Raw genomic sequence first — 49,601 nt, 5'->3', positions numbered from 1 at the left:
GCGGGACCGGCGGGACCGGCGGGACCGGCGGGACCGGCGGGACCGGCGGGACCGGCGGGACCGGCGGGACCGGCGGGACCGGCGGGACCGGCGGGACCGGCGGGCGGAACGGCAGCCATGCCCCGAGGGTAATTAGTCCCGCCTATTGCAGAAAGTCGGACTCATGGCGAGGAGTCGGAAATCGGAGCCTTGCGGGCCGCCGGGTCGCCTGACACACCAGGCCCACCCAAGGGCCGGCCACCCCTACCGCCCCACCCCCACCAGCACCTCCGTCTCCGCCTCCCGCGCCGCCAGTTCCCGCAACGGCCCCTCCACGGCCGCCAGCTCGGCGTACGTCCCGCGCTGCACCACCCGTCCCGCGTCCAGCACGACCACCTCGTCGACGGCTTCCAGACCGGCCAGCCGATGGGTGATCAGCAGGGTCGTACGGCCCTCGGTCGCGGCCAGCAGATCCGCGGTGAGCGCGTCGGCCGTGGGCAGGTCGAGATGCTCGGCGGGCTCGTCCAGGATCAGCACGGGGAAGTCGGCGAGCAGCGCGCGGGCCAGCGCGAGCCGCTGCCGCTGGCCGCCCGACAGCCGGGCCCCGTGCTCGCCGACCATCGTCTCCAGCCCGTCGGGCAGGCCCTTTGCCCACTCCAGCAGCCGGGCGCGGGCGAGCGCGTCACACAGTTCGGCGTCGGTCGCGTCACGCTTGGCCAGCAGCAGGTTCTCCCGCACGGAACTGTCGAAGAGGTGCGCGTCCTGGGCGCACAGCCCGACCAGCCGCCGTACGTCGTCCCCGTCGAGGGCGTACGCGTCCACCCCGGCCAGCGTGTACGCGCCGGACCCGGCGTCCAGGAACCGCAGCAGCACCTGGGCCAGCGTGGTCTTGCCCGCCCCGGACACGCCCACGACGGCGATCCGGCACCCCTCGCCGAGAGTGAGGTCGACCCCGGCGAGCGCGTCCCGGTCCTGACCGGCGTACCGGGCGGTGAGCCCCTTGAGGACGACCGGGAACGGTGACGCGGGCGCCTGCCGGGGCCGCTCCGGCTCCCGTACCGGCTCCGGCGCGTCCAGCACCTCGTACACCCGCTCGGCGCTCTTGTGCACCCGCTGGCGGAACCGCACCGCGACCGGCATGCCGAGCACGGCCTCGAAGGCGGCCAGCGGGGTGAGGACGACGACCGCCAGGAGCAGCCCGTCCAGCCGTCCGGCGGCGACCGCCTGGACACCGACCAGTGCGGCGGCGGTCACCGTGAGGCCGGTGATCAGCGCGGTCAGCCCGTCGCCGAGCGCGGTGGCGGTGGCGGCGCGCGAGGTGATCCGGGTGAGCACCGAGTCGGCCTCGCGGGTCGTGGCGAGCCGGGCGGGCAGGGCGCCCGCGACGGTGAGTTCGGCGGTGCCGGTGAGCAGGTCGGTGACGCGCGTGGCCAGTTCGCCCCGGGCGGGGGCGAGCCGGCGTTCCGCGCGCCGGGACACCGCCCCGGTGATCAGCGGCACCCCGGCGCCGGCCAGCAGCAGCCCCACCGCGAGCACCGCGCCCGCCTCGGGCAGCAGCCAGGCCGTGAAGCCGACGGACGCGGCGGAGACCGCCACGGCGGCACCGGCGGGCAGCAGCCAGCGCAGCCAGTAGTCCTGGAGCGCGTCGACGTCGGAGACCAGCCGCGACAGCAGATCGCCCCGGCGGGTCCGGCGCAGCCCGGCGGGCGCCAGCCGCTCCAGCCGCCGGTACACGGCCACGCGGGTGTCCGCGAGCATCCGCAGCACCGCTTCGTGCGACACCAGCCGCTCGGCGTACCGGAACACGGCCCGGCCGATGCCGAAGGTACGGGTCGCCGTGACGGCCACCATCAGATACAGCACCGGCGGCTGCTGCGAGGCCCGCGAGATCAGCCAGCCGGAGGTCGCCATCAGCCCCACGGCACTGCCAAGGGCCAGGCTCCCGAGCAGCAGGGCGAGCAGGAGCCGCCCCCGCCGGGCACCCGACATGGCCAGCACCCGCGCGAGCACATGCGCCGGGGCCTTCTCGGGACCGTCGGCGGATGCCGTGGCGTCGCCGGGTTCGGTCACCGCCTTCTCGGCGCCCGGAACTCCGTCGAACGGCCATGCCTCGGTGACCGGAGTCTCCTCGACCGGGTGCCGTTCGGCAGTCGGCGCGGCGATCTCCGCCACCGGCTCCGGTGCCGCCGTCTCCGCCAGCCGCACCACCCGGTCGGCCACCGCCAACAGCGCGGGCCGGTGCACCACCAGCAGCACGGTCCGCCCGGCCGCCAGCCGCCGTACCGCGTGCACGACCTGCGCCTCGGTCTCGCCGTCCAGCGCGGCCGTCGGCTCGTCCAGCAGCAGTACGGGCCGGTCGGCGAGGAACGCGCGAGCCAGCGCGAGCCGCTGCCGCTGCCCCGCCGACAGCCCGGCCCCGTCCTCGCCGAGCACGGTGTCGGCGCCCTGCGGCAGCGCGTCGACGAACTCCAGCGCGCCCGCGTCCGCGAGCGCCTGCCGTACGGCGGTGTCGTCCGCGTCGGGGCGGGCCAGCCGGACGTTCTCCGCGATGCTCGCGGCGTACAGATGCGGGCGCTGGGGCACCCAGGCGATCCGGGACCGCCACCGCGCCAGGTCGATGTCGGCGAGGTCGGTGTCCCCGACCCGCACCCGCCCCTCGACCGGCCGGACGAAGCCCAGCAGCACATTCAGCAAGGTGGACTTGCCGACGCCGCTGGGCCCGACCAACGCGACCGTCTCACCGGGCGCCACCGTGAAGGAAGCACCGGAGACCGCGTCGGCGGACCGCCCGGGGTAGCGGACGGTGACATCCTCGAAGGACAGCGCGTCTGCCGGGGAGGCACCGGTGTCCAGGGGGAGGGCATCGGCCTCCACCCGGGAGGTACCCCCGTTCTCCGGCGCCGCCGTCTCCAGCACCGCGAAGATCTCCTCGGCCGCCGCCAGCCCCTCGGCCGCCGCGTGGTACTGCGCGCCGATCTGCCGCAGCGGCAGATACGCCTCCGGCGCCAGGATCAGTATCACCAGACCGACGTACAGGTCCGATTCGCCGTGCACGAGCTGCATGCCGATGGTGACGGCGACCAGGGCGACCGAGATCGTGGCGAGCAGTTCCAGGGCGAACGAGGAGATGAAGGCGATCCGCAGCGTCCGCATGGTCGCCTGGCGGTACTCGCCGGTGATGCGCTTGATCGACTCGGCCTGTGCCTTGGCCCGTCCGAAGACCTTCAGCGTGGGCAGCCCCGCCACCACATCCAGGAAATGCCCCGACAGCCGGGACAGCAGTTCCCATTGACGGTCCATCCGGGACTGGGTCGCCCAGCCGATGAGCACCATGAAGACCGGGATGAGGGGCAGCGTGGCCACGATGATCGCGGCGGACACCCAGTCCTCGGTGACGATCCGCGCCAGCACCGCCACCGGAACCACCACCGCGAGCCCCAATTGCGGCAGATAGCGCGAGAAGTAGTCGTCCAGCGCATCGATACCACGGGTGGCGAGCGCGACCAGCGAGCCGGTCCGCCGGCCGCTGAGCCAGCCGGGGCCGAGCGCGGCGGCCCGCTCCAGCAGTCTGCCGCGCAGCTCCGATTTCACGGCCGCGGCGGCGCGGTTCGCGGCGAGTTCGGTGAGCCAGGAAACCAGTGCCCGGCCCAGCGCGACGGCCACCAGCAGCAACAGGGGGGTACGCAGTGCGGCGACCGGCATTCCGCCCTGGAAGGCCCCGACCACCACTTCGGCGATCAGCATGGCCTGGGCGATCACCAGACCGGCCCCGAGGACACCGAGGCCGACGATCGCCACGAGGAAGAGCCGGGTGGCGCGGGCGTAACGCAGAAGACGCGGATCGATTGGTTTCACGTGAAACAGGCCCTTCGGGGTCCGATCGGTCTAATCGGCCTGATCGCTCTGATCGGTCTAATCGGCTTGATCGGTCTGATCGCCGATCGGTTCCGGTCGGTCCGATCGGTTCCAGGGGGATGTTTCACGTGAAACACCCCCCTGTGCCGGACTCAGTGCGCGGGGTCGGCGATGTGCTGCGTGCCGATCCGCTTGCGGAACACCCAGTAGGTCCACGACTGATAGAGCAGCACGATCGGTGTGGCGATCGCCGCGCACCAGGTCATGATCTTCAGGGTGTACGGGCTCGACGAGGCGTTGGTGACCGTGAGGCTCCAGTCCGCGTTGAGCGAGGAGGGCATGACGTCCGGGAAGAGCGAGAGGAACAGCATCGCCACGGCGGCGATGATCGTCACCCCGGACAGGGCGAACGACCATCCCTCACGCCCCGCCTGATTGGCCCCCAGCGCCGCGACCAGGGCCACGACCGCCACGATCATGGCGACCAGGCTCTCGCCGTTGCCGTCGCGGACCTGCGTCCACAGCAGGAAGCCCAGCGCCGCCACGGCGGTGAGCAGACCGACCCGAAGGGCCAGCTTGCGCGCCCGCTCCCGGATGTCCCCGACCGTCTTGAGCGCCGTGAACACCGCGCCGTGGAAGGTGAACAGGGTCAGCGTCACCACGCCGCCCAGCAGGGCGTACGGATTCAGCAGATCCCAGAAGTTGCCGACGTACTCGAAATTCTGGTCGATCTTCACGCCGCGCACGATGTTGCCGAAGGCCACACCCCACAGGAACGCCGGGATGAGCGAGCACCAGAAGATCGCGCTCTCCCAGTTGCGCTGCCACTTCTCCTCGGGTCGCTTGGCCCGGTACTCGAAGGCCACGCCCCGGACGATCAGACAGACCAGGATGATCAGCAGGGGCAGATAGAAGCCCGAGAACAGCGTGGCGTACCACTCGGGGAAGGCGGCGAAGGTCGCGCCGCCCGCGCTGAGCAGCCACACCTCGTTGCCGTCCCAGACGGGACCGATCGTATTGATCAGCACCCGCTTCTCGGGCCGGTTGCGGGCCAGCAGCTTGGTGAGCACCCCGACCCCGAAATCGAAGCCCTCCAGGAAGAAGTAGCCGATCCACAGGACGGCGATCAGGACGAACCAGACGTCGTGCAGTTCCATGACTGTGCAGCTCCCTCGGCCTAGTACGAGAAGGCCATCGGCTTGTCGGCGTCACGGGAGTCGCCGCCGATCTTCGTGGGCGGGTTCAGGTCGGCCTCGGTCAGTTCGGGTGGCCCGGCCTTGACGTACTTGACGAGCAGCTTGACCTCGATCACGGCGAGGATCGCGTACAGCGAGGTGAAGACGATCATCGAGGTGAGGACCTCGCCCTGGGACACCCCGGGGGAGACCGCGTCGCGGGTCTGGAACAGTCCGTAGACGACCCAGGGCTGGCGGCCCATCTCGGTGAAGATCCAGCCCCAGGAGTTGGCGATCAGCGGGAAGGCCAGGGTCCAGACGGCCAGTCGCCAGTACCACTTGCTGAGGCGGGCGCCGAGCGGCTTGTGGAACAGCACCAGATGCGGCACCTCGTCCTCACCCGTCCGGTGCACCCGCGGCAGCAGGAACTTCCTGCGGGTCAGCCACAGTCCGAGCAGACCGATGGCCAGCGAGGTCATCCCGAAGCCGATCATCCAGCGGAAGCCCCAGTAGGCGACCGGGATGTTGGGCCGGTAGTCCCCGGGCCCGTACTTCTCCTGCTCGGCCTTGTTGACATCGTTGATGCCGGGGACGAACGAGCTGAAGTCGTTGTGGGCCAGGAAGGACAGCAGTCCCGGAATCTCCAGGGCGACCGTGTTGTGGCCCTTTTCGACATCGCCGTAGGCGAAGACCGAGAAGGGCGCCGGCGCCTCGCCGTCCCACAGGGCCTCGGCCGAGGCCATCTTCATCGGCTGCTGCTCGTACATGATCTTGCCGAGCGTGTCACCGCTGATCGCGGTGAGCAGTCCGCCGATCGCGACGGTGACCAGGCCGAGCCGCAGCGAGGTCCGCATCTCGCGGATGTGCCGCTTGCGCAGCAGATGGAAGGCGGCGATACCGACCATGAAGGCGCCACCGGTGAGGAAGGCCGCCGACAGGGTGTGGAACGCCTGGGCCAGCGCGGTGTTCTGCGTCAGCACCAGCCAGAAGTCGGTCAGCTCGGCCCGGCCCCGCTCTCCGTTGATCTTGTAGCCGACCGGGTGCTGCATCCATGAGTTGGCCGCGAGGATGAAGAACGCGGACAGGATCGTGCCGATCGACACCATCCAGATGCAGGCCAGATGGATCCGCTTGGGCAGCTTGTCCCAGCCGAAGATCCACAGGCCGATGAAGGTCGACTCGAAGAAGAAGGCGATCAATGCCTCGAAGGCCAGTGGCGCCCCGAAGATGTCACCGACGAAACGGGAGTAGTCGGACCAGTTCATTCCGAACTGGAACTCCTGCACGATGCCGGTGACCACGCCCATCGCGATGTTGATCAGGAAGAGCTTGCCCCAGAACTTGGTGGCCCTGAGGTACTTCTCCTTCCCTGTGCGTACCCAGGCGGTCTGGAGCATGGCCGTGAGGGCTGACAGCGAGATCGTCAGCGGGACGAACAGGAAGTGGTAGACGGTGGTGATGCCGAACTGCCAACGCGCCAGGGTCTCTGGCGCCAAAGCCATTTCCACGTCGTCGGTCTCCTTACATCGCCGTGGACACAGTGGCAGTTTGCCCCTTACGTCACACCCAACCTGGGAGCAACCGGGACACGCTTGTGAACGCGTTCACATTCACAAGCCATTATGACGTACCGATTTTCGACTCTTGACAGGGGGTACCCCTTGGGGTTGGGAGGGGGTGCGGGACGTATGGCGGAGGGCCATGGCCGGGCATGCGGAAGGGCACGACACCTGTGGTGTCGTGCCCTGTGACCACGGCTGGGGGCGGACCGACGCCGGTCGGTTGGCCGGGCGGGCGGTTGGCCGGGGTTGGCTGCTGGCCGGCCCCGGCGGCTGGGTGGGCGGCTGGCCGGCTGGGTGGGTGGGCGGCTGGCTGGCTGGCTGGCTGGCTGGCTGCCGTGCCTATCGCTCGCGCGGCCCTACAGCTTGCTCAGCCCTACCGCTCGCGTGGCGGCCCTACTGCTCGCGAGGGCGGCCCCACCGCTCGCGTGGCCTCACCGATTGCTCGGCCGCGCCGCCCAATGAGCCCTACAGCCGACGCAGCCCTACACGCCGGCGCAGCCCTACCCCTCCTTGAGGAACGCCTCCGCGACCTTCAGGAAGATGTCGTTGCCCTCGGTCTCGCCGATGGTCACCCGGACCCCCTCGCCCGCGAACGGCCGCACCACGACCCCGGCCTGCTCGCACGCCTCCGCGAAGGTCACCGTGCGCTCCCCCAGCCGCAGCCACACGAAGTTGGCCTGCGTCTCCGGCACCGTCCAGCCCTGGGCGCGCAGCCCCTCGGCGACCCGGGCGCGCTCGCCCACCAGCGACCCGACCCGGCCGAGCAGCTCGTCCTCGGCCCGCAACGAGGCGATCGCCGCCTCCTGCGCCAGCTGGCTCACCCCGAACGGCACCGCCGTCTTGCGCAGCGCCGCCGCCACCGGCTCATGGCCGATCGCGAAACCGACCCGCAGCCCGGCCAGCCCGTACGCCTTGGAGAAGGTCCGCAGCACACAGACATTCGGCCGGTTCCGGTAGATCTCGACGCCGTCCGGCACCTCGGGGTCGCGGATGAACTCCCGGTACGCCTCGTCCAGCACCACCAGGACATCGCCGGGCACCCGGTCCAGGAACCGCTCCAGCTCGGCCCGCCGCACGACCGTGCCGGTGGGGTTGTTGGGGTTGCAGACGAAGATCAGGCGGGTCCGCTCGGTGATCGCGTCGGCCATCGCGTCCAGATCGTGCACCTCACCGCCGGTCAGCGGCACCTGCACCGGGCGCGCACCGCTGATCAGCGTGATGATCGGGTACGCCTCGAAGGACCGCCAGGCGTAGATCACCTCGTCGCCGGGGCCCGCCGTGGCCTGGATCAGCTGTTGGGCGACCCCGACCGAACCGGTGCCGGTCGCCAGATGCGTCAGCGGTACCCCGAACCGGTCCGCCAGCTCGTTCATCAGCCCCGTGCAGGCCAGGTCGGGGTAGCGGTTGAAGGACGAGACGGCGGCGGTGACGCGCTCCATCACCCCGGGCAGCGGGGGATAGGGGTTCTCGTTGGAGGACAGCTTGTACGCCTCCGGCAACCCGGAAGCGGCCGGCTTGCCCGGCTTGTAGGTGGGGATCCCCTCCAGCACAGCGCGCAGCCTGGGGCTCGTCTCGGTCACCACGGTCCTCCTCGCGACCACCGGCGGCCCGTCCCTGCCCCCGGCATCCATTGCTGCACACCTTAGGAGGATTCGGCCGCACTGCGTAACGGTCGGGGGTGAGGTCATGGTCTCCGGGCTGCGGGGCGGTCGGTTGAGGTCACCTTCTCCGGGCCGCGCGAGGGCCGGGGTGAGGGCACGCTCCCCGCACCCGCTCGCCGCGCCCGCTCCCCGCACCCGCTCACCGCGCTCAACGCACCCTCGACCAAGATCCCGGGCCCGCCGCGACTAGCGCCCGGTGCCGCACATGTCCCCGACGTTCACCGGCTCTCCGCGCTTCGTTCGAGTCGGCCTCACCCGTCACACCGGCATCAAGGGCATCACCGTACGAACATGTACGAATCCGGGGGGCGCCTCACATATATCTATGCGCCGGTGGCTCACGCCGTGGCGCGCATCCCCCGTGAAGGTGAGTTGAGACCTCTTCGAAACATCGAGCACTTGGCAGGCGGGCGCTCGCCGACAAGTCACGTACTGCACCACGAGCCGCCAAGTCCCTTACATTCCAAGGCATTTACTCCCGAACGACCTTGCAGAAACGTGCCTGTCAACGGGTGCATATGCGCCCGCACTACCCCACCGCCTGAGCCCTACTATCGGCTCGCCATGACAGCAGCAGGGAAGCACCAGGTGAGCCGCGCGGAAACCTCACGTCGAGGCAGCCGGCCGGGCCGGGCGGGCATCAGAGACGTGGCCGCCGCCGCCGGAGTGTCCATCACGACCGTCTCCGACGCACTGAACGGCAAGGGCAGACTTCCCGATGCCACCCGACGCCATGTCCGGGAGGTCGCCGAGCGGCTCGGTTACCGCCCCTCGGCGGCGGCCCGGACCCTCCGTACCGGCAAGTCGGGACTGATCGGCCTGACCGTGACGACGTACGGGGATGAACCTTTCACCTTCACCGAGTTCGCGTACTTCGCCGAGATGGCCAGGGCCGCCACCTCCGCCGCGCTCGCCCGCGGCTATGCCCTGGTCATCCTGCCCGCGACCTCGCGACACGACGTCTGGTCGAACGTCGCCCTCGACGGCACGGTCGTCGTCGATCCGTCCGATCAGGACCCGGTGGTCAGTGAGCTGGTCCGGCAGGGTTTACCCGTGGTCTCGGACGGCCGCCCGGGTGGCGCGCTGCCGGTCACCGCGTGGGTGGACAACGACCACGAAGCCGCCGTGCTCGGCATCCTCGACCACCTCGCCGACGCCGGCGCCCGCCGGATCGGCCTGCTGACCGGCACCACGACCGACACCTACACCCACCTCTCCACCACCGCATACCTTCACTGGTGCGAACGCGTGGGCCAGGACCCGGTGTATGAGGCGTACCCGGCCCACGACCCGTGCGCCGGCGCCGTCGCGGCCGACCGGCTGCTCGCCCGCCCGGACCGGCCGGACGCGGTCTACGGACTCTTCGACCCGAACGGCACCGATCTGCTGGCCGCCGCCCGCCGCTACGGCCTGCGGGTCCCGGAAGACCTTCTCCTCGTGTGCTGTAGCGAATCCACGGTGTACGCCAGCACCGAGCCGCCCATCACCACGCTCTCGCTGAAGCCGCGCCGCATCGGCACGGCCGTGGTCCAGCTGCTCATCGACGCCATCGAGGGCGTCGAATCCGACCGGCCCCTTGAGCAGGTGATACCGACGGAACTGATCATCCGGACCTCGTCCCAGCGACGGCCACCGCGCACGACGGTGAGCCCGCCGAGGTCACCGGAGCGGCGGTAGCCCCGCCGGGGCGGTGACGCGGGCACGGAAGTCGCAAGGGCGGGACCGACGGTCGTCGGGTCCCGCCCTTGGCGTGTCGACGGCGAGACGGCGAGAGTGGGTGTGGGTGCGTTGGAGGGATGTATCGGGCGGAGGCGGGCCGGTGCGGGTACCTCTGCCGGGGTACGTCGGCGGAGGTGTCTCGGCGAGGAGGGCTCGGGCACTGGCGACCCTGCACCGCTGCTGTCCCGGCGGGTCGGCGCGAATCCCACGGTGTCGGTGCCACCGCTGTCCCGACGTACCGACACGGACCCGTCGACGACCGTGGCCCCGTTGTCCCGGCGGGTCGGCATGACCCCGTCGGTGGCCGTGGCACTGCCGTCCCGGCGGGCCGGTGTGACCCCATTGGTGGCCGTGGCCCCGTTGTCCCGGCGGGTCGGTGTCATCCGGTCGGTGGCAGTGGCGCCCCGCGGAGGGCGGGCAAAGCCCGGCCCAATCGGGGCGAAAGCCGCGGTGAACAGGAGTCTTGGCCCGATTCACCACCCCTGGGTCATCACATGGCACGATCCGCATTCCTATGATGGGCCCACGGCACCGCGGGCCGCTGCGACCAGGCAGTCCGAGGCGGTGCACAGGCGGCGATGGTGGAGGGGTCGATGACTCAGGGGGCCGGTCAGGGACCCGAGGTGGAGCGGACGGCGACGTTGCGCGACTTCCGGGTGCCCGCGTACGTCCATGAGGCCGGCCCGTACGCCCCCAGCACACACCCCGGTGAAGCCGCCGGCCCCGGCGCCGGCGGGCCCGTCCCCCAACCCGTCGAAGAACCCGAGGGGTACACGCCGACCCAGCGTGACCTGCCGGTCATCAGGCGGGGGGACACTCTCCAGATGACCGTCGATCCGGCCGCGGACCCCGGGCCCGCCGCACCTCCCGACCTCGGCCCCGGCCCGCTCTACGTCGTCGGCGACGTACACGGCTACCTCGACGAACTCGTCGCCGCTCTCCAGGACAAGGGCCTGATCGACGACGCCGGGCAGTGGTGCGCGGGCACCACCCGGCTGTGGTTCCTCGGCGACTTCACCGATCGCGGCCCCGACGGCATCGGTGTCATCGACCTGGTGATGCGGCTGTCCGCCGAGGCCGCGGCGGCGGGCGGCTACTGCAAGGCGCTGATGGGCAATCACGAACTGCTGCTCATCGGTGCCAAGCGGTTCGGCGACACCCCTGTCAACTCCGGCGCGGGCACGGCCACCTTCCAGGCCGCCTGGCTGCTCAATGGCGGCCAGAAGTCCGACATGGACCGCCTCCAGGACCATCACCTCCAGTGGATGGCCCGCCTGGACGCGGTCGAAGAGGTCGACAGCCATCTGCTCGTCCACTCCGACACCACCGCCTACCTCGACTACGGCCGGTCCATCGAAGAAGTCAATGACACCGTCCGCGAGACCCTCACCCGCAACGATCCGGACGAAGTCTGGGACCTCTTCCGCAAGTTCACCAAGCGCTTCTCCTTCCGCGACGAGGGCGGCGCCGACGCCGTGCGCTCACTCCTCGATACGTACGGCGGCACCCGGATCGTTCACGGTCACAGCCCGATTCCGTATCTGCTCGGCGAGGTCGGCTCCGAGGAGGGCGAGGACAGTGCCGGGCCGACGGTCGAGGGGCCGCATCTGTACGCCGGCGGGCTCGCCATCGCCATGGACGGCGGAGTGACCATGGCCGGGAAGCTGCTGGTGCAGCAACTTCCCCTGGATGTCTGACCCCTGCCCGATGCATACCTGAGCGATTCCGGGGCAGGCGACCCCTCCCCTGCCCTCGCTTCAGGCCCCACCGGAACCGCGAACCAGGGCGCAGAACACCAGGCAATTTCGGTAAACCCCCTGTCACCGTGTGCCGTCACCGCTCTACCATCGGCTTATCCGTAGCAGGCTCCCCTCCGTTTCTGCCCGACGGCTCGTCCGCATGCGAGCCCCAAGCCCTACGGAGCATCGGGGGATGCACATGAACAGCGTTCCGCAGCACCTGCTGAGCGAGGACCGCCAAGAGTACGAGCGGATCCTCGATGAGGCGCTGCGCTCCGCACCACACCGTCCGGAGCTGGCCGCGGTCGGCCAGCGGCTCAACCCGGAACAACTGCGCACCATGGCACTCAACGCCACGTCTCTGATCACGGCCGCCGCGGCAACCGAGTACCAGCACTATGTGAAGGTCCGTGAGGAACTGCGCCACCCGGCGCCCACCCCGTCGTCCGTCCGCGGCTCCGGCTCCACCGAGTCGGGTCCGGGCTCGGTGGGGCTCGCCGCCACCATGGGAGAGGTCGCCGAACCGGCCGGCGCGGGTGCCGTCGCCGTCGTCGCGGTCCTGGCTCCCGTCCTCGCCGGCACGGCCGCGGCGATATTTCTGCTGGTCGGCTACCTCCTGAGGATGGTCGCGCCCGATCTGACGTTCGGCGAGACCCTGCTCACCACGGGCTGGGTGTTCGGTGCCATCACCGCCGTGGCGATCCTGGTCGCCGCCGTCGGACTGCTGATCACCGCACTGCGCAACCGGCCGTCCCGGGAGAGCGGCGCCTACGGCGAACCGAACGGGGAGGTGGCACTGGCCAGGGAAGCCTGGCGCGAAGCGCTCCTGGAGCGCGGCGTCATGCCGTTCCTGCGCGACGCGCTCGCCGGCCCCGGCCCGGCCGCCCTGTACGGTACGACGCCGTCCGCGCCGACCGGCCGCATGCCGCACCTGGGCTACGACCGCCCCGGCTTCACCAGCCCCGGCGACGGGTCCTCGGGCTCACGCCCGAGTTTCAGCAGCCCGGACTACACCAGCCCGGACTTCGGGGGGCCGGACCACAAGCCGGAGTAGTCCGCCTTCTGTGTCCACAAGCGCTCCCGCACGGACGCCGAAGGACCGGAACCGAGCCGGGTATGCCTGCCGAAGAGGCGGGACACCCGACCGGTGACGGTCCCTACGGGTCCGTGCCGGGGGCGTCTGCGTGAGTGGCCCATGCCCAACCTCCGGCCGACGGGAACCCACCCCCCTGCCTCACGGGGAACCCGACCCCCGGCTCACAGGTACCCACCCCTCCGGCCTTCGGGAACCCCGCCCCGGGGCTCACATGATCCCGGCGCGCCCCGCTGCCGTGATCCAGCTCGGGAACTCCGACAGCAGCCGGTCGTACAGCTCCGCGTCGGCCACCGTGCTGATGTCGTCCACAGCGAAGAACCCGACATTGTCGACCCGGCGGCCGGTCAGGGTGTCGAACCGCTCCAGCACCCCGTAGTTCGACTTCCCCAGCCCCACGAACTGCCAGAAGACCGGCTCCTCCACCGCCTCCCTCAGCTCTTTCTCGATCTGCGCGTTGCGATAGACACCCCCGTCGGAGAAGAACAGCACCAGCGTGGGTGCCGCGGCCGGATTCTCCCTGACATAGCTTCTTATCTGGGCGATCACCTTCTGTTCCTCGTTCTGGATGCCTATGGCGCGCATGTCCACCTGCCCCGGCTGAAGCCCTCGCTGCGGCTTCTTGCGCCCGAAGAGGCTCAACTGACCGACCCGCACATGCAGTCGCAGCCACTCGGGCAGCTCCCCCAGCCGCAGATCGGGCAGCCGCGCGGCGTTCGACGCGAACGTCCATGCCTGCATCTCCCCGTCGTCGTCCAACTGCGCCGCCACGGCCGCCATCCGCTCGACCACATCGGCGACCACCCCGCGCGAGTACAGGTACGACATCGACCCGGAGGCATCGAGCACGAGGATCACCCGTGCGACGACCCCCTCGGCGCCATGCTTGCGCAGACTGACCGCCACCTGCTCCTTGCGCAGGGACAGCCGCTTGCGCATGTCCACGGGCAGCTTCTCCTCACCCTTGGTGAGGCGGGGCCCACCCGGACTCGGCGTGACCGGCGCCGCCGGGGGAGGCGACGTCGCGGGAGTCGCCGGAGGCGGGACCACCGGGGTTGCCGGAGGCGCGCTCACCGGAGCCGCCGAAGGCGGATTCACAGGCGCCGCCGGCACGTCCGCGGCGGCCGACTGCTCCTCCTCATCGACTCTGATCCCGAAGTCCGTCGCCAGCCCGGCGAGACCGGAGTCGTACCCCTGCCCCACCGCACGGAACTTCCATCGCCCCTGCCGCCGGTACAGCTCACCGCCGATGAACGCGGTCTCGGTCGTCGCCGCCATCTCGAACCGGGCCAGCTCCGCCGACGTCCCGGCGTCCAGCAGCCGCAGGGTCAGCCCCGGCACCTGCCCGAAGGTCCCGCCGTCGGCCGAGGCGCACAGCACGACCCGCTCGACCCCCGGCTCCAGCTCGCCGAGGCGTACCCCGACCGTGTCCGTCATGCCCGGCTCCGCCTGCCGCTTCCCGAGGTGGGTCACGGCGCCGGAGGCGTGCTGCGGCTGGTTGTAGAAGACGAAGTCGACGTCGTCCCGCACCCTCCCCGCCGCGGTGAGCAGCAGCGCGGACGCGTCCACATCCGGCACACCGGGCCCCCCGGACCAGCACAGCTCGACCCGCACCTCGGCGGAGTCGACCGGAAGGTTGGCACCCTTGCTCAGCGAACTCGATGTCATTCCCCCAGTCTGCCGACGCCCCGAAGCCCTGACGCCCCCTCGCCCGTATCTCTCCCACAACTCTCCCGCCGCTTCCGCGGGGAACCGGACGACGGGTAGCCGTCCGAGGTGCCCACGGTCACCGGTCCGTGGGCACCGTGTCACGGAAGGTCAGTCGGCGAGGGGCAGGTACACCCGGTTGCCGGCCGCCGCGAATTCCTGGGACTTCTGGGCCATGCCCTCCTCGATCTCCGCTTTGGTGCCGCCGTGTTCGCGGCGGATGTCCTGTGAGATCTTCATGCTGCAGAACTTCGGGCCGCACATGGAGCAGAAGTGGGCCGTCTTGGCGGGTTCTGCCGGCAGGGTCTCGTCGTGGAACTCACGGGCCGTGTCCGGGTCGAGGGCCAGATTGAACTGGTCCTCCCAGCGGAATTCGAAGCGGGCGTCGGACAGCGCGTCGTCCCAGTCCTGTGCTCCGGGGTGCCCCTTGGCGAGGTCGGCTGCGTGGGCGGCGATCTTGTAGGTGATGACGCCGGTCTTGACGTCGTCACGGTTGGGCAGGCCCAGGTGTTCCTTGGGCGTGACATAGCAGAGCATGGCCGTGCCCCACCAGGCGATCATCGCGGCACCGATACCGGAGGTGATGTGGTCGTACGCCGGCGCGACGTCCGTCGTCAGCGGGCCGAGCGTATAGAACGGAGCTTCATCACAGATCTCCTGCTGAAGGTCGATGTTCTCCTTGATCTTGTGCATCGGGACGTGTCCCGGGCCTTCGATCATCGTCTGTACATCAAAACGCTTCGCGATCCGGTTGAGTTCCCCGAGCGTGCCCAACTCCGCGAACTGCGCTTCGTCGTTGGCGTCCGCGATCGAGCCCGGCCGTAGACCGTCACCCAGCGAGTAGGTGATGTCGTAGGCGGCGAGGATCTCGCAGAGTTCCTCGAAGTTCTCGTACAGGAACGATTCTTTGTGGTGGGCCAGGCACCAGGCCGCCATGATCGAGCCGCCGCGCGAGACGATGCCGGTCTTGCGGTTGGCGGTGAGCGGCACGTACGGCAGCCGCACGCCCGCGTGGACGGTCATGTAGTCCACGCCCTGCTCGGCCTGCTCGATGACGGTGTCCTTGTAGATCTCCCAGGTCAGTTCCTCGGCCCGGCCGTCGACCTTCTCCAGGGCCTGGTAGAGGGGGACCGTGCCGATGGGGACGGGGGAGTTGCGCAGCACCCATTCACGGGTGGTGTGGATGTTGCGGCCGGTGGAAAGGTCCATGACCGTGTCGGCGCCCCAGCGGGTCGCCCAGGTCATCTTCTCGACCTCCTCCTCGATGGAGGAGGTGACCGCGGAGTTGCCGATGTTGGCGTTGACCTTCACCAGGAACCGTTTACCGATGATCATCGGCTCGATCTCCGGGTGGTTGATGTTGGCGGGCAGCACGGCCCGTCCCGCCGCGATCTCCTCGCGTACGACCTCGGGCGAGACGTTCTCCCGGATCGCCACGAACTCCATCTCGGGTGTGATCTCGCCCCGGCGGGCATAGGCGAGCTGGGTGACCGCGCCTGAGTCGCGGCTGCGACGTGGCTGGCGGGGGCGGCCGGGGAAGACCGCGTCGAGGTTGCGCAGCCCACCACGCGGCGAGGTGTGCTTGAGGCCGTCGTCCTCGGGACGGACGGGACGGCCCGCGTACTCCTCGGTGTCTCCGCGCGCGATGATCCAGTTCTCCCGCAGCGGAGCGAGCCCCCTGCGGACGTCGGTCTCGGCGAGCGGATCGGTGTACGGGCCCGATGTGTCGTACACGGTGACCGACTGCCCGTTGGTGAGGTGCACCTGGCGGACCGGCACGCGCAGATCGGGGCGCGAGCCCTCGACGTACGCCTTGTGCCAGCCGATGGACTTCCCGGTCTCCCCTTCGCCGGAGACCCCGTTGGTGCCGGGGTTCCCGTGTGTGGATTTCTCCGCGTCGCTGGAGGTCTGCGGGGAGGCAGGCGTGCGTGTGTCCTTGATGGTCATGAGACCTACTCCCTACGCCGGCATTACCCGGTAACAGGTTCGGCGGTCGACGCAGCGATTTCCGTCCGCCGACGTTCCATCGGATCCATCACCTGTGGTGGCTGATGTTCCACGTGAAACATCGCGAAGACGAAGGTCAGCGCCCTCTCAGCCCGGTGCTCCGAGCTCCCGCGTGTACAAAGGTGCCTCCACGCTAGCGTCAATTCGGGCGCGGTGAACAGAGGGCCCCTGCCGTTCTTGCGATGATCGGTCGGTGACCACACCGCAGGATCCCCCTTTCGCCCCGCCCGACCCGCCCCGCGGACCGGGCGGCCCTTCCGGCGCCGGCTCTGGTCCCGGCGTCGGCTCTGGTCCCGGCGTCGGCTCTGGTCCCGGCGTCGGCTCTGCTGCCGGTCCCGGCTCCGGTACCGGGGCCGACCCCCACGCGGGGCCGGACTATGAGACCGGTTCCGTGCGTCGCCTCGGGGCGCGTTCTGGGCCGGGGAGTGCGGCTGGCGAGCGGCCGGGGGGGATGTCTGGCGGGCAGGTGCCTCGTCCCGGGGGGCAGGCTCTGTCCAGCCGGCAAGGGCGTGGCTCGGGTGGTTCTCCTCACGTGCAGGATCCCGGTGCGCTTCCGGGGCAGGGCATCGGGTCGGGACCGATGCACGGCTCGTACGGTCCGAACACGGGGGCCGGGCAAGGGACGGGGCACAGCCAGGGTGGTCACGGCCACGGACACGGCCATGGACCCGGTGGTGAGTACGGCCGGGACTACGGGGTCGGCCCCGGCCCTCAGGGAAACGAGCCGGGCAATCGTCCCGACGCCGGCCACGGACCGCCGGGCCAGGGACACGGCGACGGGCCGGGCGACGAACACGGGCACGGGCACGGACCCGGTGGAGGAGGGCACGGGGGCGGGCACGGTCACAGCCACAGTCACGGCCCCGCCGCCCCCGTCTCCGTCCATCTGCGGAAGATCATCGCGGCCATCCTCGTACCGTTCGGCGTGGCCGTGCTGGTCGGGCTGGCCGTGCTGTGGCCCGGTGGCGCGCCGGCGCACGAGCGGACCGGTGTCGGGTTCGACCGGCAGACCCAGGAGGCCACGGTCACCCAGGTCGAGCAGGTGGACTGCGCCTCGGTGAACGCCTCCGGCGGCACACCGACCGGCGACACCTCCACCGCCGAGGGCTCCTCTGCCGTGCAGCAGGCGAACGGCACCTGCAAGCGGGCGACGATCCGGGTCGACACCGGCACGGACAAGGGCCGTACGTTCACGGAGATCGTGCAGCCCGATCAGACCCGTCAGCTGGAGCAGGACCAGAAGGTCATCGTCGCGTACGAGCCCTCCGCCCCCGCTGATCTCCAGTACTCGGTGGCGGACGTCAACCGGCAGGTCCCGATGGCGCTGCTCGCCGGGATCTTCGCGCTCGCCGTGGTGGTCGTCGGACGGCTGCGCGGTCTGATGGCGCTGGTGGCGCTGGCGATGAGTTTCCTGATCCTCAACTTCTTCATCCTGCCCGCCATCCTTCAGGGCTCGAACCCGCTGGTCGTGGCCGTGGTCGGGGCGAGTGCGATCATGCTGATCGCGTTGTATCTGTGCCATGGGCTGTCGGCGAGAACCTCGGTGGCGGTGCTCGGCACGCTGATCTCGCTGCTGCTGATCGGTGTCCTCGGCTCGCTGTTCATCGGCTGGGCCGCGCTCACCGGGAACACGGACGACAACACCGGCCTGATCCACGGCCTGTATCCGTCGATCGACATGAGCGGTCTGCTGCTGGCCGGGGTGATCATCGGGTCGCTCGGCGTGCTCGACGATGTGACGGTCACCCAGACCTCGGCGGTCTGGGAGCTGCACGAGGCCAATCCCACGATGGGCTGGAAGGGGCTGTACCGGGCCGGTATCCGCATCGGGCGCGACCACATCGCCTCGGTGGTCAACACCCTCGTCCTCGCCTACGCGGGCGCCGCGCTCCCCCTGCTGCTGCTCTTCTCGATCGCGCAGAGCAGCGTGGGGACGGTCGCGAACAGTGAACTGGTGGCGGCGGAGATCGTGCGGACGCTGGTCGGTTCGATCGGGCTGGTCGCCTCGGTGCCGGTGACCACCGCCCTCGCGGCCCTCGTCGTCTCGGCCGACCGCCCGGCGACGGGACGGCAGCCGGTGGGACAGGCGGTGCCCGCGGGACCCATGGGGTCGGCGGCAACACCGGGACCGTCCGGAGAGGGTTCGGCACCCGCGGGTGTACGCACTCCGGCCGCCCTCGGCCGCAGCGGACGGGGGCGACGGCGGAAGCGCTGAGGGACCCGGCCGGGGAGAGGGAAGCCCGCGCAGGAAGGACGCCGGTGTCTGGAGGCCCCTGGGATCCGGGGCCCAGGGGCCTCCGGACCCCGGGTCCCAGGGGCCTCCGCAGGGAACCGTTACTGCATGCCTCCCGAACCCCGCCCCACCCCCACGTGGGCCCACCGCCCGCCGACTGAGGAAGCGTTACGCCGCCTCGATCGGTGGACGGCTCAGCCCGCGCTCTGTTCCTCGGCCAGGATGCGGTCCAGCGCCTCGTCGAGGTGGGCGTCGAAGTCGGCGAGCGCGCCCTCCTGGCCGAGCGGGACCAGTTTGTCCGTGCGGTCGAGGAACGCCACGAGCGGTGCCGCCGAGCAGCGGAACAGGGCCTGGTCGCTGCCGACCTGAAGCCGGATCAGGATCTCGCCCAGCGTGTCGGCCTCGGCCGGTGCCACATGCACATCGCCCTCGCCGCAGGGTCCCGCGATCCCGTCGACCAGCAGCTCCCGTCCGAAGGCCCAGGTCACGGGCGCGTCCCCGGGCAGATGGAAGGTCAACCGCACGGCATAGGGATCAGGGGCCTCGTAGCGCAACTCCACCGGGATACGGAATGACAGTTCCTCGGAGACGAGAAAGCTCATCATGACCTCTGCTTGAACTGTCTGTACGGATTCGCGCATCGCCTATCCCGCCATGTACCGGTGGACTGGCCGGGAATGTACCCCGACATTTCTTGGCATCTTGCTGAACGTACACAGCAGATCACAAGGAGTGAGTTTTCAGATACTGATAGAGATCGCAAGTGACCCGAGCAGGCGACCGATCTCGTCCTGGAGTTGACGAGTGGCGGGCAGCAGCCGGTCGGCCTGCTGGGCGGGCAGCGAGAGGGCGATCGTCGCCGCCGTGCTGCCGACCGTGATGGGGATCGCGGCGCACACCGCGCCCAGCGCGTACTCCTGGCGCTCGACGACCGGCGCCATCCGCCCCGTCCGTTCCAGGCGGCGCAGCAGGGCGTCTTCGTCACGCACGGTGTACGGGGTGATGGCCCGGACGGGGTAACGGTCGAGGTGGTCACGGCGGGCGTCCTCGCCGAGCTGGGAGAGCAGGCACTGTCCGATCGCGTGCGCGTGGGCGGTCTCACGGAAGTCGGCCCATTCCTGAACCGCCGGGTTGCCCGGGGTGTCGGAGACACAGCTGATCTCGATCTCGCCCCCGCGGTACATGGCGTAGTACACGGGCGCACCGATCGAATCCCGCCAATGTGCGAGCGCCTCGACGATCGTGCTGCGACGTTTCTGCCGTGCCGCGCTGCCGCTGAGCCGCTCGGCGGCCTCGCCGAGGAAGAACAGTCCCTTGTCCCGGCGCAGGTATCCCTCGTGGCTCAGGGTGCGCAGCAGGTGGTAGGCGGTGGGCAGGGCCAGGCCGGTCTCACGGGCCAGTTGCTTGGCCGGGGCGCCGTGCTCGTGCTCGGCGACGCTCTCCAGGAGCCGCATCGCGCGCTGCACGGAGCCGATGAGGGTCGAGGGCTGTGGCTGCTGCGGGCGGCTGCCCGCCGGTTCCGCGGGCGACCGGTGCGGTTGCCGTACCGGGGGCGGCAGCGGGCGGGGGCGCACCGGGCGGGCGCCTGGCGGGATGGGCTGCTCGGGGGGTCGTACCCGAAGGGCCGGCACGGGGAGGGACCGGGCCGATGAGGTGTGTGCGCGGGGCACAGCGGATGCGCCGGTAGCGGCGGAGGGGGTGTCTACCGTGGCCAAGGGTGGCTCCCGGAGCGCGAGGGGGCGGCCCGTGCGGGGACACGGGAGGGAGGAGGGGGTGCGCCGGTGGCGAATGCTGCCGCGGCGGGTTCCGGACTTTAACTGTCCACCCTGGCCGGAAGGCGCCGCGTCCGGGAAACTTCCCTCGCCCGAGGGACCCGTGACATACGTCACCGGGCCGTCGGTAGCCCCTCCGCGCTCACCAGTCGCCGCGCGACGAGGAACTGGAGGTGAACTTCCGTACGACGTAGATCAGTCCGCCGACCAGGGCCACCAAGACCAGCAGCTTGAAGAGCAGGCCGATCACGAAGCCCAGCACGCTCGCTATCAGGCCGCCGAAGACGACCAGAGCGATGACCGGCACCGCGATCCACTTCACCCACCACGGCAGTCCCGCGAAGATCTCTCGCATCGCTCTTGTCCTTGTCTCTCCACCCGTCGGCCGTGCCGGGCCCGTTGTGCCCGCCCGGCCGACAGGTCGTGTGATGTTCTGCCTTCGATGCTAGGACGCCGGGGACGCGTACGGGGGTCTCGCGTCCCTTGTCCTCCCCTGACCGGTCCCCTAGGGAATCCGGGGGCGGCGGGTCGTTTCTGCGGCGGAGATGTGCGGGTGTGGCCCCAGGGGGCGGGGGCTGCCCGCCGCCGTGGGACCCGCTCGCCTCTCCGTGGGACCCCGCTCGCGTCTCCGAGGGGGACCCGCTCCCGTCGCCGGGAAGCCGATCCCACCGCCCTGGCTCAGCTCTCCGGCGGCGAGAAGATCACCAGTACCCGCAGGTCCTCGCTGATGTGGTGGAACTTGTGTGCCACGCCCGCCGGGACGTACACCACGCTGCCGCGCGCGACCTGGGTGGTCTCCATGCCGACGGTGATCGCGGCCCGGCCGCTGACCACGAAGTAGACCTCGTCCTGTTGGTGCGGCTGCTGCGGGTCCTGCTGGCCCGCGTCGAGCGCGTACAGGCCGGCCGACATGTTCCGCTCGCGAAGGAACTGGAGGTATGCGCCGTCATTGGCGGCACGCTCCGCCTCCAGTTCGTCCAGCCGGAATGCCTTCATCGTATTGTCGCCCTCACGCCCGTGCTCGTAGCCGATCTGGTCTGCCACGATCAGACACATGAAGAATTTCGTAGTCAAGACGATCGCCAACGCGGGCGCCCTGGCGGTCGCCGTGTGGCTGCTCGACAAGATCACGCTCACCGGGGACAGCACGGGCAAGAAGGTCGGCACGCTGCTGGTGGTCGCGCTGATCTTCGGTGTGGTGAACTTCATCGTGAAGCCGCTCGTGCAGTTGCTGAGCCTGCCGCTGCTGATCCTCACGCTGGGCCTGTTCACCCTGATCGTGAACGCCCTGATGCTGCTGCTGACCTCGTGGCTGGCCGACAAGCTCGACCTGAGTTTCCAGGTGGACGGCTTCTGGACGGCCGTCCTGGGCGGCCTGATCATCTCGATCGTGTCCTGGGCGCTGAACATGATCCTTCCTGATGGGGACTGACCCGGGACTGACCGGCAGGGACTGACCGGCAAGGACTGACCGGCAAGGACTGACCCAGCAGACCCAGCACTGACCGGCAAGGACTGAAACGAGGGCTGAACGGCATGACCTATCGCGTCTGCTTCGTCTGTACCGGCAACATCTGCCGCTCGCCGATGGCCGAATCCGTCTTCCGCGCGCGCGTGGCGGAGGCCGGGCTGGCGGACCGGGTGGTGGTCGACAGCGCCGGTACGGGCGGCTGGCACGAGGGCGATCCCGCCGACCCGCGCACGGTGTCCGTACTGGAGGCGCACGGTTACGGCGGCGGCCACTCCGCGCGGCAGTTCCAGGCGTCCTGGTTCGCCGGCCTCGATCTCGTCATCGCGCTCGACAGCGGCCATCTGAAGGTGCTGCGCGGTCTCGCGCCCACCGCGGGGGACGCCGCCAAGGTGCGGCTGCTGCGCGCGTACGACCCCACCGCGGGCGACGATCTCGACGTCCCGGACCCGTACTACGGGGGCATGGCGGGCTTCGAGGCGTGCCTTGAGATGGTGGAGGCCGCGAGCGACGGGCTGCTCGCGGCTGTGAGAGCACACCTGGAAGGGCAGGCGGCATGAGTGATTCCGCTTCGACACGCCGAGACACGCCGATGGGACACGGCACCCGCGCGGTGCATGCCGGGCTGCCGGAACCGACGGCGTTCGAGCCGGCCCTGCCGGGTCCCGTCTTCGCGGCGCACTTCCATCTGCCGGGCGAACCCACCGGACCGTACACCTACGGCCGTGACGAGAATCCCACCTGGACGCATCTGGAGCGCGCCCTGAGCGAGCTGGAGGCGCCCGGGGAGGACGACGTACAGGCGCTGGTCTTCCCGTCCGGCATGGCGGCGATCTCGGCGGTCCTCTTCTCGCAGCTGCGCGCGGGCGACGTGGCCGTCCTGCCGGACGACGGCTACCAGGTGCTGCCGCTGGTGCGCGCGCAGTTGGAGGCGTACGGCATCGAGGTGCGGACCGCGCCGACCGGGGGCGACGCCCAGCTCGGTCTCCTCGACGGCGCGAAGCTGCTGTGGATCGAGACGCCGTCCAACCCCGGGCTCGACGTGTGCGACATCCGGCGCCTCGCCGACGCGGCCCACGCGCGCGGGGTGCTCGTCGCCGTCGACAACACGCTCGCCACGCCCCTCGGACAGCGCCCCCTGGCGCTGGGCGCGGACTTCTCGGTCGCCAGCGGCACCAAGCAGCTGACCGGGCACGGAGACCTTCTGCTGGGGTACGTCACCGGCCGCGACGCCGAGGCCATGGCGGCCGTACGGCGCTGGCGGAAGATCGTCGGGGCCATCGCGGGGCCCATGGAGGCCTGGCTCGCGCACCGGTCGATCGCGACGCTCCAGTTGCGGGTCGACCGGCAGAGCGCCACGGCGCTGGCGGTCGCCGAGGCACTGCGCGACCGGCGCGAGGACCTCGCCGTGCGCTACCCGGGGCTGCCGGCCGACCCTTCCCATGCGGTGGCCTCGCGGCAGATGCGGCGCTTCGGATGCGTGGTGTCGTTCACGCTGCCCTCCCGCGCGCGTGCCGAGCGGTTCCTGGAGTCACTGCGACTGGTCGAGGACGCCACGAGCTTCGGGGGCGTACGGTCCACGGCAGAGCGCCGGGGACGCTGGGGCGGCGACGCGGTACCGGAGGGCTTCATCCGGCTGTCGGTCGGCGCGGAGGACCCGGAGGACCTGATCGCGGACGTCCTGGGGGCGCTGGACGCGTCGGCGGGGTAGACGGGCCTCGGCTTTGCGGGCGGCGGCGCGGTTCCCCCGGTCGAGGTCGCTCAGAGGGCACGGACGGTCCGAGCCTCCCCCCTCGTGGCTCGGACCGTCCCCGGCTCCGCGCGCGAAGAACCGTGCGGACAAGGCTAGTTGACTCTGAGTCAGTGTCCAATCACCGTAGCGACAGCGGCCTATCGGCATTTCTATAGTTGGGCCCCCGCCCGGGGTGGGGAGACCGGTGCGCGGGGAGGGAGAGGTGTGACATGGATCTAGCCTTGCTGCGCACGTTCGTGACCGTGCACCGGGCCGGCTCCTTCACCCGCGCCGCCGCGCTGCTGGGCCTGTCCCAGCCCGCCGTCACCTCGCAGATCCGCATGCTGGAGCGGCAGCTCGGCAGACCGCTGTTCCTGCGGCAGGCCCGCGGCGTGACCCCGACGACCATCGGCGACGAACTCGCCCACAAGGCGGCCCCGCACCTCGACGCCCTGGTGGAGATCGCCGAGACCGGCCTGGACGACGAGTCCCTGCTGCGCACGCTGTACCTCGCCGGGCCTCCGGAGTTCACCGCCGAGCGGGCGCTGCCCGCGCTCGTGGAGCTGACCGGCGAAGACGGTCAGGGTCTCGCCCTGCGGACGTCCTTCGGGACCGCCGAGGAGACTCTCGAAGGGCTCGCCGCCGGACACCACGATCTGGCCATCAGCACCGCCCGTCCACGTGGCGCGCTGCTCACGGCGACCACGCTGTGCGACGAGGAGCATGTCCTGGTCGCCGCGCCCCGCTGGGCCGGGCGGATCGGCCCCGAGAACCTGCGGCACAGGGGCGCGCCCACTCTGGAGAACCTGCCCGTCGTCGAGGTCCACGAGTCGCTGCCCTTCGTCTCCCGCTACTGGGCCTCTGTCTTCGACGCCCGGCCGTCCGCCTCGGGCACGGTGATCGTCCCGGACCTACGGGCCGTCCTCGCCTGCGCCGCCGCGGGGGCGGGCCTGGCGGTGCTGCCGCGCTATCTGTGCGGGGAGGCGTTGCGGCGCGGGGAGGTGATCGCCCTCCACGATCCGACGGTCCCGCCGCTGCGAACGTACTTCCTGGTGGTGCGCACCGGCACGCTCGCGATGCCGCACATCGCGCGGGCGCACGAGTGGTTGCAGCGGGCGGCTGCGGGGTGGGGGTGACGGGGGAGGAGTGGCGGGAGAGGAGAGAGGGAGAGGCAGACAGGCGGGGCAGGAGGGGGAGGTGAACGGCTGCTTTCCTCCGGGTTTACGGTATGAGCAGAGAGGGTGACGCTTCGCGATGTTTCACGTGGAACCAGCCGGGCCACATTTCTCCCATGACCGTCCGACCCGTGGTCAAGCGCACCGCGCGTGCCGTTCTCCTGGACGGAGATGACCTGATCCTGATCAAGCGCACCAAGCCGGGCGTCGATCCGTACTGGATCACTCCCGGCGGTGGGGTCGAACAGGACGACACAACCGTCGTCGACGCCCTGCACCGCGAGGTGTACGAGGAACTGGGCGCCAAGATCACCGATGTGGTGCCCTGCTTCGTCGACACCGTCGAGCACATCGGCGCGGACGGCGGCGCGACCGGGGTGAAGGTGCAGCACTTCTTCGTGTGCCACCTCGCCTCCATGGACCCGGCGCTGCGTCATGGGCCCGAGATGGACGAGCCCGCCGGCGAGTACGAGATCGTCCGTGTGCCGTTCACCCGGGTCGGGATCGCGTCCGTCCACCTCGTACCGCTGTCGCTGCGGCACTATCTCGACGGGAACATCGAGGGCGTACGGGCCATGCACGCGCCAGATCTGGGCTGAGTGGGCTGCGTGGGTTGAGTGGGTTGAGCTGCGGGCGGGCTGGCGGGGTGAGGGCGGTTCAGGTGCCCGCCGCCACCAGTTCCTCCAGCGAGTCGTGGCGTATGCGGTCCGAGGGGACGCCGATGTCCCTGAGGGTGTTCACACCGCTGCGGATCATGCCGGGCGGGCCGGAGAGGTAGGCGTCGTATTCCGTCCAGGGGCCGTACTCCCGCAGGACGTCCGTCAGCTGGATGTGTGCCTGCTCTTCGATGATCGCTCGGACCGAGAGCCAGGGGTGCGACTGCTGGAGGCGGAGCATCGTGTCGATGTCGTAGAGGTCGTGGTCGGTGCGGGCGCCGTAGAACACCTCCACGGGCCGCCGCTCGCCGTGCTCGGCGACGTCCTCGACCAGTGCCTTGATCGGCGCTATGCCGGTGCCGCCGCCCAGGCAGAGCAGTCCGCTGTCCGAGGTGTGGTCCACGGTCATGGAACCGGCCGGAGGGCCCAGCCGGACGACATCGCCGGGGCGGGCGCGATGGACCAGGGCGTTGGAGACCCAGCCCGCCGGGATCGCCTTGACGTGGAAGGTGAGCAGACCGTCGGAGCGGGGTGCGGAGGCGAAGGAGTAGTGCCGCCAGACCCGTGGCCACCAGGGCGTCTCCAGGCTGGCGTACTGGCCCGCGAGGAAGGGATAGGGCTGGTCGGGGCGGACGGTGAACACGGCGATGTCGGGCGTCCGCAGCTCGTGCGAGACCACCTCGGCCTGCCACCACGCCGGTGCGCGCAGTTCGTCCGCGGCGGCGGCATCGATCATCACCTGCGAGATCGTCGTGTACGCCCGCACCCAGGCGGCCTCGGTCTCCTTGTCCCACACGGACGCGGCGTGCCGGCTCAGCGCGCCGATGAGGCACTCGCCGACGGCCGGGTAGTGCTCGGCCTTGGTGCCGTACTTGCGATGTCCGCGTCCGAGGTTCTGGAGGTAGTCGACGAGGACCGCGCGGTCGTCCAGGTGCTCGGCCGCCGTCAGCAGCGCCCTGAGCAGCCGGTCCCGCTGGGCGTCCATCGCGGCCGGGAACAACTGGCGCAGATCGGGGTGACGGACGAAGAGCAGGGCGTAGAAGTACGAGGTGACCTTGTCGGCGACCGGGCCTATCTCGGCCATGGTCCGCCGGATGAGCAGGGCGTCGGGGGACCCGGGCTGCTCGCTCAGCCGGGCCAACGTCTCCGGGGGCACGGGCTGTGATGCGAGCGCCGGGGTGGGTGCGGGTGTGGATGGCGGCGCGGGTGTCGGGGGGAGTGAAGGCGGCAGCGTGGGCTGGGGGTAAGGCTGGGGTGCGGACTGCTGCGGCGCGGGGCGTTCCGGGGGCGCTGTAGACGCGGGCCGTTGAGCGGGGACGCGCTTCGCGAGGCTCGGTAGCGGGGGGTGGGTGATCGCCGGGGCCGCCGTGAGGGAGGCGGCCCCCACGAGAGCCTCTTCCGGGGATGCCGACTCGGAGTCAGAGAACGAGGGATTGGCGAGCGGCGGCTCAGTGGAAGCATCGCTCGGGGAAACGGCGCTCAGGGAAGGGGTGCGGGGGGCGGTGCCTGGGAAGGCGGCTCCTGGGGCGGCGCTACTTGGGGAGGCACCACTTGGTGCAGGCGCACCCGGGATGGCGATCGCCGGAGAGTCGGCCATCGCCCCGTCCGGTATTCGCTCCGCGGCGGCTCCCGACTCCCCCGGCCCGCCCTCGGCATCCGCAGCCGCGTCGGTGGCTTCGGCATCGGCAGTCGCGCCGGTAGCACTGTCGGCAGGCACACCGCCCGGCCCGTCCGTCAGGACGTTCGTCGACCCGTCCCTCGGGACGTTCACGTCCGACGGAGCCCCGGTCGGCGCGGAGTCGGGCTCGGGCTCGGAATCCGACGGCTGTACGTCAGCCGAAGTCGGCGACTTCCGAACCGTCCGCAGCCCGGCCAGTCGGCGCCCCTCGGCCGCCTTCGGCTCGCCGCCCGGAGCGGGAGCGGGCTGCTTGCGTGGCTTGAACCAGCCGCCCGCGCCCCCGGACGTGCCGTTGTCGGCCGACGTGGTGGTCGGAGCGTCCATGCTGTGCCTCGCCTCGAACATCTTTCGGTCGGTCGGTGCACTTCCTCGGTCGGAAGATGCCTGCTTTCCCTCGAAGACGGCGGGCCGTGGTGATCGCGCGGCCAACTCAGCCACATTCAACCCGTATGCACAGTCTGCACGGACAAGAAAGGCCAGAGTGTGACATTGGCCGCAGTACGCTCATCCGCCCTGTTTCCGGTCTCGCACCGGATCGGCGCCGCTCGCCCTCATGAGAACCGGAGTTGACCATACCGGCCATCGCCGGGCGCACAAGTACCGCCCGGCCTCGGGATGAATTCCTGGGACGGCGGTCAGGGGGCGTGCGGGGGCCAACCGTCTATTCCCTCAACTACCGGGCAGAGGACACCAATTCGTAGGCATCCGATAGATCCTTCCCCACGTAGGCATGGGTCGCGAGCCCGGACAGATGAAGGTCGGCGTTGATCGCGACGGACACCGGAACCGCGCCGAAGAGGTCCTTGTCCGACAGGGAATCCCCGTACGCGACACAGTCGGCTCGGGTCACCCCGAACTGTTCACACAGCCGATCCGCGATCCGCACTTTCGCCGCCGAGCTGAGCACTCCGGCAGGGTCCAGCGGTTCCGTGAACGGCACCGCGGGGAAACGGGATCCGAATGCGGCGTGTGCTCCCCAGCCGGTCAGCCGCTCGACGAAGAAGGACGGCGAGAGCGATATGACGGCGCAATAGTCGCCCGCGCGGCGGATCTCGGCCCAGACCTCGCGAATCCGCGCCATCCAGGGAGCAGCCTCGAAAGCCGCCGTCACGTGTGGGTCGGTCAGTCCGGACCACAGCCCATAAATCCGCTCCGCGTACTGCGGCGGGCCGATCAAGCCCGACATGATCTCCTGTTCCAGCGTCATCGTCTCGGCTTCTAAGCCGAGTTGGCGCGAGATCTCCAGGGGCGCGGACGTGCCGTACAGCAGGGTGCCGTCGAGGTCGAACAGATGCAGTCTTGGCATGGCGCCGAGGCTAGCCGCAGAGAGCCGGGGCTCTCCGCTCAGCCTGACGGCTCAGTCCAGGCAATCCCTTTCGACGGCTCAGTCGCTACGGCTCGAATTCTGCGGCTCAGTTCTGCGGCAGTTCCTGCGACTCCGTTCCTGCGACTCAGTACCTGCGACTCAGTACCTGCGGCTCAGTTCTGACGACGCCCCCGTCCGCCGACACCCGCGACGCTCGCCGTTCGCCGACGTTTCACGTGAAACACCCCCGGCCGTGGAGGCGCTGCCCACCGGGCCCCGGCGTGGCCAAATGCCGGTACGTGTCAGTCGAAACGGGTGGACGGCGGGCCCGCCCTTCGGACAGCCTGACCTGCGTGCCCACCTCTTCGCTCGCCGATCTGCCCATCCGCCGTCTGACCCGTCGCGATCTCAGGGACTGCGCCGACCTGTCCGCGGACAGGGGGTGGCCGCGCGAGGAGCACAAGTGGGGCCTGCTCCTCTCCGCCGGGCAGGGTTACGGCATCGACGATCCCGACGGCGGTCTCGTCACCGCCTGTGTCGTCACCGAGTACGGCCCGCACGGCCGCCCCGATCTCGCGGCCATCGGCATGGTGCTCGTCGCCGAGCGACATGCCCGGCAGGGCGTCGGACGCCGGTTGATGCGCCACGTCGTCGCCGAGATGGGCACCACCCCGCTGACCCTGCACGCGACCCCGAACGGGCGCCCGCTCTACGAGGAACTCGGCTTCAAGGCCACCGGCCGCGCCGAGATGCTGCGCGGGCGATTCACCCCCGGCGGGACGACGCCCCAGGTCGCCACCCGGGCCGCCACCGCAGAGGACATCTCCGCGCTGCTCCGCCTGGACGGCGCGGTGTTCGGCAGCGACCGCACGCACCTCATCACCCGGCTCCCCGCCTTCGCCGACCAGTTGCGGGTGGCCGAGGAGAACGGCCGGATCACCGGCTACGCGGCTGCCTGGCCGAACATGGACACCCAGGTCGTCGGCCCGCTGATCGCCCGCGACACGGAGACGGCGAAGGCTCTCATCACCTCCGTCGCCGCCCACTCCGAACGCCCGCTGCGCACCGACATCGACGTACGCCACACCGAGCTGCTGGCCTGGGCGCAGGAGCGCGGGCTGGCGTCCGCTTCCTTCAACACAGTGATGACGTACGGGATCGGCGAGTTGCCCGGCGACTGGAGCCGGCGGTTCGCTCCGCTGACGATCGCAGCGGGGTGAGGTGAGTTCCTTACGCGGGCGCCCGTTACGAATACAGGGACTGGCGGGCACGCCGGTACGGATTCCGGGAGCGGCGGGCGTGCTGATGCGTGTCCACTGATTCGGGGCCACTGACACGGATCCACTGATTCGGGTCCAGGTCCGGGACCACTGGCGCCAGCCGCAGGGCCGTCGGCGCTCCCAGCGGCTGGACCGGCGGGACCGGCGAAAGTCAGCGGTGGGCCGCGCCAACGCCCCGCTCACCGGCCACGGCACCGCCACCGGAGCCCACAGTGACCGATGCGACCGATGCGCCGCCTGATCCGGCGACCACCGCGCCGGGCGGCCCCGTACGGCGTTCCAGCGCGGCCGAGACCACGGCCAGGACCAGCGCCGCCGCGGCGAGCAGCCCGCCGACCCAGTTCGGGGCGGTGTAGCCGAGGCCGGCGGAGATGACCATCCCGCCGAGCCAGGCGGCGAGGGCGTTGCCCAGGTTGAACGCGCCGATGTTCACGGCCGAGGCGAGTGTCGGGGCGCCGTGCGCCTGGTCGAGGACGCGCTTCTGGAGCGGCGGGACGGTGGCGAAGCCGAGGCCGCCGATCAGGAAGACGGAGACCGCCGAGAGCACCTTGTCGTGCGCGGTGAGCGTGAAGAGCGCGAGGACGACGGCGAGGGCGCCCAGCGAGACGTACAGCATGGGCATCAGGGCTCGGTCGGCGAAGCGTCCGCCCATGAGGTTGCCGCCGACCATACCGAGGCCGAAGAGGACCAGCAGCCAAGTGACGGAGCCGTCGGCGAAGCCCGCGACGTTCGTCATCATCGGCGCGATGTAGGTGATGGCCGCGAAGACGCCGCCGAAGCCGAGGACCGTCATCGCCATGGCGAGCAGCACCTGGACGTTCTTGAACGCGGCCAGTTCGTGCCGCAGACGCACGCCTTCCGGCCTCGGTGTGTCGGGAACGAGCCTGGCGATACCGGCCAGACCGACCACGCCGAGCACGGCGACGATGCCGAAGGTGACCCGCCAGCCCACGGACTGGCCGATGAGGGTGCCCAGCGGCACCCCGACGACGTTGGCGACCGTGAGGCCGGTGAACATCATCGCGATGGCGCCGGCCTTCTTGGTCGGGGCGACCAGTTCGGCCGCGACGACCGAGCCGATGCCGAAGAAGGCGCCGTGGGCGAGCGAGGCGACCACCCGGCCGGCCAGCATGACACCGAAGGCGGGGGCCACGGCGGAGAGCAGATTGCCGACGATGAACAGTCCCATCAGCAGCATCAGCATCCGCTTGCGGGAGATCTTGGTGCCGAGGACCGTCATCAGCGGGGCGCCGGCCACCACACCGAGGGCGTAGCCGGTCACCAGGAAGCCGGCCGTGGGGATGGACACCCCGAAGTCACCGGCGACCTCGGGCAGCAAGCCCATGATCACGAACTCGGTCGTGCCGATTCCGAAGGCCCCGATCGCGAGGGCCAGGAGCGCGAGAGGCATGGGGTGAGAGACCTTCCCAGACGATTGCAGATGCTCTTTGCCTGCGTTCACATTAATTGCACACGCCGCATACTTGCAAGAGCGGGATATTGCAGCCCTGCTCTATCCTGGTCGTCAGTGGCTCCGGGACGGAGGAAACACCCATGACAGCGACGGACCCCGCGCTCACCGCCCTCGCCCAGGGCTGGTGCGCCCTCTCCCTGCTGCACGGGAGGATCGAGGCCCACATCGAGCGCGCTCTCCAGGCCGGTCACGACCTGAGCGTGCGCGAGTACTCCCTCCTGGACGTGCTCAGCAGGCAGCACGACGGCGACGAAGGCCACCTCCAGATGAAGCAGGTCGCCGACGCGGTCGTGCTGAGCCAGAGCGCCACCACTCGGCTGGTCAGCCGGCTGGAGGACCGGGGCCTGCTGGCGCGCTATCTCTGCCCGACCGACCGCCGGGGCATCTACACCAACGTCACCGAGGCGGGCCTGAAGCTGCTGGCGGAAGCGCGGCCGACGAACGACACGGCGCTCCGCGAGGCGCTGGACCAGGCGGCCCGGAATCCGGAGCTGGCACCGCTGGTGCGGGTGGTGGAGACACTGAAGGTGCCCGCACGGGCCGCGTAGGGGGCCGACATGGGAGATCTTGAGATACGCCGCGCCACGAGCGAGGACGTCCCCGCGATCGTCGGCATGCTCGCGGACGACCCGCTGGGCGCCCAGCGTGAGTCACCGGAGGACATGACCCCGTATCTGGCGGCGTTCGAGCGCATCAACGCCGACCCGAACCAGCAATTGGTCGTCGCCATCCGTGACGGGCGGGTGATCGGGACCCTTCAGCTCACGATCGTCCCCGGACTCTCACGGGAGGGTTCCACACGCTCGATCATCGAGTCCGTACGCATCCACGCCGACGAACGCGGCGACGGGCTCGGCACGCGGTTCATCGAGTGGGCGGTGGACGAGTCGCGGCGGCAGGGCTGCCGGCTGGTGCAACTGACGTCGGACGTGAGCCGCAAGGACGCGCACCGCTTCTATGAACGGCTGGGTTTCGCGGCGTCCCATGTGGGATTCAAGCTCCAGCTCTGAGTGGGACCGGTACGGGATCGGCTTGGCGGAGTGCGGCGGGCGGCGGGCGGCCGGTGTCCTGTTGGCCGACGGGGTGGGGTGTTTCACGTGAAACACCCCACCGGGCCCGTGCCCCGGGCTCCGCACCCGGGCCGCCACTCAGCAGCAGCCTACGAAGCCCGCCTCCAACCTCCACCAGCTACTGAGAGCCCAGTTAACGGGAGGACCCTCCAGAGCATCCAGGGCCTTCAGGACCCTCAGGGTCTCAGGGCCTTCAGAGCCCGCCCTGGCCGATCCCCCGCCACCCTTCCGGGTCCACGCCACCAGGCACGGGAGCCGTCTCGTCGTACGGCTGCCGGGTGAAGACGAACGACCCGAGGTCCAGGTGGCTCACGGAGCCGTCGGGCCGTCGTACGGCCTTCAGCAGCTCTCCGGCGTAGTAGCCCTCCAACCCGGTCCAGGTGCCGTCGCCGTCGGGGCGGAAGCGCGAGCGTCGGCCGTTGCCGGTGAGCGGCCCGAGGGAGATCGACCCGTCGGCGGACAGCCGCAGGGCGAAGCCGTTCGTCCCCCAGTACCACGGGCCGACCAGCTCCAGCAGCGCCGGATCGGCCTCCCGCAGCGGACGCCACGGCTCGGGGATCCGGGGCTCGGCCTCAGCGACGATACGGACCAGATCGGCGCCGATCAGGGAAGGCATCGGGCCGGAGGTGCAGTTGGTCAGCGCGACGGCGGCGACATCGTCCTCGACGCTGATGCTGAGGTTCGCCAGGAAACCCGGCAGCGAGCCCGAGTGGCCGACGAGCAGCCGTCCGTCGTGGCGCTGGAGCTGAAGGCCGAGGCCGTAGCTGGACCCGTCGACGATGTCGGCGGCCTCGCCGGGCGTGGCGGGGACGCGCATCTCCCGTACGGTCTCGGCGCTCAGCACGCGCTCGTCGCCCCGCGTCAGGAAGACGGCGAAGCGGGCCAGATCGGCTGCGGTGGACCACAGTTGCCCGGCGGAGGCCATGACGCCGAGGTCCTCAGCGGGTTCGGGGAGCAGCACGTCGGCCCAGGGATGCACCGCCCAGCCGCCCGCGTGCGGCGCCTGCGGCAGCCCGCTCGTGCGGTCGAGCCCGAGCGGCTCCAGCACCTCCCGCTTCAGCACCTCTTCCCAGGGCGCACCGCGCAGCTTCTCGACGAGGGCCCCGAGGACGCTGTAGCCGGGGTTGGAGTAGTGGAATCGGCGCCCGACGGGATGCAGGAAGGGCTGCTCACCCAGTACGTCGCTCAGCTCCGGGCGCAGGGACCCCGAGGTGCGCTCCCACCAGGGCGCCGGCGACTCCGCCGCCAGTCCGCTGGTGTGGGCGAGGAGCTGGGCGACGGTGACCTCCCCGAGCCCGGTGCCCGGGAGATGCTTCTCCACCGGATCCCCGAGATCGACCAGCCCTTCGTCCCGCAGCCGCAGTACCAGCACGGCGGTGAAGGTCTTGGAAATGGACCCGATTCTGAACTGCACGTTCTCGTCCGGCACCGCCCCGTCCACGGAACCCCGTGCCCCGGTCCACACCGTCCGCCCGCCCCGCACCACGGCCGCCACCAGCGAGGGCGCCCGCCCTTCGGCCTGTCCGACGGCGATCCGGTGCAGCAACGCACGGCGCGTCTGGGGAAGCAGTTCTTCGTGAGGAGTCGTCATACTCCCAGTCCACCTGCTGAGACGCCGAACGTCGAGCATATTTTGCCTTGTGAGAGGCACGGAAAGCCTTCCGTTCGAAGGAACACCTCGCCTCGCACACCCCCTGTGCCACCGTGTCCCCATGACCGAACCGGGTGAACTGAACGAACTGAGCAAACTGAACGAGCAGGTCGAACGGGTGGATGAACAGGACGAGATCCTGTCCGTCGTGAACCGGTCGGAGGCCATCCGCCGGAAATGGCTTCACCGCATCGCGACGGTCGTGTGCCGCGACCCGGCCGGCCGCGTCCTCGTCCACCGCCGCCCGGAGGACGCGAGCCTGTTCCCGGGCCACTTCAACTGGATGCTCGGAGGCGCGGTCAACGTCGCCGAATCGTACGAGGCCGCCGCCGCACGGGAACTGACGGAGGAGATCGGCGTCCGGGCCCACCCGCGTTTCGTACTCAAGTTCCGGTGCGAGGGTGCCATCAGCCCGTACTGGCTCGCCCTGCACGAGGTCGTCGTCACGGGGCCGATACGCCCGGACCCCGCCGAGATCACGTGGCACGCGTGGCTGACGGAACCGGAGGTCCACGCTCTCGCCCAGGATCGCGAGTTCGTCCCGGACGCCAGGGAAGCCCTCGACCGCTACCGCACCTTCTGCGCCCGGTCCAGCTCAGTGGGCCCGTAGAGAGCAACGGCCGCCCCAGTCTCCAAGGCCCAATATCGATCACCGTACGACCAGTGCCACCACTCCGTGGGGTAGTTGACCAGGCCGACGGCGGTAAGTGCCGTGCCCAGGACGCCCCGCCGGGAACGCGCGTCCTCAGTGATGTTGTCGGCCCATGTGTAGCAGGCGCCCGCGCTGTCCTCCGGAGTCGCGTTCATACGAGTGCCCATGTCGAGTTCACGCCCCTCGTCATCGGCGAGCGTCAGATCGACAGCCGCCCCAGCGCCGTGCGGCGCGATCTCGGGCGGAGAGACATAGCGACTGGCCGCCGTACGGACGTACGCAGCGTCCCATTCCGGGTGTTCGGTACGCAGTTGGGCCGTGTACTTCTCGAAGTAGTGACGCTGGAGGGACGGCGGGCGATACCCCTCGACGAACAGCAGCCGCATCCCGCCGGGCAACAGCGCCTGCGCTTCGAGAAGTCGACCGAGCACACCCTCTCGCAGATGGGCGAAGGCGCCGGCGGAGTCCTGCCATTTCCGCCCGTCCACCAGCAGAGGGCTGTCCCGGCGCACATCCACGAGCCGTTCCCCGCACTCCTCCACCGGCACGGCGGCGACCTTGGGGTCGGACATCAAGACGATCTCAGTCATGACCCGATCATCTCGTGGACCTGCGACTTCCTCGGCCGTCTTCTTGGCCTGCCGCTGATCGGGGGCAATCCCGTCAGGGGGACCGCTCGGCCCATTGCCCGGGCACTGAATCAGGTCTGCGCCATATCCACAAACCGCGAATAGTGCCCCTGAAAGGCAACCGTGATCGTCGCCGTGGGCCCGTTACGGTGCTTGGCCACGATCAGGTCGGCCTCGCCCGCTCGGGGGGATTCCTTCTCGTAGGCGTCCTCGCGGTGGAGGAGGATGACCATGTCCGCGTCCTGCTCGATCGAGCCGGATTCGCGCAGGTCGGAGACCATCGGCTTTTTGTCGGTGCGTTGTTCGGGGCCACGGTTGAGCTGGGAGAGGGCGATGACCGGGACCTCCAGCTCCTTGGCGAGAAGCTTGAGGTTACGGGACATGTCCGACACCTCCTGCTGGCGGCTCTCGGCGCGCTTGGAGCCGCCGGACTGCATCAGCTGGAGGTAGTCGATGACGACCAGCCGGAGGTCGTTGCGCTGTTTCAGGCGGCGGCACTTGGCGCGGATCTCCATCATCGACAGGTTCGGGGAGTCGTCGATGTAGAGCGGGGCCGCCGAGACATCCGGCATCCGGCGGGCCAGCCGGGTCCAGTCCTCGTCCGTCATCGTGCCCGAGCGCATGTGGTGCAGAGCGACCCGGGCCTCCGCCGACAACAGACGCATCGCGATCTCGTTGCGGCCCATTTCCAGGGAGAAGATCACGCTCGGCAGATTGTTCTTGATCGACGCCGCGCGGGCGAAGTCCAGCGCGAGCGTCGACTTGCCCATGGCGGGACGGGCCGCGATCACGATCATCTGGCCCGGGTGCAGGCCATTGGTCAGCGAGTCGAAGTCCGTGAAGCCGGTCGGTACGCCGGTCATCTCGCCCGTGCGCGACCCGATCGCCTCGATCTCGTCCAGCGCGCCTTCCATGATGTCGCCGAGCGGCAGATAGTCCTCGCTGGTGCGCTGTTCGGTGACGGCGTAGATCTCCGCCTGGGCGCGGTTGACGATCTCGTCGACGTCGTCGTCGGCCGCGTATCCCATCTGCGTGATGCGGGTGCCGGCCTCCACCAGGCGGCGCAGGACCGCCCGCTCGTGCACGATCTCCGCGTAGTACTCGGCGTTCGCCGCCGTCGGCACCGTCTGCACCAGGGTGTGCAGATACGACGCCCCGCCCACCTTGTTGATCTCGCCGCGCTTGGTCAGCTCCGCGGCGATCGTGATCGGGTCGGCCGGCTCGCCCTTGGCGTAGATGTCGAGGATCGCCTGGTAGATCGTCTCGTGCGCCGGTTTGTAGAAGTCGTGGCCCTTGAGGATCTCCACGACGTCGGCGATGGCGTCCTTGGAGAGCAGCATGCCGCCGAGGACGGACTGCTCGGCGTTGAGGTCCTGCGGCGGGACCCGCTCGAAGGACGGCCCGCCCCCCTCCCACTCCGTGCTCTCGGACCCCCGGTCGTGCTGCTCGTCGCGCCCGCGCGTGCCATCGCCGCGCCGTCGGGAGGGCAGACGATCACCCGGACCGCTGTCGGCCCACGGGTCGTCCAAGGGCTCGGAAATGCTCACCGAGCCACCTCCTCCCGTCCGCCCAGCGGACCTCGCCGTGCCCCTCATTTCTACGGCACGGCACTGACAAATAAGAGGCCCGGCTCCGGTTGTGGCGCGTCGGTTTTATGACGGTTCATCAGCCGTCGGAGGGAGTGGGCGAGGGTCCACGTTAGGCCCCTGGGCACCGTCAGCCAATCTGGTTATCCACAGGCCATGTGGACGACGGCCCGGATGCTGTGGAGAACCCCCCGAAACCTGTGCACGACCCGGTGGACAGTGCTGTGAACAAGCTCGGCCGATGTTCGACAGAACACCTCTGACCTGCACCTTCACCATCCACTGGCTGTGCAGAAGAAAAACTTTCCCAGTCGGCCCAAGATCACTTCAAGCCGTACGGAGGAGCACACACACCGCAACCATAAGTAAGGGTCACTTGCGCATTGCATCTCTTACCTGTGGACGATTACATTTGTGCTCATGACACAGGCCCCCGCGGCACCCAAGGCTGTCCGGCGACAGCACGATCGCGAGATCGTCGCACTGGCCGTCCCGGCTTTCGGCGCACTCGTCGCCGAGCCCCTCTTCGTCATGGCGGACAGCGCGATCGTGGGCCATCTCGGCACCGCCCAACTCGCCGGACTCGGCGTCGCCTCCGCCCTGCTGCTGACCGCCGTGAGCGTCTTCGTCTTCCTCGCCTACGCCACCACCGCGGCCGTCGCCCGCCGTGTCGGCGCCGGGGACCTCCAGGCCGCCATCCGCCAGGGCATGGACGGCATCTGGCTGGCCCTGCTGCTCGGCACCGTGGTGATAGCCGTCGTCCTGCCCACCGCCCCGGGCCTCGTCGACCTCTTCGGCACCTCCGACACAGCGGCCCCCTACGCCACCACCTATCTGCGCATCTCGGCGCTGGGCATCCCCGCGATGCTCGTCGTCTTCGCCGCGACCGGTGTCCTGCGCGGGCTCCAGGACACCAGGACACCGCTGTACGTCGCCATCGCCGGCTTCGTCGCCAACGGCATCCTCAATGTCGTCCTGGTCTACGGCGCCGGACTCGGCATCGCCGGATCCGCCTGGGGCACCGTCATCGCCCAGTACGGCATGGCCGCCGCCTATCTGTTCGTCGTGATCAGGGGAGCCCGTCGCCACGGCGCCTCTCTACGTCCCGACCTCGCCGGCATAAGAACCTCTGCGCAGGCCGGCGTACCGCTCCTCGTCCGTACGCTCTCCCTCCGGGCGATCCTGATGATCGCCACCGCCGTCGCGGCCGGTCTCGGAGACGCCGACATCGCCGCGCACCAGATCATCCTGTCGTTGTGGAGCCTGCTCGCCTTCGCCCTCGACGCCATCGCCATAGCCGGACAGGCGATCATCGGGCGCTATCTCGGCGCCGGAGACATCGAAGGCGCCCGACAGGCCTGCCGTCGCATGGTCGAGTGGGGTATCGCCGTGGGCATCGCTCTGGGGCTCGCGGTGATCGTCGCCCGCCCGGTCCTCCTGCCCCTGTTCACCAGCGACACCGCGGTGACGGACGCGGCCCTGCCCGCACTGATCGTCGTCGCCCTCTCGCAGCCCATCTGCGGTGTGGTCTTCGTCCTGGACGGCGTTCTGATGGGCGCGGGCGACGGACGGTACCTCGCCTGGGCCATGATCCTCACCCTGGCGGTCTTCGCTCCGGTGGCTCTGCTGATCCCGACCCTCGGCGGCGAACTGACCGCGATCTGGGGAGCCATGACGCTGATGATGACCATGCGGCTGCTCACCCTGTGGTGGCGCACCCGCTCCGGCCGCTGGATCGTCACGGGCGCCACACGCTGACCCGTACGACCGCCAGTTCCCTTGCACAGCGCCGTTTCACGTGAAACATCGTGAAAGATCGTCCTGTTTCACGTGAAACATCACCCAGCACACCCCAGCGCGCCCGGGAAACCTCCACCCGCACTCACCCAGACATGCGAAAGCGCCCCCGGTCACGGGAAATGGAGAGGGGGGGGGGGCGCGGGGGGGGGGGGGCGGGGCGCGGGCGGCACCAACACACACACCACCCCACCCGCCCCCCTCCCGCCCGCTCTCGCCGGCGTCCGCGCCCCCCCCCCCCGCCGCCCCCCCCCCCCTCTCTTCAACTGCTCAAACCAGACGCAGCGTCACGCGGCGATGACCTCGATGTTGACCTTCGCGGCCACCTCGGGGTGCAGACGCACGGACGTCTCGTGGGCGCCCAGGGTCTTGATCGGGGAGCCCAGCTCGATGCGGCGCTTGTCGACCTCGGGACCACCGGCGGCCTTGATCGCCGAGGCGATGTCGGCCGGGGTGACGGAACCGAAGAGACGACCGGCGTCGCCGGAGCGGACAGCCAGACGGACCTTGACGCCCTCAAGCTGGGCCTTCACGGTGTTGGCCTGGTCGATGGTCTGGATCTCGTGGATCTTGCGAGCGCGGCGGATCTGCGCCACGTCCTTCTCGCCACCCTTGGTCCAGCGGATAGCGAACTTCCGCGGGATCAGGTAGTTGCGAGCGTAACCGTCCTTGACGTCGACGACGTCGCCCGCGGCACCGAGGCCGGTGACCTCGTGGGTGAGGATGATCTTCATGATTCGGTCACCCTTCCCTTAGCGCGCGGTGGAGGTGTAGGGCAGCAGCGCCATCTCACGGCTGTTCTTCACAGCCGTGGCGACGTCACGCTGGTGCTGCGTGCAGTTGCCGGTCACGCGGCGGGCACGGATCTTGCCGCGGTCGGAAATGAACTTCCGCAGCATGTTCGTGTCCTTGTAGTCCACGTACGTGACCTTGTCCTTGCAGAAAGCGCAGACCTTTTTCTTCGGCTTGCGCACAGGCGGCTTCGCCATGGTGTTTCTCCTGTGTGATCAAGAAGTGTGGGGTACGACCCGCCTTCGACCACGGGCACAAGGCCCGAGGGACTAGAAGGGGGGCTCGTCCGAGTAGCCGCCGCCACCGCCGCCGCCGGAGCTGGAGCCACCGCCCCAGCCACCGCCGCCGCCCTGCTGCTGGCCACCGGCGGGAGTGCCGGTCGCCCACGGGTCGTCCGCGGGAGCGCCGCCGCCCTGCTGCTGACCGCCGCCGGAGCCGCCGCCCCAGCCGCCGCCCTGCTGGCCGCCACCGCCACCGCCGCCGAACCCGCCACCCTGACCACCACGTCCAGCGGTCTTGGTGACCTTGGCCGTGGCATTGCGCAGGCTGGGGCCGACTTCCTCGACGTCCAGCTCGTAGACCGTGCGCTTGACACCCTCACGGTCCTCGTAGGACCGCTGCTTCAGCCGGCCCTGCACGACGACGCGCATGCCTCGCTGGAGCGATTCGGCGACGTTCTCCGCCGCCTGACGCCAGACCGAGCAGGTCAGGAACAGGCTCTCGCCGTCCTTCCACTCGTTCGTCTGACGGTCGAAGGTGCGGGGAGTGGACGCGACACGGAACTTCGCGACGGCCGCACCGGACGGGGTGAAGCGCAGCTCGGGGTCGTCGACAAGATTGCCGATGACCGTGATGACGGTCTCGCCTGCCATGGGTGAACCTCTCGGCGGGTTTGCTGCTGGCTGCTTGCTACTCGAATCCCGGTCTCCGCTGAGCTGAGGCTCAGTGGGTCTCGGGGCGGAGGACCTTGGTCCGGAGGACCGACTCGTTCAGGTTCATCTGGCGGTCGAGTTCCTTGACGACCGCAGGCTCGGCCTGGAGGTCGATGACCGAGTAGATCCCCTCGGGCTTCTTCTTGATCTCGTACGAGAGACGCCGACGGCCCCAGGTGTCGATCTTTTCGACCTTTCCGCCTCCGTCACGGACGACGGAGAGGAAGTTCTCGATCAGCGGGGAGACAGAGCGCTCCTCGATTTCGGGGTCGAGGATGACCATCACCTCGTAGTGACGCATGTATAACCCACCTCCTTTGGACTCAGCGGCCACGGTCGCTCCGTGGCAGGAGGGTTGTGATGCGTAGGCAACGGTATCGGGCGCCACTGACAATCCAGAGGTCGTCGGCGGCGTTCCCGCTCCGGACCGGGCGGTATGCCCTGGTCCCGGGCTGGGCAGACACCGGTGCAGACGGTACAGACTACCCGCACACCCGCGTCCGGTTGAAATCCGGCCGGGAGGGCTGACAATCGGTACACAACGGGTGTGTATGGCGCTACGATGCGCCGCCCTCTCGCAGGAGGTGCCCCATGGCACAGGCATTGCGACCCAACACCGCCGGATCTCTCTTGGCCTCGGACGGCAAGTCCCACCCACTCCAGGACACGCTGCTCGCGGTGACCCTGACGCTCGGGATCATCGCCTTCGTCACGGCGCAGTTCCACAGCCTCCATCTGCTCAGCTCCTGGACGGGCCTGGTGGGGATCTTCACCGGCGCCTACGGACAGTGGGTCTCGGTGACCACACGTGAGCGCTTCGGGCTGATCCTGGGTCTCGGTGCCTCGGCCGTCGGCTTCTTCCTCGGCATGGCGCACGGCGGGCTCTTCGGCGGGCTCTTCTGACCCGAACGGACCGTGGTCCCGAACGGACCGGCCAGTCCCGAACGGATCCGCCGACCCACTCGGCCCTGTGGCTCCACTCGGCCCCGTAGCCCCGATCGGACCCGCCGACCCGAACGGACCCACACCCCCGTCCGGACCGGCCGACCCGAACGGCCCCATGACCCCGGACGGACCCGCCGACCCGAGCGGACCCGTCCACGACACCCACAGCACCCGCACAACTCGCGGAACGCATACGCAACACGCCGTCGCACGCCCCCGTAGTCCTCGGGCAGGGGCGAAGGTCCCGTGCGCCCGGTCGGGCTGAAGGCCGGGCGCAGTAGGCTTCGGCGCGAGAGCCGGAGCCCCTGTACCCATGGGGACACACCAGCCCGAGGAGCGCCCCGAATGACCCTGACCCTGAGGACCATCAGCCGCGAGCAGCATCTGGCGTACATCCAGAGTCTGCCGGCGGCGAGTCACATGCAGGTCCCGGCCTGGGCGGACGTGAAGGCGGAGTGGCGCGCGGAGAGCCTGGGCTGGATCGACGACCGCAGCGGTGAACTGGTGGGCGTGGGTCTGGTGCTCTACCGGCAGCTTCCCAAGATCAAGCGGTATCTCGCGTATCTCCCCGAGGGCCCGGTCATCAACTGGTTCGCGCCCAATCTGGACGACTGGATCCAGCCGATGCTGGCGCATCTGAAGCAGCAGGGCGCCTTCTCCGTGAAGATGGGCCCACCGGTGATCATCCGACGCTGGGAGGCCACGTCCATCAAGAGGGGCATCCAGGACCCGGATGTGAAGCGGCTGCGGGACACCGAGGCCGACTTCATCGAGCCGCGCGCCTTCGAGGTCGCCGACAAGCTGCGCCGGATGGGCTGGCAGCAGGGCGAGGACGGCGGGGCCGGCTTCGGCGACGTACAGCCCCGCTACGTCTATCAGGTGCCGCTGGCGAACCGGTCGCTGGAAGAGGTGCACAAGAACTTCAACCAATTGTGGCGGCGCAACATCAAGAAGGCCGAGAAGGCCGGTGTCGAGGTCGTCCAAGGCGGCTTCCAGGACCTTCAGGAGTGGCAGCGGCTGTACGAGATCACGGCCGTGCGCGACCACTTCCGGCCCCGCCCGCTGTCGTACTTCGAGCGCATGTGGAAGGCCCTCAACTCCGAGGACCCCAACCGGATGCGGCTGTACTTCGCCCGCCACAACGGCGTGAACCTCTCCGCCGCGACGATGCTGATCGTCGGCGGCCACGTCTGGTACTCCTACGGGGCCTCCGACAACATCGGCCGGGAGGTCCGGCCCTCGAACGCGATGCAGTGGCGGATGCTGCGCGACGCCTACGCGCTCGGCGCCTCCGTCTACGACCTGCGCGGCATCTCCGACTCGCTCGACGAGTCCGACCATCTCTTCGGCCTGATCCAGTTCAAGGTCGGCACGGGCGGGCAGGCGGCCGAGTACCTCGGCGAGTGGGACTTCCCGCTGAACAAGCTGCTCCACAAGGCCCTCGACATCTACATGTCGCGCCGCTGAGTCCGGAGCATCTGTTTCCATAGCACTCACACCTCTGCCACACCGCAGGTTCATACCTCTGATACACCGCAGCCAGGAGAAAGGTTCCAGGTCCGGCCATGGCGCTCACGCTGTATGTCGACACCGCGCGCTGGCGGGCGCACCACAAGCACGTGACGGAGCAGTTCCCGGGGCTCGTCCCGGTCTGCAAGGGCAACGGCTATGGGTTCGGGCACGAACGGCTCGCCGAGGAGGCCACCCGGCTGGGCTCGGACATCCTCGCCGTCGGCACCACGTACGAAGCGGCGCGCATCAAGGACTTCTTCGGCGGTGACCTGCTGGTGCTGACGCCGTACCGGCGCGGCGAGGAGCCCGTGCCGCTGCCGGACCGGGTGATCCGCTCGGTGTCCTCGATCGACGGTGTGTACGGCCTGGTGGGCGCTCGGGTGGTCATCGAGGTGATGTCCTCGATGAAGCGGCACGGCATCAGCGAGCAGGACCTGGCGCAGTTGCACGCCGCCATAGAGAACGTCCGCCTGGAGGGCTTCGCCATCCATCTCCCGCTGGACCGCACCGACGGCTCCGACGCCGTCGAGGAGGTCATCGGCTGGATGGACCGGCTGCGCGCGGCCCGGCTGCCGCTGCACACGATGTTCGTCAGCCATCTCAAGGCCGATGAACTCACCCGGCTCCGGCAGCAGTTCCCGCAGACCCGTTTCCGGGCGCGGATCGGCACCCGGCTGTGGCTCGGCGACCACGACGCCACCGAGTACCGCGGCGCCGTCCTGGACGTCACCCGCGTCGCCAAGGGCGACCGCTTCGGCTACCGGCAGCAGAAGACGGCCTCCGACGGCTACCTGGTCGTCGTGGCGGGCGGAACGTCCCACGGGGTGGGTCTGGAGGCCCCCAAGGCGCTGCACGGGGTCATGCCGCGCGCCAAGGGCGTCGCCCGGGCCGGACTCGCCACGGTCAACCGGAACCTCTCGCCGTTCGTCTGGGGCGGGAAGCAGCGCTGGTTCGCGGAGCCGCCGCACATGCAGGTGTCGATCCTGTTCGTGCCGTCGGACGCCCCGGAGCCCAAGGTCGGCGACGAGCTGGTAGCCCATCTCCGGCACACGACCACCCAGTTCGACCGCATCGTGGACCGCTGAGCCGACACGGAAACGCCCACGTGGAACGCGGTGACAAAGAGGGCCGTACGCGAACCCGCGCACGGCCCTCGGTATGACGCGTCCCGTATGCCGATCTCCGTGTCCTGCCGAGGGGCGCCCTCTCCTGGACGCCCCGCCCGTTCGCTCACGGCGAACGGCTGTCCCGGACCTCCTCGTGGTCCCCGCTGTCCTGACCGTCCAGGTCGTCCCAGCCGTCCCCGCGGTCCGGGCCACCTCCGCCGTCGCCCCTGCTCGGGCTTCCCCACTTCACCTGCGGCCCGCCGCCGTACTCCTCGGCATCGGCGTGCCGTGACGCCCGCGCCGCCGGGCCGATCGTGAAGACGTCCCGCGCGCGGTCGAGCACCCCGCCGGAGGGGTCGTCGTCGCCCGCCAGCCGGACCACGTCCCGCTCGGGCATCAGGATGTCGCGTACGACCATCACGCACAGGTAGAGCGTCCCGATCAGATGCACGCCGATCGCCCAGTGGTAGCCGTCGGTCGGCAGGCCCTTGTGGGCGTCTCCGCTGGTCGTGTAGGCGAGGTACATCCAGATGCCGAGGAAGTACGCCACCTCGCACGCCTGCCAGATCAGGAAGTCCCGCCACTTGGGCCGGGCCAGCACGGCCAGCGGGATCAGCCACAGCACGTACTGCGGTGAGTAGACCTTGTTGGTCAGGATGAACGCGGCGACGATCAGGAACGCCAGCTGGGCGAAGCGAGGCCGGCGCGGCGCGGTCAGGGTGAGGGCCGCGACGCCCGCGCAGCTCAGCAGCATCAGCAGGGTGGCCAGGGTGTTGACGGTCTCGGTGCTCAGCGGGTCGCTGGAGTTCTGGGCGAGGATCAGCCAGAACGAGCCGAAGTCGACGCCGCGCTCCTGGCTGAAGGTGTAGAACTTCGACCAGCCGTCGAAGGCGAACAGCATCACCGGCAGATTCACCACGGCCCAGGCGACGGCCGCGCCCGCCAGGGCCTTGCCGAAGTCACGCCATTTACCCGCCCGCCAGCACAGCACGAGCAGCGGCCCGAGCAGCAGGAACGGATAGAGCTTCGCGGCCGTGGCGAGCCCCAGGAGCACTCCGAAGGCCAGCGAACGGCCCCGTGACCACATCAGCATCGCCGCGGCCGTCAGGGCGACCGCGAGCAGGTCCCAGTTGATGGTGGCGGTCAGCGCCAGCGCGGGCGCCAGGGCGACCAGCAGACCGTCCCAGGGGCGCCGGGCGTGGGTGCGGGTGACACACACGGCGATGACGGCCGCGCACACCATCAGCATCCCGGCGTTGACCATCCAGTACCACTGCTCCTGGTGCTGGATGGTGCCGCTGCCCGTGGTGAGCCAGGAGGCCGCCTCCATGAAGACACCGGTCAGCACCGGGTACTCCAGGTACTCCATGTCGCCGGGCAGCCGGTCGAAGTACGGCACCAGCCCGTCCGCGAATCCGCGCCCCTGGTAGAGGTGCGGGATGTCGGAATAGCAGGCGTGCGTGTACTGCGAACTGGCGCCGAAGAACCAGGCCCCGTCGTAGCAGGGCGCCTTCTGGACCAGGCCGAGGGCGAACATCCCGATCGCCACGAGCACGATGACTCGTACCGGGGTCCACCAGGACGTCCCGAGCAGGGCGCGCCGTCCGATGGGGCCCCCGATCAGCTCGCTGCCGCTCGCGGCGACCTCGTCCGTGGTCGTGGGCCGCACGGTGTCCGGCTCGCGCGCGCTCGTTTGCGTCGATTCTGCACTGGGCATGGGGGACATCCTGCCGTACGGCGCTGGGGAAACGGCGAGGGCCGCCGCATCCGGTCGATGCGACGGCCCTGCTGCCTGCGGCGGACCCTGTTTCACGTGAAACGTCGGGTGTGTTTCACGTGAAACATCCGCGATGGGCGAAACCGGCTAGCCGGTCCCTGACCCGTTCCCGCCTCCGAAGAGGCTTCCGTTGCCATTGCTGTTTCCGTTGTTCCCGCCGGTTTCTCCGGTGGTTTCCGACGGGTCCGGTGAGTCGGTCACCCCACCGTCGATGCCGCCGGTATCAGTGCCGCCGGTGTCCGTGCCGCCGTTGTCGGTACCGCCGTCCTCCTCGCAGCCGAAGAAGTCGGTGCAGGTACTGCTCGGCGCGGGCGGTGACGGAGTCGTCGGCGTCGTGGAGGGGGGAGGCGTCGGGGTCGGGCTCTCCTCTTCCTCCTCGGTCTCAGTGGCCGAGGGAGTCGGCGTCGGAGTCGGTGACGGTTTGTCGTTGACGATCTCCCCGATGGGCTCGGGCTCCGGGAACTTCTCCGCCTTGGTGCCCTTCAGCGCCTCGTCCATGTAGTCGTGCCAGATCTCCGACGGGAACGAGGCACCGTGGATGGAGTCCTGGTCACCGGTCCCGTACATCGGCAGGAACGTACGGTTCTTCACGGTCTCGTCGTCCGGGTACCGGAACATGCTGATCGCGGTCGACAGCTGCGGGGTGTAGCCGACGAACCACGCCGACAGGTTGTCGTCCGTGGTGCCGGTCTTGCCGGCCACCTCCCGGCCCTCCAACTGGGCGTTGGTGCCGGTACCGTCCTCGACCACGGTCTTCAGCACGTCGGTGACGTTGTCGGCGACCTTCGAGCTGAAGGCCTGCTTGGGCGTCCCCGCGTGCTTGAAGACCTCGCCGTCCTTGCTGGTGACCTTGGTGACCGAGAACGGGTCGTTCTGCTCGCCGCTCTCGGCGAAGGTGGCGTACGAGCCCGCCATGCGGATCGCGCTGGGGTCGGAGATACCGAGGGAGAAGGACGGGAAGTCGATACCGGTCAGGCTGTCCTCCAGCAGACCGGCGTCGATGGCCGCCTCCTCCACCTTGTCCAGGCCGACGTCCATGCCGAGCTGCACATAGGCGGAGTTCACCGAGTGCTGCATGGCCGTACGGAGGTCGATGGCGAAGTCCGGCTCCTCGCCGTACGTGTCGTCACCGTCGTTGACCTGGAGCCATTCCTTCCCGTCCTCGTCGTGCCAGACCGAGCCGTCGTAGTTGTTGATCTTCAGCTTGTTCTCGCCGCTGTACAGGCTCTCCGGGGAGGCCTGGGTGCGTTCTTCCTGGGCCTGCACCGGGCCCAGCTCCGGGTCTCTGACACCCCAGTTCATCGCGGCGGCCAGGACGAACGGCTTGAAGGTCGAGCCGACCTGGGCGCCGGTCTGGTCGGCGTTGTTGGTGAAGTGCTCGGTGGCGTCCGCACCGCCGTAGATGGCGACGATGGCGCCGGACGCCGGGTCTATCGAGGCACCGCCGAACTGGACGTGGGTGTCCGTGTCCGGGCGCTTCTCCGGGTCGATGTTCGCCTCCTGGACGCCCTCGACCGCCTTCTCCAACTGCTCGACCTTCTTCTTGTCGAAGGTCGTGTGGATGGAGAGGCCGCCCTCGCGCAGCCGCTGCTCGGAGACGTTGGTCTTCTCCTCGTTGTTGACCAGATAGCCGTTGGCGAGGTCGACGAGGTAGCCGATCTGACCGCTCAGGGCGGTGTTGGAGCGCGGGTTCTGGACCTCGGGAAGCTCGGTGAACTTCGCCCGCTCCTCGGCGCTGAGGTGGCCGTACTCGACCATCTTGTTCAGCGTGTCCTGCATCTGGAGCAGCGCCCGCCTGCTGTTCTCCTCCGGCGTGGCAGCGGGGTCGATGGCGGTCGAGCCTGCCGGGTCGTAGTAGGTGGCGCCCTTGAGCGTCGCCGCCAGGAAGGCGCATTCGCCCGCGTTCAGGTCGATGGCGTCCTTGTTGAAGTACGCGCGCGCGGCGGCCTGGATGCCGTAGGCGTTGCGGCCGTAGTACGCGGAGTTCAGGTAGCCCTCCATGATCTCGTCCTTGGGGACGGAGGTGCCTACCTTGATGGAGACGAACAGCTCCTTGAACTTGCGGGTGAGGGTCTGCGACTGATCGTCCAGCATCGCGTTCTTCACGTACTGCTGGGTGATCGTGGAGCCACCCTGGGTGTCCTGGCCCTGGGCCATGTTGTACACGGCACGGGCGATGCCCATCGGGTCGACGCCGCTGTCCGTCTCGAACGTCTTGTTCTCCTGCGAGATCACCGCGTTCTGCATTTCCTTGGGGATCTGCGAGAGGTTGATGATCTGCCGGTTGGTCTCACCACCGGTGGACACCATCTCGGTGCCGTCGCTCCAGTAGTAGACGTTGTTCTGCGCGGTGGCCGTCAGCGCCACGTCCGGCACGCTCACCAGCGCGTAGCCGACACCGGCCACGGCCACCATGCTGCCGAAGAAGGCCAGGCACAGCCCGGACATGAGCCTCCACGACGGCACCCAGCGGTGCCAGCCGTCCCGGTCCACGCGCGGATAGTCGATGATCCGCTTCTTTCCGGGCGCGCCTCCGCGCGCTCTGCCCCGGCCGGGCCCGGTGGCACCCGCGCGCCGGCCTCCCCGGCCCGGTTCCGCCGCCCTGCGGCGGCCTCCTGCGCCTCTCTGCGCCGCGCGGCGGGCCTCGGCACGGCCGCCGTACGGCCGCTCCTCGCCTCCCGACCCGTCATCCGAGCCATAGGCGTCGGAGGGAGACCCGGTGGCGCCTCGCGGTGCCGCACTGCGGCCGGAGGAAGAGGCGGCCGGGCCACGTCGGGCCGCGGCACGTCCGTCTCCCTGCGGCGGCGGCGGTTTGCGACGGTGCTCGCTCATCGAACGGTTACTCCTCGGGCAGGCGCATCCGTGCGCGCCTGGAAACAGCGGCTGGTTTCCGGTCCCCCCGAAGTACGGATGTGGTCTGTTCCGCATTCACCCGTACTGCACCGAGGACCATGACGTCCTCACGCGCCACGTGGTTCCCGGTGGTTCGCATGGCGCACAGACTACGCACCGTCAAAACCCGCCTAGCCCCGAAGTTCACCCCAAAACAGGCAACTTGCTTCCTACGAATCAGTGATGTGACGCCGTTCACCGTTCTCCCTCTTGTCCCACCCGGAAGGCCGTTCTATCGTCTAGATGTATCGAGTCGATACATCAGCGCGACATAAAGACCGTCACGGCGCCCGTCCGACGGGCCGCGGCAGAGAGGAGGCGACATGAGCCGGCGCTCAGGGATCCTTGAGTTCGCCGTCCTCGGCCTGCTCCGCGAATCCCCGATGCACGGCTATGAGCTGCGCAAACGACTCAACACATCACTGGGAGTGTTCCGGGCGTTCAGCTACGGCACGCTGTACCCCTGCCTCAAGACGCTGGTCACCAACGGCTGGTTGATCGAGGAACCGGGCAACAGCACCGAGGACGCCCTCGCCGCCCCCCTCTCCGGCCGCCGTGCCAAGATCGTCTACCGGCTGACCGCGGACGGTAAGGAACACTTCGAACAGCTGCTCTCGCAGACCGGCCCCGACGCGTACGAGGACGAGACCTTCGCCGCCCGGTTCGCCTTCTTCGGGCAGACCTCGCGCGATGTCCGGATGCGCGTGCTGGAGGGCCGCCGCAGCCGGCTGGAGGAGCGCCTGGAGAAGATGGGCGCCTCGCTGGCCCGCACCCGGGAGCGCCTCGACGACTACACGCTTGAGCTCCAGCGCCACGGGATGGAATCCGTGGAGCGCGAAGTGCGCTGGCTGAACGAGCTCATCGAGAGCGAGCGGGCCGGGGGGGGGGGGGGGGGTCGCGGCGCCACCCGCGCCCGCCGCCCCCGACCAACAAAAAAAAAAGTGGACCCCGGCGGGCGGGCCCCGCCCCGGGGGAGCCCCCCCGCCGCG

At 69.7% G+C, this 49,601-nt stretch carries 40 protein-coding genes and 1 riboswitch; of the genes, 18 read left to right on the top strand and 22 right to left on the bottom strand.

The features are described from left to right. Nucleotides 1-243: 243 nt before the first annotated feature. The 4 genes from cydD to hisC form a co-directional block, all read right to left on the bottom strand. Nucleotides 244-3,834: a thiol reductant ABC exporter subunit CydD gene (gene cydD / locus ACFXAZ_RS12595; protein ID WP_384588564.1), complete on the bottom strand. Its 3,591-nt coding sequence runs from the start codon at nt 3,832-3,834 to the stop codon at nt 244-246. 152 nt (nt 3,835-3,986) lie between these two features. Beyond that, complete coding sequence (gene cydB, locus ACFXAZ_RS12590; protein ID WP_384588561.1) at nt 3,987-4,991, bottom strand: cytochrome d ubiquinol oxidase subunit II; 1,005 nt, start codon at nt 4,989-4,991, stop codon at nt 3,987-3,989. Nucleotides 4,992-5,011: 20 nt separating this feature from the next. Continuing rightward, nucleotides 5,012-6,517 carry a cytochrome ubiquinol oxidase subunit I gene (locus ACFXAZ_RS12585; RefSeq protein ID WP_384588558.1) on the bottom strand — a complete coding sequence of 502 codons (1,506 nt, stop codon included), beginning with the start codon at nt 6,515-6,517 and terminating at the stop codon, nt 5,012-5,014. A gap of 554 nt (nt 6,518-7,071) precedes the next feature. After that, nucleotides 7,072-8,151, bottom strand: coding sequence for a histidinol-phosphate transaminase (hisC, locus tag ACFXAZ_RS12580; protein ID WP_384588555.1), 1,080 nt, complete (start codon nt 8,149-8,151; stop codon nt 7,072-7,074). Nucleotides 8,152-8,796: 645 nt separating this feature from the next. Here hisC and ACFXAZ_RS12575 point away from each other — a divergent pair. The 3 genes from ACFXAZ_RS12575 to ACFXAZ_RS12565 all read left to right on the top strand — a co-directional run bounded on the left by ACFXAZ_RS12575 (nt 8,797) and on the right by ACFXAZ_RS12565 (nt 12,744). Continuing rightward, entirely contained in the window at nt 8,797-9,909 is a 1,113-nt protein-coding gene (locus tag ACFXAZ_RS12575) for a LacI family DNA-binding transcriptional regulator (RefSeq protein WP_382682511.1), read from the top strand. 620 nt (nt 9,910-10,529) lie between these two features. After that, nucleotides 10,530-11,648 carry a metallophosphoesterase family protein gene (locus ACFXAZ_RS12570; RefSeq protein ID WP_384588551.1) on the top strand — a complete coding sequence of 373 codons (1,119 nt, stop codon included), beginning with the start codon at nt 10,530-10,532 and terminating at the stop codon, nt 11,646-11,648. A 235-nt stretch (nt 11,649-11,883) separates the two neighbouring features. After that, nucleotides 11,884-12,744: a hypothetical protein gene (locus tag ACFXAZ_RS12565; RefSeq protein ID WP_384588547.1), complete on the top strand. Its 861-nt coding sequence runs from the start codon at nt 11,884-11,886 to the stop codon at nt 12,742-12,744. A 249-nt stretch (nt 12,745-12,993) separates the two neighbouring features. Here the strand turns inward: ACFXAZ_RS12565 and ACFXAZ_RS12560 are convergent, their stop codons facing one another. Together ACFXAZ_RS12560 and thiC are read right to left on the bottom strand one after the other, a co-directional pair. After that, nucleotides 12,994-14,451: a VWA domain-containing protein gene (locus ACFXAZ_RS12560; protein ID WP_384588544.1), complete on the bottom strand. Its 1,458-nt coding sequence runs from the start codon at nt 14,449-14,451 to the stop codon at nt 12,994-12,996. 150 nt (nt 14,452-14,601) lie between these two features. Beyond that, on the bottom strand, nt 14,602-16,437 hold the full coding sequence (gene thiC / locus ACFXAZ_RS12555) for a phosphomethylpyrimidine synthase ThiC (RefSeq protein ID WP_384588541.1): 1,836 nt from the start codon (nt 16,435-16,437) through the stop codon (nt 14,602-14,604). Then, a riboswitch (TPP riboswitch) is annotated at nt 16,430-16,619 on the bottom strand. (Overlaps the previous gene by 8 nt.) A gap of 458 nt (nt 16,620-17,077) precedes the next feature. On the opposite strand from thiC, the gene ACFXAZ_RS12550 reads away from it, so the two are divergent. Further along, entirely contained in the window at nt 17,078-18,712 is a 1,635-nt protein-coding gene (locus tag ACFXAZ_RS12550) for a YibE/F family protein (RefSeq protein ID WP_384588538.1), read from the top strand. A 212-nt stretch (nt 18,713-18,924) separates the two neighbouring features. Here the strand turns inward: ACFXAZ_RS12550 and ACFXAZ_RS12545 are convergent, their stop codons facing one another. From ACFXAZ_RS12545 to ACFXAZ_RS12530, 4 genes are all read right to left on the bottom strand, one after another. Beyond that, a complete protein-coding gene (locus ACFXAZ_RS12545) occupies nt 18,925-19,371 on the bottom strand; it encodes an SsgA family sporulation/cell division regulator (RefSeq protein WP_384588535.1) in 447 nt (148 codons plus the stop codon). Nucleotides 19,372-19,470: 99 nt separating this feature from the next. Next, nucleotides 19,471-20,205 (bottom strand): IclR family transcriptional regulator, encoded by a 735-nt coding sequence (locus ACFXAZ_RS12540; protein WP_384588618.1) that lies wholly within the window; start codon nt 20,203-20,205, stop codon nt 19,471-19,473. Between the two features lie 439 nt (nt 20,206-20,644). Beyond that, nucleotides 20,645-20,857 (bottom strand): DUF5326 family protein, encoded by a 213-nt coding sequence (locus ACFXAZ_RS12535; RefSeq protein ID WP_384588532.1) that lies wholly within the window; start codon nt 20,855-20,857, stop codon nt 20,645-20,647. A gap of 323 nt (nt 20,858-21,180) precedes the next feature. Then, a complete protein-coding gene (locus ACFXAZ_RS12530; RefSeq protein WP_382682876.1) occupies nt 21,181-21,498 on the bottom strand; it encodes a cupin domain-containing protein in 318 nt (105 codons plus the stop codon). Between the two features lie 58 nt (nt 21,499-21,556). Here ACFXAZ_RS12530 and ACFXAZ_RS12525 point away from each other — a divergent pair, with 58 nt between their 5' ends. The 5 genes from ACFXAZ_RS12525 (at nt 21,557) to ACFXAZ_RS12505 (ending at nt 25,476) form a co-directional block, all read left to right on the top strand. After that, on the top strand, nt 21,557-21,934 hold the full coding sequence (locus tag ACFXAZ_RS12525) for a phage holin family protein (protein ID WP_384588529.1): 378 nt from the start codon (nt 21,557-21,559) through the stop codon (nt 21,932-21,934). Between the two features lie 104 nt (nt 21,935-22,038). Continuing rightward, complete coding sequence (locus ACFXAZ_RS12520) at nt 22,039-22,530, top strand: low molecular weight protein-tyrosine-phosphatase (RefSeq protein WP_384588525.1); 492 nt, start codon at nt 22,039-22,041, stop codon at nt 22,528-22,530. Further along, complete coding sequence (locus ACFXAZ_RS12515) at nt 22,527-23,681, top strand: cystathionine gamma-lyase (RefSeq protein ID WP_384588522.1); 1,155 nt, start codon at nt 22,527-22,529, stop codon at nt 23,679-23,681. The genes ACFXAZ_RS12520 and ACFXAZ_RS12515 overlap by 4 nt, the downstream gene beginning before the upstream one ends. Before the next feature lie 251 nt (nt 23,682-23,932). After that, on the top strand, nt 23,933-24,838 hold the full coding sequence (locus ACFXAZ_RS12510; RefSeq protein WP_384588519.1) for a LysR family transcriptional regulator: 906 nt from the start codon (nt 23,933-23,935) through the stop codon (nt 24,836-24,838). A gap of 155 nt (nt 24,839-24,993) precedes the next feature. After that, nucleotides 24,994-25,476 carry an NUDIX domain-containing protein gene (locus ACFXAZ_RS12505; RefSeq protein ID WP_382682539.1) on the top strand — a complete coding sequence of 161 codons (483 nt, stop codon included), beginning with the start codon at nt 24,994-24,996 and terminating at the stop codon, nt 25,474-25,476. 58 nt (nt 25,477-25,534) lie between these two features. Here ACFXAZ_RS12505 and ACFXAZ_RS12500 read toward each other — a convergent pair whose 3' ends face one another. Both ACFXAZ_RS12500 and ACFXAZ_RS12495 read right to left on the bottom strand, forming a co-directional pair. Further along, a complete protein-coding gene (locus tag ACFXAZ_RS12500) occupies nt 25,535-27,130 on the bottom strand; it encodes a globin domain-containing protein (RefSeq protein WP_384588615.1) in 1,596 nt (531 codons plus the stop codon). A gap of 754 nt (nt 27,131-27,884) precedes the next feature. Continuing rightward, complete coding sequence (locus ACFXAZ_RS12495; protein WP_384588515.1) at nt 27,885-28,517, bottom strand: HAD family hydrolase; 633 nt, start codon at nt 28,515-28,517, stop codon at nt 27,885-27,887. A gap of 353 nt (nt 28,518-28,870) precedes the next feature. On the opposite strand from ACFXAZ_RS12495, the gene ACFXAZ_RS12490 reads away from it, so the two are divergent. Next, nucleotides 28,871-29,737 carry a GNAT family N-acetyltransferase gene (locus ACFXAZ_RS12490; protein WP_384588512.1) on the top strand — a complete coding sequence of 289 codons (867 nt, stop codon included), beginning with the start codon at nt 28,871-28,873 and terminating at the stop codon, nt 29,735-29,737. Nucleotides 29,738-29,948: 211 nt separating this feature from the next. Here the strand turns inward: ACFXAZ_RS12490 and ACFXAZ_RS12485 are convergent, their stop codons facing one another. Beyond that, nucleotides 29,949-31,208 carry an MFS transporter gene (locus tag ACFXAZ_RS12485; protein WP_384588509.1) on the bottom strand — a complete coding sequence of 420 codons (1,260 nt, stop codon included), beginning with the start codon at nt 31,206-31,208 and terminating at the stop codon, nt 29,949-29,951. Between the two features lie 143 nt (nt 31,209-31,351). On the opposite strand from ACFXAZ_RS12485, the gene ACFXAZ_RS12480 reads away from it, so the two are divergent. Then, complete coding sequence (locus ACFXAZ_RS12480) at nt 31,352-31,819, top strand: MarR family winged helix-turn-helix transcriptional regulator (protein ID WP_384588506.1); 468 nt, start codon at nt 31,352-31,354, stop codon at nt 31,817-31,819. 9 nt (nt 31,820-31,828) lie between these two features. Then, nucleotides 31,829-32,281, top strand: a complete 453-nt coding sequence (locus ACFXAZ_RS12475; protein ID WP_384588503.1) for a GNAT family N-acetyltransferase — start codon at nt 31,829-31,831, stop codon at nt 32,279-32,281. A gap of 253 nt (nt 32,282-32,534) precedes the next feature. Here ACFXAZ_RS12475 and ACFXAZ_RS12470 read toward each other — a convergent pair whose 3' ends face one another. After that, a complete protein-coding gene (locus tag ACFXAZ_RS12470; protein ID WP_384588500.1) occupies nt 32,535-33,932 on the bottom strand; it encodes a serine hydrolase domain-containing protein in 1,398 nt (465 codons plus the stop codon). A 121-nt stretch (nt 33,933-34,053) separates the two neighbouring features. On the opposite strand from ACFXAZ_RS12470, the gene ACFXAZ_RS12465 reads away from it, so the two are divergent. Next, nucleotides 34,054-34,602, top strand: coding sequence for an NUDIX hydrolase (locus ACFXAZ_RS12465; protein WP_384588497.1), 549 nt, complete (start codon nt 34,054-34,056; stop codon nt 34,600-34,602). On the opposite strand, the gene ACFXAZ_RS12460 is transcribed toward ACFXAZ_RS12465, so the two are convergent. Together ACFXAZ_RS12460 and dnaB are read right to left on the bottom strand one after the other, a co-directional pair. Then, nucleotides 34,560-35,234, bottom strand: a complete 675-nt coding sequence (locus ACFXAZ_RS12460) for a M15 family metallopeptidase (protein WP_384588494.1) — start codon at nt 35,232-35,234, stop codon at nt 34,560-34,562. The genes ACFXAZ_RS12465 and ACFXAZ_RS12460 overlap by 43 nt on opposite strands. A 110-nt stretch (nt 35,235-35,344) precedes the next feature. Further along, a complete protein-coding gene (dnaB, locus tag ACFXAZ_RS12455; protein ID WP_384588491.1) occupies nt 35,345-36,820 on the bottom strand; it encodes a replicative DNA helicase in 1,476 nt (491 codons plus the stop codon). A 459-nt stretch (nt 36,821-37,279) separates the two neighbouring features. Here dnaB and ACFXAZ_RS12450 point away from each other — a divergent pair, with 459 nt between their 5' ends. After that, entirely contained in the window at nt 37,280-38,617 is a 1,338-nt protein-coding gene (locus ACFXAZ_RS12450) for an MATE family efflux transporter (protein WP_384588488.1), read from the top strand. A gap of 326 nt (nt 38,618-38,943) precedes the next feature. Here the strand turns inward: ACFXAZ_RS12450 and rplI are convergent, their stop codons facing one another. The 4 genes from rplI to rpsF all read right to left on the bottom strand — a co-directional run bounded on the left by rplI (nt 38,944) and on the right by rpsF (nt 40,681). After that, nucleotides 38,944-39,390 (bottom strand): 50S ribosomal protein L9, encoded by a 447-nt coding sequence (gene rplI, locus ACFXAZ_RS12445; protein ID WP_384588485.1) that lies wholly within the window; start codon nt 39,388-39,390, stop codon nt 38,944-38,946. Nucleotides 39,391-39,408: 18 nt separating this feature from the next. Further along, nucleotides 39,409-39,645 (bottom strand): 30S ribosomal protein S18, encoded by a 237-nt coding sequence (rpsR, locus tag ACFXAZ_RS12440; protein ID WP_003949403.1) that lies wholly within the window; start codon nt 39,643-39,645, stop codon nt 39,409-39,411. Nucleotides 39,646-39,717: 72 nt separating this feature from the next. Beyond that, entirely contained in the window at nt 39,718-40,320 is a 603-nt protein-coding gene (locus tag ACFXAZ_RS12435; RefSeq protein ID WP_384588482.1) for a single-stranded DNA-binding protein, read from the bottom strand. A 70-nt stretch (nt 40,321-40,390) separates the two neighbouring features. After that, nucleotides 40,391-40,681, bottom strand: a complete 291-nt coding sequence (gene rpsF / locus ACFXAZ_RS12430) for a 30S ribosomal protein S6 (protein ID WP_384588479.1) — start codon at nt 40,679-40,681, stop codon at nt 40,391-40,393. Nucleotides 40,682-40,971: 290 nt separating this feature from the next. Between rpsF and ACFXAZ_RS12425 the strand changes: the two genes are divergently transcribed. The 3 genes from ACFXAZ_RS12425 (at nt 40,972) to ACFXAZ_RS12415 (ending at nt 43,922) form a co-directional block, all read left to right on the top strand. Beyond that, complete coding sequence (locus ACFXAZ_RS12425) at nt 40,972-41,283, top strand: hypothetical protein (RefSeq protein WP_384588476.1); 312 nt, start codon at nt 40,972-40,974, stop codon at nt 41,281-41,283. A gap of 387 nt (nt 41,284-41,670) precedes the next feature. Beyond that, nucleotides 41,671-42,792, top strand: a complete 1,122-nt coding sequence (locus tag ACFXAZ_RS12420; RefSeq protein WP_382682577.1) for a lipid II:glycine glycyltransferase FemX — start codon at nt 41,671-41,673, stop codon at nt 42,790-42,792. Nucleotides 42,793-42,890: 98 nt separating this feature from the next. Continuing rightward, on the top strand, nt 42,891-43,922 hold the full coding sequence (locus tag ACFXAZ_RS12415; protein ID WP_382682579.1) for an alanine racemase: 1,032 nt from the start codon (nt 42,891-42,893) through the stop codon (nt 43,920-43,922). 145 nt (nt 43,923-44,067) lie between these two features. On the opposite strand, the gene ACFXAZ_RS12410 is transcribed toward ACFXAZ_RS12415, so the two are convergent. After that, on the bottom strand, nt 44,068-45,660 hold the full coding sequence (locus ACFXAZ_RS12410; RefSeq protein WP_384588472.1) for a glycosyltransferase family 87 protein: 1,593 nt from the start codon (nt 45,658-45,660) through the stop codon (nt 44,068-44,070). A 147-nt stretch (nt 45,661-45,807) separates the two neighbouring features. After that, complete coding sequence (locus tag ACFXAZ_RS12405; protein WP_384588469.1) at nt 45,808-48,552, bottom strand: transglycosylase domain-containing protein; 2,745 nt, start codon at nt 48,550-48,552, stop codon at nt 45,808-45,810. Nucleotides 48,553-48,935: 383 nt separating this feature from the next. Here ACFXAZ_RS12405 and ACFXAZ_RS12400 point away from each other — a divergent pair. Continuing rightward, on the top strand, nt 48,936-49,601 hold a 666-nt coding region (locus ACFXAZ_RS12400), incomplete at its 3' end, for a PadR family transcriptional regulator (protein ID WP_384588466.1).

It is taken from the genome of Streptomyces sp. NPDC059477 (genome assembly GCF_042749375.1).
Lineage (GTDB): Bacteria > Actinomycetota > Actinomycetes > Streptomycetales > Streptomycetaceae > Streptomyces.
This window is presented reverse-complemented; position numbering and strand designations above follow the sequence as displayed.

Excerpts from the sequence above, each read along its gene's own strand:
- ACFXAZ_RS12565 (WP_384588547.1), top strand. The coding sequence starts at position 11,884 with ATGCACATGAACAGCGTTCCGCAGCACCTGCTGAGCGAGGACCGCCAA.
- ACFXAZ_RS12560 (WP_384588544.1), bottom strand. The coding sequence starts at position 14,451 with ATGACATCGAGTTCGCTGAGCAAGGGTGCCAACCTTCCGGTCGACTCC.
- ACFXAZ_RS12495 (WP_384588515.1), bottom strand. The coding sequence starts at position 28,517 with ATGCCAAGACTGCATCTGTTCGACCTCGACGGCACCCTGCTGTACGGC.
- thiC (WP_384588541.1), bottom strand. The coding sequence starts at position 16,437 with ATGACCATCAAGGACACACGCACGCCTGCCTCCCCGCAGACCTCCAGC.
- cydB (WP_384588561.1), bottom strand. The coding sequence starts at position 4,991 with ATGGAACTGCACGACGTCTGGTTCGTCCTGATCGCCGTCCTGTGGATC.
- ACFXAZ_RS12425 (WP_384588476.1), top strand. The coding sequence starts at position 40,972 with ATGGCACAGGCATTGCGACCCAACACCGCCGGATCTCTCTTGGCCTCG.
- ACFXAZ_RS12535 (WP_384588532.1), bottom strand. The coding sequence starts at position 20,857 with ATGCGAGAGATCTTCGCGGGACTGCCGTGGTGGGTGAAGTGGATCGCG.
- ACFXAZ_RS12480 (WP_384588506.1), top strand. The coding sequence starts at position 31,352 with ATGACAGCGACGGACCCCGCGCTCACCGCCCTCGCCCAGGGCTGGTGC.
- ACFXAZ_RS12405 (WP_384588469.1), bottom strand. The coding sequence starts at position 48,552 with ATGAGCGAGCACCGTCGCAAACCGCCGCCGCCGCAGGGAGACGGACGT.
- rpsR (WP_003949403.1), bottom strand. The coding sequence starts at position 39,645 with ATGGCGAAGCCGCCTGTGCGCAAGCCGAAGAAAAAGGTCTGCGCTTTC.
- ACFXAZ_RS12515 (WP_384588522.1), top strand. The coding sequence starts at position 22,527 with ATGAGTGATTCCGCTTCGACACGCCGAGACACGCCGATGGGACACGGC.
- rpsF (WP_384588479.1), bottom strand. The coding sequence starts at position 40,681 with ATGCGTCACTACGAGGTGATGGTCATCCTCGACCCCGAAATCGAGGAG.
- ACFXAZ_RS12485 (WP_384588509.1), bottom strand. The coding sequence starts at position 31,208 with ATGCCTCTCGCGCTCCTGGCCCTCGCGATCGGGGCCTTCGGAATCGGC.
- ACFXAZ_RS12460 (WP_384588494.1), bottom strand. The coding sequence starts at position 35,234 with ATGACTGAGATCGTCTTGATGTCCGACCCCAAGGTCGCCGCCGTGCCG.
- ACFXAZ_RS12435 (WP_384588482.1), bottom strand. The coding sequence starts at position 40,320 with ATGGCAGGCGAGACCGTCATCACGGTCATCGGCAATCTTGTCGACGAC.
- ACFXAZ_RS12505 (WP_382682539.1), top strand. The coding sequence starts at position 24,994 with ATGACCGTCCGACCCGTGGTCAAGCGCACCGCGCGTGCCGTTCTCCTG.
- ACFXAZ_RS12500 (WP_384588615.1), bottom strand. The coding sequence starts at position 27,130 with ATGGCCGACTCTCCGGCGATCGCCATCCCGGGTGCGCCTGCACCAAGT.
- rplI (WP_384588485.1), bottom strand. The coding sequence starts at position 39,390 with ATGAAGATCATCCTCACCCACGAGGTCACCGGCCTCGGTGCCGCGGGC.
- ACFXAZ_RS12475 (WP_384588503.1), top strand. The coding sequence starts at position 31,829 with ATGGGAGATCTTGAGATACGCCGCGCCACGAGCGAGGACGTCCCCGCG.
- ACFXAZ_RS12570 (WP_384588551.1), top strand. The coding sequence starts at position 10,530 with ATGGTGGAGGGGTCGATGACTCAGGGGGCCGGTCAGGGACCCGAGGTG.
- ACFXAZ_RS12420 (WP_382682577.1), top strand. The coding sequence starts at position 41,671 with ATGACCCTGACCCTGAGGACCATCAGCCGCGAGCAGCATCTGGCGTAC.
- ACFXAZ_RS12470 (WP_384588500.1), bottom strand. The coding sequence starts at position 33,932 with ATGACGACTCCTCACGAAGAACTGCTTCCCCAGACGCGCCGTGCGTTG.
- ACFXAZ_RS12450 (WP_384588488.1), top strand. The coding sequence starts at position 37,280 with ATGACACAGGCCCCCGCGGCACCCAAGGCTGTCCGGCGACAGCACGAT.
- ACFXAZ_RS12545 (WP_384588535.1), bottom strand. The coding sequence starts at position 19,371 with ATGCGCGAATCCGTACAGACAGTTCAAGCAGAGGTCATGATGAGCTTT.
- ACFXAZ_RS12520 (WP_384588525.1), top strand. The coding sequence starts at position 22,039 with ATGACCTATCGCGTCTGCTTCGTCTGTACCGGCAACATCTGCCGCTCG.
- ACFXAZ_RS12465 (WP_384588497.1), top strand. The coding sequence starts at position 34,054 with ATGACCGAACCGGGTGAACTGAACGAACTGAGCAAACTGAACGAGCAG.
- ACFXAZ_RS12415 (WP_382682579.1), top strand. The coding sequence starts at position 42,891 with ATGGCGCTCACGCTGTATGTCGACACCGCGCGCTGGCGGGCGCACCAC.
- ACFXAZ_RS12525 (WP_384588529.1), top strand. The coding sequence starts at position 21,557 with ATGAAGAATTTCGTAGTCAAGACGATCGCCAACGCGGGCGCCCTGGCG.
- ACFXAZ_RS12530 (WP_382682876.1), bottom strand. The coding sequence starts at position 21,498 with ATGAAGGCATTCCGGCTGGACGAACTGGAGGCGGAGCGTGCCGCCAAT.
- ACFXAZ_RS12410 (WP_384588472.1), bottom strand. The coding sequence starts at position 45,660 with ATGCCCAGTGCAGAATCGACGCAAACGAGCGCGCGCGAGCCGGACACC.
- ACFXAZ_RS12550 (WP_384588538.1), top strand. The coding sequence starts at position 17,078 with ATGCACGGCTCGTACGGTCCGAACACGGGGGCCGGGCAAGGGACGGGG.
- ACFXAZ_RS12510 (WP_384588519.1), top strand. The coding sequence starts at position 23,933 with ATGGATCTAGCCTTGCTGCGCACGTTCGTGACCGTGCACCGGGCCGGC.
- ACFXAZ_RS12575 (WP_382682511.1), top strand. The coding sequence starts at position 8,797 with ATGACAGCAGCAGGGAAGCACCAGGTGAGCCGCGCGGAAACCTCACGT.